The sequence below is a fragment of the Microbulbifer variabilis ATCC 700307 genome (genome assembly GCF_000380565.1).
Lineage (GTDB): Bacteria > Pseudomonadota > Gammaproteobacteria > Pseudomonadales > Cellvibrionaceae > Microbulbifer > Microbulbifer variabilis.
Map to the genome: position 1 here is coordinate 57080 of NZ_AQYJ01000028.1, position 57671 is coordinate 114750.

The window sequence follows — 57671 nt, forward strand, 5'->3', positions numbered from 1 at the left end:
AATACCCAGATTGCGGTGCGCATCGCTAAAGTCGGGCCAAAGGTTCAGCGCCTGCAGGTAGCACTGTTCGGCCTCTTCGAAACGGCCAGCGTCGCGTAGTAGTGCAGCCAACTGATTCCAGGCAAATACATTACCGTCATTGACCTCAATCGCCTTGCGAAAGCTATTTTCCGCATTCTCGGCCTGTTCACTTTTCTGCTGTACTATCCCGAGGTTTAGCCAGGGGCCAGAGAGCTCTGGCCAGCGTTCAATGACCTGCTGTAGCTGCTGCACTGCGGTTGAGCTATCTCCGTTGTTAAAGCTCTCGTGCGCCTGAGCCATAGCGACGCTGGCCTCTTTGGGAACCCGCTTGGCATCCGCCAAATAGGGGTTTTCGGTAATTACATGCTCAATTGAGGCGTCCTTCTGTTGAGCATTTTTACCAAGTGGAAGGCTGCCACAGGCGCTGAGTGTCGCCAGAATCAGTAGTGTTGCTGTGAGGCGAAAAATACCACTGGGGCAATTGCGCAAATCAATGCAGTGCATGGCTCCACTCCAGGGTTGCTTCCGGTTTTTTATAGCGTGCGGGTAACAGTTCGCCGAGTGAGGCAAAACTACGTTTGACCCAGTCGTCGTAAATTCCATCACTGGTGCGCTGAATATTAGCCTGATGCAGCTCTATAGCCTTTTCCTCGAAGGGGAAGGCCTGCTCTTCCAGTAGGATTTCGTACTGCTCCAACTCAAGGTCATTCAGGTTTTTGGGGCGTTGAGATTCCATCAGGTCATGGCTGAGCTGTCGATAAACTTCAGCTAAACGGAAATTGGCCTGGGTGGTGAATTCCGCAATTTCCAGCTCGAGAACCTTGCGATAATCGGCCACGGTGGTTTTCATCGCGCGCTTTTTATTGGCGAGACTGGTTTTTAGCGGCAAGTGCAATTTTAATGAAGCGAATTTTTCATAGCTCTGCTCTGCCAATGCGCTTTGGGAATAGGCGGACAGGTAGCGGCCCCGAGGGGATTTTTCTGAATTTTTTGCTAATTGCTGTAGCCAATAATTCTGTTTATTAGGTTGATTGGTTTGCGCGTACAGTTGCACTAACTGATATTGCGCTTCCAGACGTTGTTCAACAGGCTTTGGCCAGAGCTTGTTGTAGTTACGGTAACTCTCAATGGCACCTTGATGCTCACCTGCTTTTTGCAGGCTTTCCGCCGCGAGGAATAAGGATTGGCGACGTACTTCTCGGTCGGGGTCATTTTGTGCAAGTTGCAGTAATTCGCCGGCCGCAGCGGCAGGCATTTTCAAGGCTTCAAAAATAACTACCGCCTTGGCGGCGAGGGTAGGTGCCAGCTGATGTGCAGGATAGAAACTCCGGAAGTCTGCAAGTTCAGCACTGGCACGCTGCCACTGCTGTAATTCCATCAGGTAATTGATCGCGTCATACTGGGCGGTGGCTGCAATTTCGCTGCGTCCACTCTCCCTGATTCGCAGCAGGTGGCGCAACGCCTCCTCACTGGGAATCTCTCTGCCATCCTCGGTGAGTGCTGGTTGCGCAAGTGCCAACTCTGCCTGCCGATAGATGGAAAGTTGAAGTTGCTTGCGTGTGTCCTCGCGCAAATGGCTATCCTTAGGCTGTATATTCAACGCACGGGTATAGGCTTCTTCCGCAGCCATATAATCTTTCAATGAAAAGTGACTGTGAGCCAGGATCATCGCGATATTTAATTGCTGAGCCTTATTCGCTGGTGGCTGCCACTGATCTGCAGCTTGTGCGGCGGCAATAGCCTCGGCAAAACGTGACTGTTGTAGCAGCTTATCTGCGGCAGATAGTTGTACTGGTAAGGCCCTTTTATCCTGCGGCCAGCTCTGGGCAAATTTAAGGCTGGCCTCAATGTTGCGATCCAGCCACAGGATTTTTTGCTCGGCATCCTGCCCCGGTGTTTCTTTATGCACTTGTGCCGAGCTAAGAATGGCTGCATAACCAGCCTCCGCACCATGCTTCTTGTCTTGATATTCCCAGGCTACCTGGCTGTATGCGCGCCAGGCTCCAGCGTAGTCGCCAGCCTGCTCGAGACATTCGGCCATCAGGAAGACCATTGGTGGAGTGCGGGGGTCCTGTGGAAAAGTCTGTGAAAACTGCCGGTAGAGTTCCGCTGCCGCTAGGTAAGCTTTGCGAGACTGAGCTTTGAGCTGCTGTTTTTGTTTACTTTTATTAGCCGGTGCCTTGGTCGCTAACTGAGCAAGTTCCTGCGCGCGCGCGTGGTCAAATTGGGCTAACTCCTCAAGCCAGGGGCGCAGTGACTGTGCCAGGGCTTCGCGCTGACTTGTCTCTGCCTGCTGCCAATACTCACTGCGAATACCATAGCGTTGTACAAATTCCCGCTTGGTTGGAAGCACCTCATCGTGTAAGCCGCCATTTTGCAGTGTTTCAATAGCTTGCAAATGTAATGATGGCGCTTCAGTGCTATTGGGGTAGTGCTTAACAAAAGCCAGATAGGTATCCGCGCTGTTGCGGAATAACTCTTTTTCTCGATACCAATTGCCCAGAGCGCTGTACAGCAGGTGCTGATAACCTCGTGGTTTGCCATCGGGATTAAAGGACTCGATAGCTTCGGCACCGCCCAGGTAACTAAAATTCAGGGCCAGGCCACGAAGGCTATCCTCGCGCAGGCGCTTCTGGCCCAGAGGTAACTCTGCTTCGCTGGCACGCTGCTGCAGAATATCCAGAGACTCGAGAAATATCTCCGTGGAACGGCGGTAATCGCTGGATTTAAACTCTGACCAGGCGAGCATATAGCGGGCATTATCGGAAAATGGACTTTCGCCCTTCTCCAGCAATGCGTGGAAGTCCTGTGCCGCTGCCGAATATTCCTTGCGATTGAAAGCCGCTTCGCCTCGGCGGAATAAAACCTCCCCCATAAACGGTGACTCAGGTGCGCCCTGGGCGATGCGCTCCAGTGCTTGCAGTGCGCCTGGCATTTCGCCATCCATAGCACGAGCTCGCGCCAGACGATAGAGAATATAGTCGTCTCGGGGGCTCTCTTTGGCGAGTGTCTGGTAATGCTGCACCGCACTGGCAAAACCGACTGAAACTTCCGGGTTATCCGCCTGATGTTGCTCCAGTCGCTCCATTTCCAGATCGGCCAGGCGCAAACGAATCTGTGCGCGAATCTGCGGGTCTGGCTGGCTGGCCAGTGCTTGTTGATAGCTCTGCACGAGAGTGGCGAGATCAACCGATATCAATTCAGGGGGAGCTGATACAGGTTCTTCAGTGGAAGCAGCCGTGGCCGTGGGCAGATCTGCAAGTGTCAGTGCGGACTGATTGCTGCAGGCGGTACTGATACAGCAGATAGCGGCAGTGAGCAGGCGCAGGGAAAAGCTTCTGGAACCAAACCTATTCACTCTGCCCCCCTTCATTATCGGGCAATAGAGCTTCTGCGGTCTTTTCCTCAGTTATTTTCTCTACTGTGGCTTTGCCTTTTTCGTGAGTATTTTCGCCATCTTGCGTTTCCATCTGAGTATTTTTCTCAGGGTTTTTTGGCGGAGGCTGGCTGGCGGCCTCTAGCATGGAGGCATCCTGTAAGCGCGCGATAGCGAGGCGGGTGTGGGCCTGGTAACTGTGAATCCGCGACTGCTCTCGCTCCAGCTCAGCAATAATATCCCGGCGTAGGGCAGCCTCAACCTTTGAAGCCGTTTTGGCTATGGCTGCGCGTTGGCCGGATAATTGCGCCGCAGTGCTAGCCAGACGCTCTGTTAGCTGGGTCAATTGCGGTGCGCGGCCCACTTCTACAGAGGTTTTACCTAGTTGCTTCTCACCATCGCGTAAGCTGGATTCGAGTAGTTGCAGAGTTTTGCGCTGTTGCCACAAGCGGTGATGATACTGTTCGCTGGCTTGCCATAATAAAATGCCACGGGCTTTAGCCAGGGTCTCGCCCTGGTTGTCGGACCCCTTACCGTTACTGCGCAGTAGTTGATAGCGTTGCTCAGCGCTCTGGAGTATCTCCAGCATCTCGAATATCTCACTGTTATTTCCACCCTCCCCGTTGCTGGTAGCTTCGAGCAGAGTCAGTGCGTCACGCTCCCCTTCTATTTGGGCCAGGGCATCGTTGAGATTGCGGTAGTGTTGCTTGGCGATTTGCAGTTGCTGGTCAAACTCTGCGCTCTGGTACTGCCCGATGATGCCGGAGCGCCTTTGGTGACGCTCTTCGATCAATGAATGCAATTGTGGAATTTTTTGTGACCAGTCATTGAGTACCCTATCCATCTGCTGCAGGTCGCGCAGCTCCGACAGGCGCAGTTGGAATTGATCGCTCTGTAAAATGGGTAAGAGAAAATGCTGGTTGTCCCGCAGTAAGGGTGTGGCTTGAGCCAGTTGTAGCCAGCCGTAGCGTTGTGACTGACTAAATTGGCTGGCATCCGCCAGCGGTTCTGAAGACAGCTTCCGCTGTAAGTGCTGCAGCTGCTGCAATGTGCTCTCGAAATATGTGGCTGCATCACTATAGGCGCTTAGGGCTTTATTGCGTTCAGCCTGCTTCTCATAGGCATAGGGCAGGGCGACCCTTGCCTCCCGTGCGGCGGGACTGTGTTGGTGTTCTGCCAATAAAAAACGCAGGGCATCTACCCCCTCCTGGTATTGCTCGCTGTTGATCGAAGACCAAGCGAGCCCAAGCAGAGCTTTGGTTGCCCAGGGGGTGTGCAGGCGCACCTGGGAAAATTCAGCTTGGGCCTGGGAAAACTGCTCTGACAATGCCATAGCGTAGCCAGCGCCGATATGCGCTTTGTCCGCGAGTATCAGGATATCCTCTGAGGGTTCATCCTGCTCAGTCGCCAGTGTGCTTGCGAAGCGATATTCCTCGACGGCGGCAACTAACTCTCCTCTTCGGGCTAAGGCTGCGCCTAGATTGATGTGTCCGAGTAGGCGCTCTGACAGCGGCAGATCGGCTCTTTTAAGGAATTCCTGGGCTGTGGAGATTTCTTCACTGCGCAAGGCCAGGTTAAGGGGAAGGGTGGAGGAATCTATGGCTCCAGACTTTTCCAGATTTTTTGCCGCCAAGGAAAAGTCACCCTGCAAATAGTTCAGCTCTGCCAGCTTCAGCCAGGCAGCCTGGCGAAGTTTGGGATCTGTATTTTGATTGCCGGTATGAAGCTGTAGCTCGAAAAGTTCGGCAGCGTGTCGATGCAGACCAAAACTGAGGCTGATTCCCCCTTCGATCAATGCGGCACTGTCGCGGTGAACTTTAATTGAATCACGTTGCTTGGCGACAAGCAGGGTGCTGAGGGCATCGAAATTATTGCCTTGAAAGTACTCATACAGGGTTGCCCCGTAGGACATATCCTGAGCTTGGCGATACTTTTTGTCTTCGGATTGCGTCTTTTCCTGAGGCGGTATTTCTTCCGAGGTAACTTCGGTCTCGGTGCCATAAGCAGGCAAACTGACACCTAGCAAAGCGACACTGAGGGATATTATGCGGGAGAGGGGCCGGTAGCTCATGGGTAATCAGGGCGTGGGCCATTGAACGAGTTCAAAGTCCGGCTGTTGTTTGCCGGTTTTATCTGAGATGCGCAATTCGATAACAACGGGCTCATCGGTCTTTTCCAACTCTAGAGTCGCGCCCCGCTTATACTCGCGTCCCTCTGGTCCAAGACCGGTGAAGAAAGCGGAAATGGTGTAGTTACCAGATTTTAGGTTGCCTTTGTGTAGGGGTTGGATACCACCGCGCACAAGGGCACTGCGCTGATGATCGGTATACAGGTGGCTAGCTGTGAGTTTATTGTCGATATGTAATTTAACAGCGTCCAACTGAAAATAGTGACCGATATCCACAGAAACATAAAAAGCCACTTGGCTTTGTGCGGGGTAGAGCAGGTCCTCTTCCAGGATTAACAAATCCCGGTTTAACTTAATAACATCGCGCTTTAGATTTTCCAGCTTTTCAGCGGAAAAAGACTCTTGCTGAGCCTGAGACGCTGCGCCTGTGAAGAGAGCGAGTGAGAAAATAAACAACTGGAGAACGCGTCCCATGGAAGGCCTTTCGCTTGCTTTTGGCTTTATTGTGTAATGGGCGCAAATTATGTCAGGGGCGCAGCTATCTGGTGTGATCCCGTTGGCAAATTTTTTACGACGTTGAAACGATTATTGTGGGTTTGCCAGTCCCTGACTGAAGAAAAGACGTTTGTTACTGTCGATAACCACTGCTTCAAATTGGGGCAGGCGATCAATGAGCGCCAGTCCCTTTTTCTTACCCAGGACAAATACGCTAGTGGAAAGTGGATCGGTATCAAAACCCCTTGGGCCGATAATACTGACACTGATTAACTTATCGCTGTCTCCAACTGCTGTATCTGCGGGTTTCCCGGTATTTGGATTGAAAATATGATGAATACGCTCTTGCTGTTCATCGATAAAAAAGCGCTCGTAGTCACCGGAAGTTGAAATGGCAATGTCACGCAGGGGAATTACTGCGGCACTTTTGCTTTTTTCTCGTGGGTGACGAATGCCTACCAGCCAAGGTTCGCCGCGTTTATCGCCTAGCATACGTGCATCGCCACCGGCGCTGACACTGGCACAGCAGACTTCAGCCTGTTCGAGAATTTGAATGGCTTTATCCACAGCATACCCCTTGGCAATTCCACCCAGGTCAATTTTTGTTTCGCTGTGACCAAAGCGCAGGGTTTTGGACTTTTTATTCAAATGTAAGTGGCGGTAGTTCAGCGCCTCGATTAGAGAATCGGTAAGGGCGGAGTCTGCCTGTTTCCCGTTGCGGAAATCATAGTGTTTGCCGAGAGTAGCGTAGCTGATATCAAAGGCTCCATCGGTCAGGTGGCTGAACCAGAGAGACTTATCCACCAGAGAAAGCAGCTCATCGGAAATATTGACCGCTATTCTACCTGCCTCGCGATTGACGAGGGATAGTTCACTTTCTGCTTTGTAAGGTGACAACTGGTTATCCAGACGATGGAATTCCGTCATCACCTCTTCGATCAGGTATTCAGCCTCACTGGCATTCTCGTGCCAGAGCTGAAGGCGGACTTCAGTGCCCATGATTGCACGCTCGGCATAGTGCCACTCGGCCAATACCGGTGCCGCACAAAGGGCGGCACCACCAAACAGGAGAGATCGAATAAAACGCAACATCTCGGCATCACATTATCTTATGGGGGCAAAAGCGGTCAGGCTGTCCATGAGAGTACTGTTACCGAGCCCATGATTGGGGAATAGGCTGGCAAAATTACCTTGTTCACCATGTAGGGCCAGGTAGTTCAACACTACAGTTTCTACCAATAGGTTGACGTTGTTGGCGGCGGGGCTTGAGGACGTTTCCACATCCCCGGAGGAACGCATATAACCCAGCTGCTGGTGCCTTGCCTGCTCATCGGCGCTACCACCGAGTAATTGCGGACGCCCCGCAGGATTGTATACCAGGAAGAAGGAAGCAGCGGTTTGCTGATCGTCTCCGGTCCACACCCCCTTGCCACGACCTTCGACAGAGTCGTCGATCATTCCGTTGGAGAATACCGAACCATCGCTGAAGACATAAATCATCAGTGGCTGGTTGCGACGTGCAGCATACTCCAGGCAGGCGCCAATACAGCGGCCGGCACGCAGGTCGCGCATCTCGCCGGTGGCACGGTCGCCGGTATGGTAGTCGTAGCCACCCATGGTGATAGTGCCGGCACCGGCATAGCCATTCACCACAAGTTTCATTGCTGAGGCAGTTTTGCGGAATTCCCCATCCCCACTCAGTTCAGCGCTGGTAAAAATGCCGGAGGGACCGACAATATCCGGATCGGCTTCGGGGTTCAGATCGGCGGGATTACCGAAGCGGTCCGCCAGATCGGCGCTCTTCATATAACCGCAGCGCACCATGTCCTTGATAATGGCATCGGCCCCCACGCGGGTGTTTACCTTACCCAGCTTGGCATCAGAAATACGGTACATGGATTCCATCACTGCAACCGTGTCTTCCTGGCTGAGCAGTCCCACCAGATCGCCCACATCCACGAGGCCGGTAACATCAGAAGGCCTGTCCACTTTGGTGGGGCGTACCTCTGGATTGATCATTGCCGACGGAGACATGGAGTTACCACCGGAATCACTGGAGCGGGAGCCGATCAGGGCCAACAGGGAACCGTTGGCGCCGGCCTGATTGATACCGTACATGGGGTTGTGGGGGTTGTTGCCGGTATCGTTTTCCGAGCGCGCCGGGATTACTGCACCGTTGGTAGCCGCGGCAGTGCCAGAGCCCACTTTTTCCAAAATTCCGCGTAGCAAACCGCTGTCGCTATGGAAGGCGAGGCCCAGGTCGTTGTTAACAAACCCTTCTCCGGCAGAGGGGATCATATCGCCCGGCAGACCCTGCTTGTTGTAGCCGGCCGTGCCGAGAAAATCCATCTGGCCACCCTGTTTGCCTACCAATACATTGGAGCCGGCGATGTTGGCTCCACCGGCGAGGTCGAAACAGATAAACGGGATTTTACCGGCGCCGAAAGCGCTTACATCACAGGGGCCGCCGTTACTCTTGCGCAGGTCTTCCAGATCGGAGGACAGAGCTGCGTGGGCATTATGCGGGTTGGCAAACATACTGAATACCGAGCCACCTAATACTGTCGCCATGCCCGCGCGGAAGCCCTGGGCTAGAAAATCACGACGGGTTACCGGGCGGTGGTGGTCCGGGTGGCGTAGGGGCTGGTCCAGCTCAAAATATTTTTTCTTGCTCATAGTCTTTCCGGATTTTTTATCCGATGTGCCGGTAAATTATTTTTGAATTTTTAGCAGATTGTTAAAAATTTTCTTTCGACAATCTGGTCTAGGCTGTGATTGATCCTCCCAGGTACAGCGTTTAAAACCGTACCTGGGCGACAGCCCGTTTTTTTAATCAGTGAATCAGGATCATGGCGCTGCCCATGGCGGCTGCGCATACGGCCTTGACCGTGGTCTCGGTCCGCCCCGCTTCACATCCATTGCCACAGGCGGTCATGGTGTTGATCAGGCTGTTTAATTCCGCTTCCACGGTGCTTAGATCTGGTGCGCTAGACAGCTGTGAGTGGCTGCCGTCGTGCCAGTTCATTTCGTGGCCCAGCAGGCTCTCCATTAATGGATTAATCACCAGTGCTCGTTTGTCGGCGCTGTCGAAAGCAGTACCAGCGGAAGCGCTAAAATCAAAACCAGGGAAATAGCTGCTGCGCTCATTGGAATCCACCAGGGTGCTGCAGTACTTCACAGCAAGCTGGGTGATACCCATTTGCTGAGCCGCCAGGAATCCGGTGATGTCACTGGAGACTGGAAGCTGGCGCTTCACGGTTTCCCAGGTTTCCATCACATCCGGGTGGGCGCTGGAAATACCGGTAGCGCGAGACAGGCTGGCATTAATCTGCTCGAAGCGGCGCAGGCCAATACGTGGTTGAGCCTCGAGGTCTGCCGGTTCCGGTGGCGCTGCAGGGGTGGGCTCTACGCGAGTAAAGCTGGCGTTGCCGATACGCTCAAAAGTGAGAAAGAACTCGTCCGATAGTGGGCCTTTATCAAGGGTGATAATGGTGCCCAATCTGGACAGTTGCTGGCCTTGGAGCGGTACATAGCTATCATCAATTTCTGTGGAGAACTCGGCCCAGGACTGGCCCACTTCCGCTTCGCGACCATTAATACCAATACGCATGCCTTCGATAGCGATACCTTTCGGATCTACGCTTTCGTCCAGGCTGATAAAAGTAGGTTCACTGAACAGATAGGCGTAGTTATCGAACTGCTGAACGGTAAACATCACGTAGCTCTCGGCGATGCCGGTGTGCTCTTCAACTTTAAATAACAGGAAGTATTTCTCTCCCACACCTACTTCATAGTTGGTGGCAACGTCCTCGGCAGAGAGCGCGCGAGAGTGAATTGCCAGCATGCGGATAGAGCCCTGCCAGCTATTTCCGTTACTTACTTCACTACCAACAGCTAGGGCAAAGGTGTCGTCCCAAGTGCTCAAGAGTCCCGCTTCGGTGGGGTCCATCTCCCCGGTATCAGCGCCGTTTACAAAGAGTTTGCGGCCGTTGATCGGGTCAAAAGTGGCGACCACGTGCTGCAAACTCGCCTGTACTTGCTGGTCGGCATCATCAGTCATCAGAGCTGGCATACCGTCCGCATCGGTACTGTCGCTGCGGTTCTGGAATGTGTAACTGTACTGCGCCTGGCCTAGGGTGAAGTTGCGAATATCGTCACCGCCGGAATAGGTCACCAGACGTGCGGGACCTTCCTGGGTTACATTGGCCGGTGCGGCCCAAACCTCAATGGAATATTCGCCGGTGGCGGTGAGGGTTTCGTATAACTTGCGGCTGGTCGCTGTCGCCCCCTGGGCTTTACCACCTTTCAGCTGCAAACCCCAGGACTCAATCCACTCCACATCGCCTGAAAGAGCTAGATCAATAGCCGGGTTTACGCCGGAGGTGTCATAGGCCGTAGTGCCGCTGCCGGTTTTAAATTCGTACAGGGCAATCGCATTATTTTCCACGCGTCCACCACTGCTGGCGACAATGCCATCGGTGAGGCGCAGAGCCTTACTGATAACCCAGTCCTGATTTACCTGGGTAGGTGCGATGCTGTCCGCAAAGGCTTGGATGGCTGCAGTCATTTCCGCTTCGTTATCGGAGCAGTCATCCCAGCAATTGTGGAATTCACTTCCCAGGCGCACGGAGAAGCGTGAATCCGCAGGGGTATCCAGATTCATCTTGCTCTTTGCTGACTCATAGGCGAGGTCGACATCGGAGCTGGCAAAGTAAGGTTTTTGTGCGAGTGCGGCATCCTCACTGTGGCAGCTGGCACAGTAGTTACGTAATACCGGGTAAACGGTAGTACCGAAGTTACTACTTGAGACCGGGAAGCTCTTGCTCGCGCCCACATCGCGTTCTATAGGAGGGGTTAGTGTGACTGTATTACTGAGGCCGCCGCTGGCTTGGGCCCACTCTTCAATATAATTGGTAATAATTTCAGCGCAGGCGTCGTCGCTGGAAAGCCAACAGTTGTGTCCGCCGCCCACTTTGGTCACCAGGCGCGACTCTTCCGGTAGGCTTAGGTTTACCAGTTCGCGCCCGTCATCGTAGGCTGCATTAATATCGTCACCGCGTACGAAATGAGGGCTCTGTGCACCTTCAATATGGCAACTACCACAGCGATTCTGTGCGACCAGGTTATCCCAGATATAGCGCTTGTACTGATTGACGTCATCAGTTTCAGGTGCTGGCCCTGAATAGTTGACGCCATTATCGGACTGGTTGGTATTTGGCTGTTCCTCTGTGTCCTGGCCACTGCCGCCACTACAAGCGACAACAAATGCCGCTGTGTATAAAAGGGTTGATATTTGCAGGCTCTTTAAAGTTTTCATTGTTATTAGTCCCCCGCGCAATAAACTGCAGCATCGGCGTACACCTGCTTCAGTTTGTAACCGGAGCTGCTGAAATCGTCAGTGATGGATTCTATGCGTGCGCGATCACTGGCATCTTCGGGCTCACGTAAGCACACCTGGCGAAAAACTTTGGTGACTTGGCAGGTGGCGAAAGCACGGCTGTTGGCCAACTCCTCACCGAGAGATTTTGCTCCGTTACCGCTACCGGGGAGGGCGCTACTCCACCCAAGGTGAAGATTGGGCCCCTCACGCCAATAGTTGTCCCAGCGATCGTCGGGAAGCTGGTATCCGTGGGGAAAGTTTGCTGCATTAATATGGTTTTTGGCTTTCACACGACTGCCGGTTTCGGGATCTGTATCCCCTGCGGTGTTGTAGTCGAGTGCTCCGTTATCCCCCTCCGGATCATTGTCCGCATCGTAGACATAATCGTAGTAGGCGAACGCTTGGGCCATAGGGTCCATTCCGCTGTGACAGCTAACGCAGTTGTTCTGGAATACCCGACTGTCACCTCCGGGGCTGCGACTCACATCCTGGCGAACCCGATCTGGTGGACGTGTGCTGTCTTGCACCTGCTCCATATCCCGACACATGTGGTTGAGCATGGTAAAACGGAACATGGCGCGGTTGGTGCCAGCACTAAAAAAGGCTTTTGCTGCGGCGCGACTTGTGATCACCCCTGCGGTGGCATCGGCAGGAAGTCCATTGAGAGAAGACTGGCTCTGTTGTGCGAGATTATCTTTTAGGGAATAACCTCCAGCTTCAAGAGCTTCATAGTGATCGTTATTACTGGTGCTGTAACCCGGCAGTCCGGAAACATTCCCGGTATACAGGATATTTGCCGACAACAATTGGCGAAAATCCATATCGTCCCGCACCATACCGATAACGGTTGCGCTGTAATCGTTTAATGGCGCAAACACATCCTGCTCTTCGTTAGTCCAGGGTGTGGCGAGATTTTTCAGGGTCACATTGTAAAAATCTTCGTGTTGCATGGCTGTATAGGCAGCGCTAGTAGGATTGCCATTAGCAATATCCTCAGCCATATCCAGTAATACACTTTCAGAGGGAATTGTGCCGGTGATACGGCTGTGAATTTGTAGGGCCTGATCCTGGGAAGCAGCGAGAGCGGAGCCACTCCAAAGGCCGGCCCCGATTATTGCGCCTACCACTGTGAGCTGGATCACATGCGCTCGAGACGAATTATTTTTCATTGGATTATTTTATTGATGGGGTCAGTGGGGTATAGCAAGGCATACTAAAAGCGAATTTCAACACTGTCAGAATGACTTTCAATATTTGCGTCCCAGTTGGCAAACTTTTTGTGCGCAACTTGCGAGAATTACCCTTAGCGGTAAAAACCGCACACAAAATAATGTAGGGCCTTCAGCAAATATTACCGGCATATTGCTGGTGCCTATGCCGGGTGGATAAAAAATAATGAAATTTTTGCGTGCAGTGCCACTATTGCTGTTCGTGGCCGCTTGTAGTGGTGGTGGCAACTCCTCAAGTGGTGGAGAACAGGCGGAAGATCCAGTAGTGGTGGATTACCCTATTGCCTTTGTGCGTCGTCAACTTAATAAGGATGATGAAGGGGCTCTGGAGCCAGACAGCGTATACCAACCCCAGGATTTTTTCCCCGGTGCTGAGCTGGTTCTGAAGGATCGCGCTACAGCGAGTGCTGCTGAGACGGTAATTACCGCAGAGATTTTTATCGGCGATTACGATGTTAAAGATTTGAATACCTCCGCCGATGGGCAGCGCCTGATATTCGCAATGCGCGCACCTGAATTGGAGAATGTTGATGACGATGAGCAGCCCACCTGGAATATTTGGTTATATGACCTTGAGACCAAAGAGCTGAAAAGAGTCATACAGTCCGACCTTATTGCTGAGGAAGGGCAGGATGTTGCCCCGGCTTTTCTGCCAGATGGGCGTATTGTATTTTCATCTAGTCGCCAACGTCGTGCCCGCGCTTTGTTATTGGATGATAACAAGCCGCAATTTTCTGCTTTGACAGATGATCAGGATGAGCCTGCTTTTGTTTTACATGTGATGGAGGCAGATGGCAGTGATATTCGTCAGATCTCTTTCAATCAAAGCCACGATCTTAATCCCACAGTACTGAACAATGGGCGTATCCTGTTTAATCGCTGGGATAATGCCGCCGGTGTAGACCGTTTAAGTCTCTATACCATTAAACCAGATGGTAGTGATCTGTCTTTCTATTATGGTTATCACAGCCAGGAAACCGGCACCGAAAATTCTACTGCCACTTTCTCCAGGCCGCGTGAGATGCCAGATGGACGTTTACTGGTAAACCTGCGTTCGCCCGCAGGAATAAGTTACGGCGGCGATCTGGTAGCTATCGATGGGGTAAATTACAGCGAAGCCTACAGTGAAGCCGGTGGTGAGGGTGAGCTGGTTGGCCAGTCCTCTGTCTCATTTGCTGAGGTTGTTACTGATGGGACACTCTCTCCCCATGGCACATTCTCCACAGCTTGGCCTTTCTACGATGGTACCAGCAGACTGTTGGTATCTTGGAGCGAATGTCGCATTGTGGAGGAAGAGACGGAGCTGCTGCGTCCTTGTCCGGAAAGTTTGGAGGGTGAAGAGGAGCTGGTATTAGCTGATCCTCTTTACGGCTTGTGGATCTATGATTATGAGGCCGGTACCCAATTGCCAATTATTGTCGCAAAAGAAGGCATAATGATCTCCGAGGGGGTGACTCTGGAGCCCCGTACAGAGCCAGCTTATATTCCTGACCCAATTCCCGGGGTGGATGTGGATGGCGATCTGGTGCAGGAATCTGTGGGTATTTTGGATATCCGTAGCGTCTACGATTTTGATGGTGAGGATATAGCCGGAATAGAAGTGCTCGCTGATCCGGCTTTGACCAGCGCTGATGAACGTCCCGCGCGTTTCCTGCGTATTGTAAAAGCTGTAGCGATTCCAGATGATGACATTCTGGATTTTGATGGCTCGGCATTTGGTCGTAACCGTAGCCAGGGTATGCGCGAAATCCTGGGGTATACGCCTATCCAACCGGATGGTTCGGTACGAGTCAAAATACCTGCCGATATTCCCTTTGCAATTTCAGTGGTAGATGCCGAGGGCAGGAGAATTTTTGAGCAGCACAATAACTGGTTGCAGTTACGGTCCGGTGAGGTACGCAGCTGTGTGGGCTGCCATACCAGTGAGAGTGAAAATGCTCATGGTCGCGTGGATATGCAGCTGGAATCTGCCTGGAGTGGGGCACCAACCTCTGCGGCGCCTTTCGCTAATACTGAGCCTGCGCTACAAGCGGAAATGGGTGAAACCATGGCGCAGTTATTGGCTCGGGTTATTGGAGAGGCTGGATTAACAGGAGACGTACAGTTTTCTGACGTGTGGACCGATCCAGCAGTTCGTGCCAAAGATACTGATGTTTCTCTGGCTTACGCTGATTTATTGACTGAAATCCCTGCACCGCTGGCCTGCCTGGATAATTGGGATAGCAGTTGTCGTAGTGTTATTCACTACGAACAGCATATCCAGCCAATCTGGGAGCTGCCACGCCAAGTTGTAGATAATGTCGGCACGGTGATTAGTGATAACACCTGTACTGCCTGTCACTCACCATTAGATGCCGCTGGCGCTACGCGAGTTCCTGCTGCGCAACTGGATCTGACCGCCAGTGCATCCATTGTGAACGATGCTTGGTTTACCTCCTATGCCGAACTGCTGGTTGATAGTCCTATCTTGGATCTTGTCGATGGAATTTTAACTCCGCGGCTGAGACAGGAGACGGATAATCAGGGTAATCCGGTATTTGAAACTGATGAAGATGGCAATTTAATACTTGATGCCAATGGTGATCCTATTCCGGTGATGGTCGTTGTAACAAGTACTTCAGTTCTGGCTGATACTGCAGCAGAAAGTACGTTTTTCACAGTGTTCTCCTCCGGGGGGGCGCACGCAGGTTACTTGCAGCCGGCAGAATTACGCCTGATTGCTGAATGGTTGGATATCGGCGCTCAGTACTATAACGATCCTTTTGCTGCACCGGCTGACTGATCCATGTCCATTATTAAGAAATACTTTTTTATTTTCTCTCTACTATTGGGAGCCAACTTACTTTCAGTTTTCGCGTTTGCAGAAGGGAGTGAAGTGGCGCAAGTGGTCGAGGGTGTGGAGGTGGAAATATCTTCGGGAAAGGTACCTGGGGAATTCCCGGCAGAAGAAGAAAACCCGGAGCCGATAATTCCCGTTGCTATTGATGTGATGGGCGATATACCTGATGACGCTGAACGGGTTACCGTTGGTAATGCGTTTATCAATATTTATCGAGGGCCTGGCCGAGGCTATCCGATTTTTCATGTGGCTGAATATGGTGAAAAAATCTGGCTGCTTAAGCGCCGTACCGACTGGGTAAAAGTATTGGCGTCGCGCAATAAAACCGGTTGGGTAAGAGTTGCGGATCTGCAGGAAATTTATGGTGAGGAGGGTGAGTTGGTACGGGTTCCCCTACCAGATTTCAGGGATGTGGAAGCGGGTTACTTTTATTTGGGTTTTTCCTACGGCGATTTTGCAGGTGCCAACTCCTTGGGAACAACACTCGGCTACCAGTTTACCTCTAATTTGGCTACTGAATTGCGTGCTACTCAAGCAGTTGGTAAATTTTCTGATAGCCAAGTGTATCAAATGGCAGTACTACACCAGCCGTTCCCACGCTGGCGACTATCTCCTTATTTTTTTCTTGGTGCCGGCCTGAATATCACATCACCCAACGCGACTATTATCGCAACTGAAGATCGCCAGGACACAGTAATGCTGGCGGGCATAGGGATAAAAAATTATCTATCGCGCCGCTTTGCCGTTAAGGCGGAATACACGAATCACTACCTGCTCACCTCGCGGGAAAATAATCAGGAGATAGTCGAGTGGAAACTTGGTTTCGACGTATATCTGTAGGCACAGCAACCTTATCCGCACTATTCAGTGCTCATGCCTGTGTTGCCCAACAAGGTGAGGAAGTTATAACAGATATTGTCTCTCCAGATTTGGAGCGTCGCGAGGTACGTGATGCACTGATAGACAGTGAGAATATTGAACTGGGTGTCTTTGCCGGGGTTATCAATGTAGAAGATTTTGGCTCCAATGCCCTCTATGGCACGTCAGTTTCTTACCATATTACTGAAGATTTCTTTATGGAAGGCACTTATGCGCAGACTGAGTTGGGTGAATCCAGCTTTGAGCGTTTAAGTGGTGCCGCTCCTTTGTTGACCGATGAACAACGGGAGCTGAGCTATTACAACTTTTCTTTAGGTTGGAATATTTTTCAAGGGGAATACTTTATTTCTGATGACTGGGCATTTAATACTGATTTTTATCTGGTGAGTGGTGCAGGTAATACCTCTTTTGCCGATGAAGAGCACTTTACTTATAACTTCGGTGCCGGAGTGCGCTTATTGGCAAATGATTGGTTAGCATTACGCTTTGATGTGCGTGATCACGTATTTGAACACGAATTATTTGGTGAGGCGCAAACTACTCATAACCTATCTACCCAATTGGGACTTACTGTATTTTTCTGATTGTTTTAAAAATTAACAATAAGGATTTTTTATATGTTAAGAATTGTTGCTGTATTTGCGCTGCTTGTATTTTCGACAGGCGCCAGTGCTTCTGAGCCTTCTAAAGACTTTACTTTAGCTTCTAATCAAGGTGCGAACCTGCGTTTGGCGGAGCAGCGTGGTGAGGTGATTATGCTGAATTTTTGGGCATCCTGGTGTGGGCCCTGCCGTCAGGAGATGCCTTTGCTGGACCAGTTGCACGAGCGTTATTCCGCGGCTGGATTCCAAGTCTGGGGTGTAAATGTGGATGCACACCGATCTGATGCAGAGAAGTTATTGGGAAAAATACCGGTGGATTTCCCCATTTTATTCGATAGCACCAGTGAGGTGAGCAAAATGTATGGTATTGACGCTATGCCGAGCACGGTTTTTATAGATAGAGATGGGAATGTTCGTCATATCCATAAAGGCTATCGTGATGGCGATGAAGCGGCATATAAGAAAATCATTAAGGAATTAATCCGGGAGTAATATCATGTTGCGCTACTTGTTGCCGCTGTTGGCGGTATCGCTATTCAGTGGTTGCACAGTAACGCCCTGGGTGGCTCCTTACGAGCGTCAGTACCTGGCGGATCCAATTATGGGTTTTGAGAGAGATCCAGTTGCCGCCAGCTACATGAACCATGTGTATGAAGCCCGGGAAGCGGCTAGGGGAGCGGAAGGTGGTAGTGGAGGCGGATGTGGTTGTAACTAAATTGTTGCGTTATTGCCTTGCTTTAGGGTTAATTTTCCCCATTTATGCTTCTGCTGCTGTGTTACCTGAGGAGCGAGCTGATAACCTGTATCATGCCTATAGTGGCGGGGGGGTTACCATAGATGGCCCCTCGGTGTTGATTCGTAAAAATATTGGCAACAATGTCTCCTTTTCCGCAAATTACTATGTGGATATGATTTCCGGGGCCTCAATTGATGTTGAGGCAACTGCTAGTGAATATACTGAAAGGCGTGATCAGTACTCTCTCGGGGTGGACTATTTGGTGGATAAAACCACCATTAATTTCGGCTATACCAATAGCTCGGAGAGTGATTATGAGGCGCAAACAGTTGGCTTTGGTATTAGTCAGGGATTCTTTGGAGACTTGAGTACTATTGATCTACGTGTCAGCTATGGTAGTGATGAAGTATTTCGCAATGATGATGAGTATTTTTCTGATGAAGCCCAACACCGCCGCTATGGGGTGAGCTGGAATCAGATTCTTACACAAAAATTAATTGCTGAATTAAGCGTAGAGACGGTCACCGATGAAGGTTATCTTAATAATCCTTACAGAACGGTGCGTTTTCTTGATCCAACAGTTTCGCAGGGATTTAGTTATCAACCTGAAAACTATCCAAGGACCAGAAATAGTGATGCGGCAGCTATTAGGTTAAAATATCGATTACCTTACCGTGCATCAATAAAAGGTGAGTATCGCCGCTATGCGGATAGCTGGGGAATAACTGCGGATAATGTCGAGTTTCGTTACACCCACCCGCTAGAAGAGCAGGATGAATGGATCCTTGAAGGTAAGATACGCTATTACCAGCAAACCAGCGCTGATTTTTATAGCGACTTGTTTCCCTATTCGAATGCTACCAATTTCCGAGCACGTGACAAAGAATTGAGTAACTATACCACGCTAGCACTGGGCGTAGGTGTATCTTATGAATTGCCACAACGCTGGTCCCTGCTAAATCGCAGGAATACTATAAACTTATATTGGGATCATATCCTGTTTGACTACGAGGATTTCCTCGATGTTACGGTGCATGGTGATAGTACGGCTATTACTCCGGGAAGTGAACCTGCCTATAGTTTTTCAGCCAATGTAATCCGCCTGTTCTGGACGGTACGTATCTGATATTAATGGCCCTCAACTAAGTGTGACATTTAAATAGAGCTTCATCACCATTTAAATGTATTAAGTATGGGGCCTCTTTTTCCATTGATATCATTTTTCTCAATCACTTAAAATTCATATCATATAGCTCAAAGCATATGATTGTTTTTTTCAGGTGCTTTCATACTCTTGGTTTCTTTGCGTTTTGACATTATCTTTTCCTATGCTAAATGTGCCCGCAGGGTAATTCTGGGGCATTATGTGATGCGGACAACAAATTAAAACATAGAGTCAGTTTGTGGCTTATATGGCGAGAAAGATACCTAGAAAAATTATCTTTATTGGTTCCAGTTCTGTCTATGGAAAAGGAGATTCAGAACTGGGTGGTTTTGTACAGCGATTTCGCCTTCGCTTTGAAGATTTAAACCCCAAGAATCTTGTTTATTCTCTCGGTGTGTTTGGTGAGGCGGTGGCCTCGCTTATTGTTAGAGCTTCCCACGAGCTGCCTCTGAGGAGGCCCCATTTAATTGGAATATATCCCGGGTTCAATGATATCTGCCGGGTAGGAGGAGTAATGGAAGAGACTGCCGTAGCTCTGGACTCATATCGACAAGCTATGTTGCAGCTTTTGCAAACTTCCAAAATGATCGCTCCAACCTTTGTAATGACCGGTATTCCGTTTGATGAACTCCGGACTACGCCCTTTCACAATAGTGATAGCTATTTTTTTAGATCTGATGCCAAGCTTTATACTCAGGTTGTGAGAGAAGTGGCGGCTATAGAAATGATTCCAATATTGGATTTCGATAAATTATGGCGTAACAGGCCACTGTATAAGCTACTTTCTGAGGATGGTCTTCACGCAAACCCCAGCGGTCATCAGTTACTTTATGAACAAACCTGGGACTTTGTCTGCAAAAATTATCTTTAGCTTTTCTGTCCACTCTTATCTTTTTTAAAGTTCCCATCCTTTTCTACAAGTACTGGATTATATAAGTACTCAATTGCAGTTTTTCTTCGGCTCCCAAAAATAGCCGAAGAAAATTATTGAAATACTGTGTGACGATAGTATGGATAGCAAAAAAATTACTGATAAACAAGAATCATTAAATGCTTTATCTTAGGCAATTCAATGTGCTGAAGAGTATCTATCAAAAATTCGTGAAAGGCGGGTCAGCCCTTCTTGTGAAGCTGTAGCCTGGATACATGTGGATGGCGCTTTTGTTTTATGAGCGGCGGCTTCTCCTGCTAAAGCTAATTTGACCGCCGATATCGAACTGGCGGATTCATGAGCGGTGTATGGTCACAAGTGGCTGAACACGCCATACGATTGTGGCGTGGCAATTTGTCGTGATGCAGGGGCTGTAAACCGGGTTATGACAACTCAGGCGCCTTACTTACAAGCTGGTACAGAACCACCGCCCAAGGATATGGTACCGGAATCTTTTCGCTGTGCGCGCGGTGTTGAGGTTTGGGCTGCGATCCGGGAGATGGGAAGTAATCGTGTGGGAGATCTGGTTGAGGGCTGCTGTTCCTATGCTCAACATTTGGCACAAGGATTAATGGAAATGGGTTATGAGCTGCTCAATGATGTCGTTTTGAATCAGGTTGTGGCCACAATTGGAGGTGAGAACGACATGCATCGTATCGTGCAAAGAATATAAGATGAGGGAGTATGTTGGTTTGGCACCACAGTCTGGCAGGGAAAATTGGCACTGCGCCTTAGTGTCTCTTCATGGGCAATAAATAAGAGGGATATTGTCTTATCACTGGAGTCCATTCGCGAGGTAACCAGGGAGACTATAGGCGCAAAATGGAACTTCTAATGGAATTCGTCTGACTTCCCAAAGCGATAAGGAAGCTTATCCCAGCCTGCGGTCTATTCTTATATAAAGAACTATAGCTATAGATAGGAACTGTAGAAATAGATCAACACGATATGGATTTGAGGTTATCTGGGGGCTTGAAGATTATGTTTGGCTCCAGATGAAATACAGGGCAGACGACTTTATTTAAGATGACTAAGATAGCACTAAAAATCTCCTTTTGACATTCCATCTGACATGGTTTTTCTGTATATAGATTGCACTGTTGCGGGCCAGGGAGGCCCTGGCGAACTATGATATTCTGGCTTGTTCTGATACTCCTGTTGATTTTGATCTGGCTTGTCTGGATAGCATTTTTTAGTCCCAGCCTGAGCCGAAATGAGTTATCCGAATACTCCTTTAATCAGTTATCACTGGAAAATGGATTCTCAGTAAATTATCGAGAAATAGGACCAGAGGGACATCCGGTACTTTTATGTTTTCACGGTGGTGGAGATTCGCTTAGTGCCTGGAATGATTGGGTTAAGATTCTCTCTGAAGATTATCATTTAATTCTGGTGGACTTACCCGGACACGGCTTGACTGACCCTCTTCCGGGCGGAACTTATACACCAAAGCATTTTGCTGATTTTATTGCGAAATTTATCGAGGCAATGAAACTCGAGAAGTTCGTGATGATTGGTCACTCGTTCGGAGGCAATAGTGTTTTACGTTATCTGGTCGAACATCCAGACACTGTTGAGGCTGCAATCCTTGTGTCGCCTGGAGGCTATAGGTGTGATAAGGGACTGGAGATGCCAACCGGTATGGCTCGTTTTGTTATCAGTCACTGGGGGCGACACTTGGTCTCACATCTGGGTAGCCGTGGTCTGATACGTAGAATACTGCACTCCAAGATGTTTTACGATCCGCACGCTTTGTCAGAGACATTGGTAGAGCGCATATATCTACTTTCCCGTTATGAAAAAAACCGGGGAACAGCTCTTAATTTGGTGGCTAATGCCAGTGTAAATTTTCAACCGCTTAATGATCTTGAAAATATAAAAACTCCCACTCTATTCATTTGGGGCGCAGATGATCAAATTATTCCCTTGGAAGTAGGTCGTTATTTTTCAGACAAAATACCTGGCAGCCAATTGATAACTTATGAAAATATCGGGCATATGGCCCATGTTGAAAATGCAAAAATCAGTGCTGATGATGCAATTAAATTTATTAAAGGGTTGCAATGATTTGTGTTGAATTAGAATCCAACTAAAAATTCAGTGGATGCCTGTCTTGAGTTCATTTTTTATTTTGATGGTAGATTGAAATCGTATTTGGATTGTTTGTCTAATAGAGGCCAGTAAACATCTGATCTTTTAAGTATAAATTGCTTTTAATATTCATGTAGTTAACTTTAAGGTGAGCGCTTTGTTTGCTTTTTGAAAATCAAGTCCTGATAAGAATAAATGAATAAAAAATTATATTTTCATTAATTAAACAGCTTTCTGCACGATCAGATGGTTTCTGATTAGGCTGCTATAAAATATATGCCATGCTTCACAGAATGCCGAAAACGCCCCTCTATAATTCGCCCCAATTTTCTAAAAAATACAACAGGTTATTGGGGCTGACATGAATGATTCCTTCAAGCTAATAACAGCTATCTGTTTGTCCGTTCTCTTGACTGCCTGCGGGGGCGGCGGAGGTGGTTCTGATAGTGAGAAAGATAATAATCCTGGCATCATTGGTAGTAATGGCGGCGGCACGCCCGATCCCGATCCCGACCCCGATCCCGATCCCGATCCCGATCCCGATCCCGATCCCGATCCCGATCCCGATCCCGATCCCGATCCCGATCCCGATCCCAATAGAAACGGTCCTTTTGAGCTCTCTTTGGAACAAAAACGCATTATGTTAGACACTCATAATGAGTATCGAGAGAAATGCGCCAAGGGTGAATCTGGTGAGGGGAGCGGGCCAGAAAGTGCCGGTAATATGCAAACCCTCTTCTGGGACAATGCCTTGGCCAAAATGGCTAAAGAAAGGGCATCGGCGTGCTATTTTGGTCACTTGAATGATGCGACCGGCATTAGGGAAGCATTTGAAAAAGTTAAAGGTGAAGTCTCTTTTGTACTGCCCGCTGGCAATATTGAAATCGGAGAAAATGTTTCAATTAATATTTTTAATCCTCCTGCATCGCAATATGGTGCCGAGACTTGGGCTGGCTCAGTAAAGTCCTGGTACGATGAAAGCTATGGATATGACTGGGATAGTGAATTTTGTCATGCGGAGACATGTGGTCATTGGGCTCAGGTTTGTCATGGGGAAACCCGCTACGTGGGATGTGCTGTGGCGGAATGCGATAGTATTATTGGTTCTAGTAATCCTGCCTATAACGATGGCGCACATGTTGTGGTGTGTAATTACTTTCCCTCATTAGATAAAAGCCGCCGTATTCCATTCACCAATGGCTGGGGATATGAAACTTGTAGAACCTGCCAGAATTATGATATCCCCTATTGCGTTGACAATATGTGCACGGGGGGGAGAGCCAAAGATTGGAATGCTTCAGAAAAAAGAAATAAAGTCGTAGATCAATGTAGCGATGGTTTGGGTAGAGATATTGTACCTTGTAGTTTTTATGATAATGGGGGAGCTCCACCTCAAGTGACTGGATTTAAATATAATTTTACTGATAACCAGGTAATTTTATCCTGGAGTGAAGCTATCAAAAATGGCGGTGTACATCACTATAAGATATTTCGAGATGAAGACTTCCTAGGTAAAACTCGTCGTCTAAATTACAGTGATTCAGAACTAGAAAATAATAAAAATTATCGCTATAAAATAATTGCTGTAGACCATGCCGGACAAGAGGGGCCGCCTGCTTATCTGGATGTAATTGCTAATTAAGCTGGACAATTTTTTGCCTTAGATTAAGTAAATTAAGAGAGTAAAGAAATGCCAGCTCTTGGTAAAGTCTAAGCTCTCTTTCTAATATGAGCGTACATTGGTTTGATTTACAGTTTATAAATAAATTTTTTGAAATTTAAATGGCGGTTATTTGCCGGCTTATTTTGTGAGATGAAAAATTTAATTTAAAAATCTAAACGCCTTTCTTTTTGTTTATATTTTAATCTGTTAAAAGGGTGCGTTTGATGATTAAGTTGTGTAGGTGAAATCTTTATTAATTAGCGCTCTTTTTACTAGTGTTCGTAATTTATCATTTTCTATTGTTCGTTAATTGGAAACATAGTTAAACCAATATTGAAACAATAATATCTAATAGATTTCACAGAATAGGGAATGATCATTAATATAATCCGCCGGGATTTCTACCATGCATAACTAAATTCACTGAGACTGATATGAGTGAGCTATTTAAGCTGATAACAGCTATTTCTTTGTCCGCATTCCTGGCTGCCTGTGGGGGAGGTGGAGGCAGTTCTGATAGTGAGGATGATAATAATCCTGGGGTAATTGATAATAATGGCGGTGGCAGCCCTGATCCCGACCCCGACCCCGACCCCGATCCCGACCCCGATCCCGACCCCGATCCCGATCCCGATCCCGATCCTAGTCCCGATACCGTTAGTGGCGGTGAAGGTAGCGTTAGCGAGGATAATGAGACTTCTACCTCTGGCAAGTTGATTGATAGTGTTGATGCCGAGCAAACTTTTGAAAAGCTTAATGAATGGGGAAAATACGGTCTGCTTGATGTTTCTCTTGATGGTACCTGGAGCTATACCCTGGATGCGGGCCTGGCTGACCCCTTGAGTGCTGATGAATTGGCAATTGATGAATTTATGGTTGGTGTTGGAACAGGTGATGACATCACATTAATTACTATTCAGGTGACAGGCGCTGATGATGCTTACACTTTTAGCCCCGAATCCCCTCTTGCCACTTTGCTCGTGGGGAGCAGTGCAGATGCCAAGGGTACTCTGACAATCATAGATGTCGACGGCAATACCCCGGGATTTGTTGAGAGTAGCAGTGCTGGGAATTACGGTGATTTTATGATTACCGGTGTTGGTGACTGGGAATATACCCTAAATGACAAAGCACATAGTCTCAGTGCAGGGGATGCAGTCACAGATACCATCACTTTCACATTAACTGATGGCGCGGAACAATCCGTTGTTTTTTCTGTTGTTACTGTTGATCCTAATGGCAATGGATCCTTTGAACTCTCAATAGAACAAAAGCGCGTAATGCTGGATACCCACAATGAGTATCGCCAAAGGTGTGCCATGGGAGAAGCTGGAGAGGGTAACGGCCCAGAGAGTTCCGGTAATATGCAGACGCTCTTCTGGGATGATGCTTTGGCCAAGATGGCGAAGGAGAGGGCTTCTGCGTGTTATTTTGGACACTTCAATGAAGCGGAAGGAATCAGGCAATCTTTTGATAAAGTTAAAGATGAAGTCTCTTTTGTATTGCCGGCTGGCAATATTGAAATTGGAGAAAATATTTCAATTTATATTTTCAATCCGCCGGCATCGCAATATGGTGCTGAAACATGGGCTGGTTCAGTGAAATCCTGGTACGCTGAAAGTAATTCCTATGATTGGGATATGAAATTCTGTCATGATGAAACATGCGGACATTGGGCCCAGGTATGCCATGGAGAGACCCGCTATGTAGGCTGTGCTGTAGCGGAGTGCGATAGTATTGTTGGTTCTAATAATCCTGCCTACAACGATGGCGCCCATGTACTGGTCTGTAATTACTTTCCTTCGTTGAATAAAGGTGACATTCCCTTCACTGATGGATATGGATTTAAAACTTGCAGGACGTGTCTTAATTATGACCTTCCTTTTTGTGTAGACAATATGTGTACTGGAGGAATAGCCAAAAACTGGAATGCTTCTGAGAAGAAAAACAAGAATATTGATCAATGTACCGATGGTTTAGGTAGGGATATAGTGCCGTGTAGTTTTGGTAACCACCCTCCGCCCCCTCAAGTTACGGGTTTTAAATATACGGTCTCTGATCGGCAGGTAAATTTATCCTGGAATGAAACCATTAGAAATGGCGGTGTGCATCATTATAAGCTCTTTCGTGGCGAGAAGCTTATAGATAAAACACGTCAATTATCCTATAAGGATTCTGATGTGGAGCAGGGTGCTAATTATCGATATAAAATTATTGCGATAGACCATGCTGGTCAAGAAGGCTTACCCGCCTATTTAGATGTAAGTGCTAATTAAAATTAGTAAAGAGTAAAAATAATATGATTTGAGAGCTGGGGGAAGCCAATATGTGGTCGAGTTCAAGCTCTCAATTCATAATTGATTGGAATTATACTAGCCGAATATTGTTTGTGCCTTTTTACTGTGGAATCCTGAATCAAGACTTTCTCATAAATTCTACTGGATAAAAATTACTTTACTATAGGGTACTGGCTGCTTGTTGTATAAGAAACTATTTTTGATTCTAATGAAATATTCAATGTGTATTTATTTGCAGAATATTCGCCTTTCTGATTTCTTATCATAACCCACTTTAATCGTTTGCAAGCTTTTGAAGCTTTCAATCGAGTTGGTATTTAGCTAAAAAATCCACTTTTCCCTAACATTAACTTTTCCCTATGGCTGAGAATAGCTGCCGAGAAAGCGTACACTGGTAACTGTTGCAGTTTTAAAGCCTTGCTAGCTAAAATATCTTTAGTACCCCTAATTTTCACCACCTCTTGAAATGAAAATTCGCTAGCTAAAGAACAAGAATATTAGTTGGACTAAGGTTATGAGGCTTTGGGGTTATATTTTGAAATATAATTTCAATTGCTTTATCACTTGATAAGGGTTAGCTTTCCTTTAAAAGGCAATCGATAGGATTTGTAATGGATAAAAAAAGGCCGCAGAGCGGCCCAGTTGGGGGGATGAAGCTTATTTTGTCTGCACCAAATCGTAGTTACTTAGAGTTGGGATAGCTTTATGTATTTCTGTCTCTAATTGATCGATAGTCTCCAGTGACGTGCAAAGTTGTTCTGCTTTCTGCTCAATCACATCTGCACGCTGTTCTACCATTCGTTCTGCGTCTTTTGTCACTTGTTCTTCGATGCTGTGACCTCCGGTAAATACCGCTTTCAGGGCATGCCAGGCAATGGTTCCAGCGGACTCCTTGGCCAATCGTTCTATACGAGGTTCAAATTCCGTTGAAATAGTCTCGTCGACAAAATTTCCGATTTCGGAAGCCCCCAGCTGGTATATTTCTCCTTCGCGGTTTAAGCGCTCTTCGGTACGCTGCAACAGGTCTGCAGAAAACTGCTGGAGTTCCAGGGTATCCGGGTGATCTGGGCCTGCTAGGGCGGTAATTGCGATGGATAAGCCGTTCATGGCGATATCTACCGCCTCCAGGGTAATCAACAGGGTATCACGCCCGGCCACATGCAACTGTTGCCGGTATTCCTGCATCAGGAGTTGCTGCTGGGGAGTGAGAGAGGTTTGATTGCCATCCACCAGAAGCCGATCTGGAGAGTTGAAGTACACCAGCTGCTGGTCGTCATCCTCCGGCGTCACTATAAAGAAATCTGGGCCGACACTTACTGAGTAGTCCAGTGATACATTGCAGTCATCGGTATGGATTTCAATATTGTCATGCGCCTGGGCAGCTGTGCCCAGACCGATAAGAGCCGAGATTGCGAGCGGTTTCCACATATCAAGTGCCTCTGTTATTTAACCTTTCACCCTTTGACGCTGCTTCTGTGGGGAACAGATGCGGTAAGCTGAAAAAATTATCTGATTGATTTTCAAGCGATATTGGGAGTTATCGCTTTGGAATTAAGTGATAACCTTGCCGGCGGTCCAGGTGTCCGCTGTGTCGCCGCAGAGGCACGCTATAAAATTCAATAAAAATGGGGGTAGGAAATGTCGTTAGGTAGGCTCTTGGTGGCATTGTATTTGGTGTTGTGTGGCACAACCGTACAGGCGAAGGATATCGTCGATTACACAGCGGATATGCGTAAATACGGTGGATATCATGACTTCTATTGGGATGTAAGTACTGGTCGTGTACTGTTACAAGTGGAGGAGTTTGAGCGCGAGTTTTTACTCCTCACTGGCTTGGCCCAGGGGCTTGGTTCGAACCCGGTAGGATTGGATCGCAACCAGATTGGCGAGAGCCGCCTGGTAAAATTCCAGCGAGTTGGCAACAAGGTGCTGCTGCACCAGCTAAATGCTCGCTATCGTGCCACCTCTAGTAATCCTGCCGAGCGTCGTGCAGTGGAGGAGGCTTTTGCCTCCTCGGTGCTGTGGGGCTTTGAGGTGATGGCGCAGGGCAGTGATGGTGTTCTGATTGACTTTACTCCTTTCTTGCTGAGCGATCAGCATGGTATTGCTGTGCGCCTCCGGCAGGCTGAGCAGGGTAATTACTCTGTGGATAAGTCAAAGTCCGCCGTTTACCTTCCGCGCACAAAGAATTTCCCCAAAAACAGCGAATTTGAAGTGCAGCTGACTTTTACCGGTGCCAAACCAGGTAAATATCTGCGCGAAGTGGTACCAACTCCAACCCTGGTAACCCTGCGCCAACATATTTCGTTGATTGAATTGCCGGACAAGAAATACCAACCTCGCCAATTCCATAGCCGTAGTGGCTACTTTCCCTTTGCATATCGGGATTACGCCAGCGCTATTGACCAACCTTTGGACCAGCGCTTTATCTATCGTCATCGCCTGGAGAAGAAGCCGGGTAGTAATGAGGTAGTCGAACCGATTGTGTACTACGTGGATTCGGGGGTGCCAGAGCCCGTGCGCAGTGCTCTCGTCGAAGGTGCGAGCTGGTGGAATCAGGCCTTTACCGCGGCGGGCTATAAAGATGCTTTCCGGGTCGAGATTTTGCCCGAGGATGTAGATCCGTTGGATGTACGCTACAACGTCATCAATTGGGTGCACCGCTCTACCCGAGGCTGGTCTTATGGGTACTCGGTTTTTGATCCTCGTAGCGGAGAGATTCTCAAAGGCAATGTCACCCTGGGCTCTTTGCGTGTGCGCCAGGACTTCCTGATAGCCCAGGGGTTACTGCAACCCTATGTCGGCGAATCTGCAGATACAGAGTCCCTCAAGGCGATGGCTCTGGCGCGTATACGTCAGTTGTCTGCCCACGAGGTTGGCCATACGCTGGGTTTGGCTCACAACTTTGCTGCCAGCACTAAGGGGCGTGCATCGGTGATGGACTACCCGGCACCATTGGTGTCTCTGGTACACACTGATATGGATTTGGATAAGGCTTATGCCACTGGAATCGGTGTTTGGGATAAGTTGGCAGTTCGCTATGGTTATGGCACTGGCAAAGATGAACAGGAGTTCCTGGATTCAGTGATCCGAGAGGCGAAGGAGCAAAAATTGCGCTTTATTTCAGATCCGGATTCCCGTGCAATCAACAATGCGCATGCGGTATCCCATCTTTGGGATAATGGTAATGATCCACTGGTTGAGTTTGACCGTATGGTGGAGTTGCGCCGCCATGCCCTGAACAACTTTTCTACTGCAGCCAATCCGAAATCTGCTCCCCGCTCTGATCTGGAGGAAACACTGGTGCCGGTTTATTACGGGCATCGCTATCAGGCAGAAGCCGTGGGTAAATTGATTGGTGGCCTGGATTACGATTACCTCTATAACGATGCTGAACAAAATAGCTATACCCTGGTGCCGGCAGAGCGTCAGCAGCAGGCCATTGATACTTTACTGGAGACTCTCTCCCCTGAGTTCCTGGCATTGCCGGAGCAGGTATTACAATTAATTCCGCCCAAATCTTATGGCTATGAGCGCACTGCGGAGAGCTTCCCTTCTTATACCGGTGTTGCCTTTGATACGGTGGCACTCGGTGAAGCGGCAGCTGGCCATACCCTCTCAATTCTTATGGATCCTCAGCGGGCTGCGCGAATGAATCAGCAAAGCGCACGTAGCAGCGAAATTCCAGGCTTTACACAGGTGTTGAATCAGCTCACTTCTATGGCACTGCAGAGTGAGCAGTATTCGGGCCTGCAGGCAGTTATTCACCAGCGAGTGAACCATGTCTATATACAGCACTTAATGTTGCTTGCCAGTGACAGGAAAGCAGCCGAATCTGTGCGGGCCAAGGCCCAGCTTGAGCTGGCCACTTTTCAGCAGGCTCTGGGTCAGAAAAAGCTCTTTGGTGAGGATCCGCAAGGATACAGTGCCCACTACTATTTCCAGGCAAAACGTATCGAGGCTTTTATGCGTGGTGAGCTGGAAGTAAAAGCCGAAGATATCAAGGCGATGCCACCGGGTTCGCCAATTTAATTGAGATAGTGGGAAATAAAAAAGTGTTTGAAAAAGCCCCCCAATACTCATTGGGGGGCTTTTATTTCTCACTTCTCAACTACGTACAAACTGAGATTTCCTGATCCAGTGATTGCCGCGATATTTTCGGGTGGGGGCTGTGGTTTTCTTTGCCCAGAAGAAGTTGCGGTTGAATTGAAATTCCACTTCATAACCTTCCGCCAAAGCAGCCAATGGCATTGCCTGCCAGCTGGTCTGACGGCGCTTGCTGGTTGCCTCCAGTAGATACTCCTGGCCATCTACGATGGCAACCACCCAGGCATGCCCCTGGCCATTGTGGGTACCCAGCGCTACCCTTGCATCCACACCCAATTCAATCAGCCAGTCGGCGAGTAAAATGGCATGGTCTTCACAGTCTCCGCGTTTCTGGTAATAGGCCTGGCGGGATGTCTGCCAGATATCAGACAGTCCGGCGTATTGTTGATGGTCATACTGGTATTGTTTATTCATAGCCAGCGTATACAGGGGTACCCATAGTTGTCGGGTTTTAAAGGGTTTAAAACCCACGAGGTAGCTGTTGGCAAAGTGGTGTTGCTGATCCAGGCCCCTGGCTGATGCAGTTACCGCTTCGAGTCCCTGCCAGTTCCAAATGGAAACATGGGCACTTTCTTCCAGTGTTCGCCTGGCGACTACTTTCTGGATTGTCTCTTCTGCCAGCGGGTAGCTGGTCCCAGTAACCTTTACAACCCCATACTGGCGATCCTCAATAAGGCTGGTATTTACACCATAAGTTCTACCATTAGAGGCAAGTGGCTCACCTGGAACACCTTTTATCTTCTGGCCCTGCACTGTATTGCGTAACACCTCCGGCAACATTAACAGTGTTGAAACAATCAATAGCGGAGCTATCCACTTGCGCATGGAGCTTCCTCCTACCCTTTCAGGCCAAAGGAGATGATGATGGCCACAAAGATTAAAATTGTAGAAGCGAAAATGGATACAGCGATATTACCATTCTTGAGTTCACCCTCTATATCTACGGTGCGCAAGAGCTTCTTATCGATAATAATTAGCGCGGCAATGCCGATAAATAGCGCGAGTAAGGTGTAGATCAGATTTATGCCAAGATTAAAAAAAGTGGCAGTGATAAATTCCAGCTGCATTTGCCCACCAAGTAAACAGTATTTTTTATAGCGTACCAAATCAAAATGGGACTGACCCATATTTCATGTTGAGGGATAATATCATATTTTTGTTTTCTAGTGCGTCTTGCTGTTTTTATCTGGTTGCAATATCTTGATTATTTTGTTGATTTGTTTTTGGAATAAATATGCGTTATTTATCTGTACTGGGACTAATAGCATCATTGCTGCTTCTGGCGGCATGCGCGGATCGAGTTGAGGTGCCTCCAGCACATGTGGGTAAAATTCTTACTAAGAATGGTTATAAACCAGAGGTGGTACCCCCTTCCAAGTTCCGCTTAGATATTTGCATTTTTTACTGCGACAGGCTTGTCACCATGACAATTGCAGATTTTGGGCATGTGGAAAAATTCAAGGTTTTTATGCCCAAAGATCAACTCAATATGAGCTTTGATATCCGCATGACCGGGGCTATTAATAATGCAGCGATTGATCATGTCTTTGATCGAATTCCACCGGTGAATGGCAACATTTCAGTTAACCATGTATATGGTACCTATGCCCAACCGGTAATTAGAGATGTGATACGTGCAGTTGTAGCCAAGTACTCTATTAATGAGATCGCTTCCAGCCGGGAATCTCTCAGCCACGAGCTTTTCAATGAAGTCTCCAAAGCATTGGAGGGCACTCCAATTGTCGTTAAACGCCTAGGTATTGCTGATGTACAGTTTCCCAAAGTGATTACCCAAGCCAAGGAGCGAGCAGCAGAACGACGTGAATTGATTGAGCAGGAGAAGGCTCAGTTTGAGATCCAGAAGATCCAAATGGAGCGGGATTTGGAGCGAGAGAAAATGAATCGAGCTATTGCCCGCGAGAAGGCGATCGGACAGAAAGAAGTAAATGATTTATTGGCTAAATCAGTGACTGACAAATATCTCTCCTATCGGACCCTGGAGGTCCTGGATAAGATGGCGGCATCCAACAACAAGGTTTTCTTGCCGGTTGAAGCCCTGGGAACGATTGGGTTACAGCATGCTGTATTTAGTGATCAGGTAAAGCGGGTGGCAGGAAATAAGTGATCTGGTAATTAGCTAATTAATTATGATTGGCTCTCTATCAGTTGGCACGAGTTAATCTTCAAAGTTGCTCTAAGAGTATAGATAAAAGATTGTAAAAGTGGCACCAAGTTATTCTCGGTGCCATATATTCTGAAGTTTTTTGTTAATTATCTATTTCTGTCATTTCATTCAGGGTAAATTCTTCTACAGCACCTTTTGTGGCAGCCATATACTCCTGTAAGTGGGTATTGTTCATATGGGTTTGCCACAGATCGCGGCTTTGCCAGTTTTCATAAAAAAGAAAATGAGCAGGATTGTCATTATCCTGGTGTAAATTGTAATTTACACAACCTTCTTCTGTTCGTGTGGTATTGATCAGCTTTAAAAGCTCAGATTTTACCAGGTCAACCTGATCAGCTTTGGCTTTAATATTGGCAACTATTGTTAGTCTGCTCATGATGTAGCTCCGAAATCCTCTTGATATAAAATTTATAATGATTGCTTGCTTAAGTGCAGCCCCATCTTTATCAATCGTTTTTACTTGATATCAATACAAATACCTCTTCAGAGGCCTTGTTTTGCCTCGGACTACTACGGCTGTATTGATGAAGTGAGTGTATTTTAGAAGTAGCTTTACTCTTTGAAAACGCTACAATCTTTGAATCTTTATCAAAAAATAATTGATAATATGCTGATTGAAGACTTAAAAGTCATACTTAAAGTAGCTGAATTTCGCAGTATTACTGCCGCTGCGGCAAGCCTCGATATGCTTACGGCAACGGCGAGCGCAGCAGTTAAGCGTGTCGAGAATGCCCTGGGGGCAGACTTGTTTATTCGGACGACGCGGCAGCTGAGGCTTTCGGGCGCAGGAGAGCGCTTTATTCCGAAGTGTGAGGAAGCATTGTTGATGCTTGATCTGGCCAAACAAGATCTAAAGGAGGGCAGTGCGGAAGTTAGCGGTGACCTGCGCATTGGTGTTTCCTCGGATTTTGGGCGTAATCTGGTTTCGCCCTGGCTTGATGAATTTCAGGACAGGCACCCGGGGATAAACTTGAAAGTGAATATCAGCGATAGCCAAGTGGACTTTTATCGTGACCCTGTGGATATCGCCCTGCGTTATGGGCCACCGGGGGATGCAAACCTTTATGGTTTCAAAATTTGTGATGTGCCGCGCTTACTGTGTGCAGCTCCCAATTATTTGGATCGGCAGAGTATCCCTAAGCATCCCCGGGATCTTACTAGCCATAATGGTCTTTTCTATCAATTACACGGGATCATTCATAATAAATGGGAATTTTCTCATAAAGAAAAGATATTCAAGGTACAAATGAGCGGTAATTGCTCTTCCAATGATGGGGATTTGGTTCGCCGCTGGTGTGTAGCGGGTAAGGGGCTGGCGATAAAATCCTGCCTGGATATGTCTTCAGATTTACTGGATGGAAAAGTGGTCCCTTTGATGGCCAACTATTTACCTAAGTCTACCGAATTATGGCTTGTTTGCCCCGGCAGGCAATCAATTACACCTGCAGTTCGTATTATTAGGGACACCATTCGGGAAAAATGTATTGGGATTTTGTTGCAGCTGGTTAGTAAAAAAATTCTATCGGAAGAGGCTGTTAAAAATATAGATTCAAAGTATTAAATAATAGGGTTTTTCTAGAGTTGAAATTATTGTTGGTCTGTTAGAGAGAGGGCTGCCCCTCTCTCCAATTTCCTGAGCTTATTGCTTTAAGCTAGATTGCACCAGTACAGCCATTCGTTGCCAAGTAGTCGTAAGCCGCCTTGGCTTGTACTAATCCATAGCCATAAGCATTATCGCGACCGGAGTCCCCCAGATCTTCTGCAGTTGCAGTCAGGGCTGTACGTATCTCGGTATTACTACAGCTGGGAAAGTGGCTCCAAACAAGAGCGGCAACACCCGCAACGTGAGGAGTTGCCATAGAAGTGCCATTGAAGTACTCGTAATCACTGGCTTGGTTAGCCAAACTAGCGCTGGCTCCGAGTTGTCCCAGTAGGGCGTTGCCATCGCTATCAGAGATGCCTATAGATGGGATGTTGGTGACGGTTTCACCCAGAGTTGCGCTGGAGAGTAAACCGGCTTCATTATTGTAGATCACCGCGGCAATACCACCGCCGGCCTCACAGTTCAATACTTTGTCTGCAAAACTGATATTACCGCGCTCAATCAAACATATCTTACCTGAAGCGCTATTACAGGCAGATTCACCGGTGTCGCAATTTTCGAGTGCACCTGTAATATCGCCCAAGGGGGAGCCTGAAATAGGTGCAGCCTCGATCTCAACACCTGCCACGTTCAAAGAGGAGGCTCTTCCGGTGCCGGTCGGAACTGAGGAGAGGACCTGTACTCCAGGTGCGGAGAGCTCTACCTGGTTGGTTTGCTGGGATGATGCCCAGATCTCTTTATTGCTGTCGAGTGCGCCAACAGAAACTACAGAATCATAAGAGGCAGGGTAGGAGTGCTGCGTATTTCCGTCATTGCCTGCTGCTGCAACAGATAAAATACCACGGCTGTTCAGGCTATTGAATGTACGCCTTTCGAAGAAATTAAATCGCTCTCCACCAAGGCTCATATTAATAACGTTAGCACCGTTGTCAGCACAAACTTCCGCTGCAGCCATCAGGGAGGATGAATAGGCCCAGCCATCACCACCAAACACTTTGACAATGTGAAGATTGATGTTACTGCTTGGCATGACACCAACAACACCCGTGTCATTATTCATTGCTGCAATAGTGCCGGCGACATGAGTGCCGTGACCACTTTGATCTTCATACCAGTTCCCGGCGCCACTTGGATCGCTACTACCGGTTACCGCATTACCGGAAAGGTCTTCATGCGCTATATCGTAGCCAGAGTCAATGATACAGACGGTTCGGTTGCCGGCTTGGGTATCCCCGAGCTGATCTGCTTGTACCATGGGTATGCCAAAGGGTACTTGCTGGGACATTGGGTACCGTTTGACATCTTCCTCGATGAATTCGATATTTGGGTTTTTTCGCAAGGCTTGCAGTGCTTTCTCAGGAAGGTGTGCTGCCACGGCATTTTGCCTGCGAATATCCAGGGCTTTGCGTCCACCTCGCGCACGCATTTGGGACTTTACTGTTTCACCTTTACCTTGCTTAAAGGTAATAATATAGCGTTTGTCTTCGGCATTCGCGTGATTTGCTATGGCCATAGTCAATACGCTTGTAGCGACCAGTGATACAATGTTCTTCATTATTTGCTCCTGAATGAGTAATTATTTTAGTTATTTTCTCGATGATTTAATCTGTGTGAGAATTATTTTTATCTTTGGAGGTTCAGAAAAATATTAGTTTTTGGTGACGTGATTGTATGCCAGCTTATGAATGTATTGCAAAGTGAAAAACTGAATTTGGTTTTCTGGAAAAAATAATTGAGATAGTTGCTGTTTGATTCGTCTAGTCGCTAGCTTTTACTGTTGAGTTAATAAGTGCTTACTTGTTTTTATAATTAATCTCATGATAGATCTTTAGGTGTTGCGGATATCGGTTTTTCATTCGTAGCAATGTTTTGATTCTTATTTTCCAGTCCGTAAGTTTTTTCTATAAAATATAAAGCTTGGTTAAGTATCTATATCTTTCATTTATAAATGCATTTTATATGCTTATGCAAAGAATAGAGGTGTGTTAATTTTTTTGCTAAAACCATTTTTATTTTTACGTCTGTATCTTATTGGCATGTAAGAAAATAGGTTGCTAAGTTTTTGCGTTTTAATGTGGTTGTTTGAAGGTGGCTAATCTCCAAATTTTAAAATTCTTAAACTCTAGAAAATATTTTAACGATCGGAATAGAGGGGGAAGTAGTCCCCCTCTTTTTTTTGAGATTTTTAGACGAGATTAAATTGATCCAGCGCAACCATTCGCTTGTAAATAATTATAAGCTGCCTTGGCTTGTACCAAGCCATAGCCATAAGCATTGTCCCGACCGGACTCACCCAGATCCTCCGCTGTTGCCCATAGCGCGGCACGGATTTCGGAGTTACTACAGCTTGGGAAGTGGCTCCAAACAAGAGCCGCAACACCGGCCACATGGGGAGTTGCCATGGAGGTACCATTAAAATAGGCATAGTCCATCGCTTCGGTTTCGATAGTAGCGCTCGCCCCCAGTTGTGTTAGCAGTGCAGCCCCATCAGCGTCAGAGATTCCCACCGAAGGAATGTGGGTCTCAACTCCTCCATGAGTGCCAAATAGCAGCCCTGGTTCATTGTTGTAGATGACGGCTCCAATACCTCCACCAGCTTCGCAATTAAGGACTTTTTCAGCAAAGCTAATATTGCCGCGCTGAATCAGACAGATTTTACCTGCTGCACTGATGCAAGCTGATTCGGCAGTGCCACAACTCTCTAGTGCGCCGCTGATAGTGGCAATGGGAGTGCCTGTCATAGCTGCAGCTTCTACTTCAACACCAGATACTTCTAGTGAGGCAGCCTGGCCGCTACCTGTAGGAATAGAGGATAAAACCTGTACCCCTGGGCCAGCAAGCTCAACTTGATTGGTCTGTTGGGAAAAACCAGCAATTTGCTTGTTACTGTCGATTGCAGCTACAGAAACTACTGAGCTATAGGATGCCGGGTAGCTATGATGAGTATTTCCATCATTACCTGCAGCAGCAACAGACAAAATGCCGCGTTTGTTGAGGTTGTCAAAGCCACGTCTTTCAAAGAAATTGGGTCTATCGCCGCCTAGGCTCATATTAATAACGTTTGCACCATTCTCTGCACATACCTCTGCGGCGGCGATTAGTGAAGAGGAATAGGCCCAGCCATCAGCCCCAAAAACTTTAACGATATGTAGATTGATATTACTACTAGGTAAAACACCTACAACACCTGAGTCGTTATTCATTGCGGCGATAGTGCCTGCCACATGTGTGCCGTGACCACTCTGGTCTTCGTACCAGTTACCTGTACCTTCGGGATCATTGGTACCATTCACCGCGTTGCCAGAGAGATCCTCGTGAGCCAGGTCGTAGCCTGAGTCAATAATACAGACTGTACGATTACCTGCCTGTAGGTCAGTAAGCTGGTCTGCTTGTACCATAGGAATACCGTAGGGGGTTTCCTGGGATAAAGCATAACGCTTCATGTCTTCCTCAATAAATGCAATATTTGGATTTCTGCGTAGGGCCATTACAGCTTCGGCAGGTAGATGAGCAGCCATGGCATTGTGCCGGTTTAATTCCAAAGCCTTACGGCCGCCATTTTCTTTTACCAGAGACCTAACCATTTCTTCTTTACCGTCTTTAAATGTGACGATATAGCGTTTTTCTTCGGCTATAGCGGAGGTTGCTAAGGATAAAGCCAGGACGCTGCTGGCAAGTGCTGGAAGGGATTTTTTCATTTGTCACTCCTTTAACAGAATTTATTTTTTTAGTGGAAGGGTAAAATCCTTTAAGGAAGTAAATCCCGCCCCTCCCAGTTATGAAAATAACAACCTTTTCCTATTTGAGAAATAAAAAACAACACTTTCTGAATTTAATTTTCCTTGAAAATAAAAATTGAGATTTGACGCCAGATTCATTGAGATTTATTTGTTCTAAAACGTTATGTATATTGGCTTATAGGAAGTGGTAACTTATGGGGGAATGGATTACTATGAGGTGGGCTGTTAACGCAATCAGACCCCTCTAAATCAGGAGTCTGACTGTCTGAATTAATTTTTAATACTAATTGCTTACTTTAGTTTAGGCATCCCATCACTATCTAGTTCGGTAATTGGACCAATATCAAGTTCTCGAATACCATTTTCTATCTTTTCCTTGTCTCCAACGATCACCCAGGTAAATTGATCTGGTTTAATTGTTTGCTTGGCAAGGTTATGCACAGATTCAAGGTCTACACCGCGAATTTTAGCTGCATAGCTATCCATGTAATCCAAGGGGCGATCATAAGTAACTATACTAACAATCTCACCAGATACAGCTCTAATAGTTTCAAAGCGCCCGGGTAATTCATTTACCCGCTTGCTTTTAACCTTTTCAAGTTCTTTCTCACGTGCAGGGTTATCGCCGATATAAGCGTAAAGTTCCTTCTGAAGTTCTTTGAGAGACTCGCTGGTTTTGTCCGTTTGGACCGGTGCGTAAACCATCAGTGGTTGCTGCCCCTTAGCGCCAGTCATAAAGGAGTAGGCACCATAGGCCCAGTGCTTGTCTTCACGCAAATTCATGTTGAGACGTGCGGTAAATGTGCCACCAAAGATATCATTCATCACATGCAACGCTTCGCGTTCTGCTATTTTTTCAGAGGGGGCCAATAGGCCACCAATGATAATTGTCTGCTCGGCTCCAGGTTTATCGATAATATAAATACTAGATTTTTCTGGGTGTGCAGTTTGAGATAGATTTTTCTCTGGTAATGGGTTTTCTGGTGCGCGCCAATCAGCAAAGTGCCGCTCCATCTTTTGGGTTAATTCATCCAGAGTAATATCACCCACAACGATCAAAGTGGCATTATCCGGGCGTAACCAGGTTTGATGGTAATTCAATAAGTCATCCCGGTTCAGTGACGTGATCGAATCCTCTGTACCGGAGCCTGTGAGTGGTGCGCTGTAGGCGTGATCTTTACCATAGAGAAGCGGCGGCAGGCTACGTAGAGCCATTTCCATTGGGCGAGTTTTCTCTTGCTGGATAGAAGCAATCCAGCGGGTGCGTTTTCTCTCAATTTCATCATCAGAGAAAGCAGGGTTCATTACTATGTCGGCGAATAAATCCATGGAATCATCAATATTTACTTTTAATGCATTCAAGCGAATAGTTGAAGTGTCGATAGCTGCATATGAGCTAATACGTGCTCCAAGGATTTCCTCTTTTGCACTGATTTCAAGTGCGTTTAGTTTGCCTGTACCCTCTTTTAACATAGACATCGCATAACTTGATGTACCAAGCTTACTACCTTGATCTGCGGCATAGCCGGCATCAAATTGAAGGCGCATGTCTACGACTGGTACTGAGTCACGCTCAGCCAACACTATTTTGAGCCCGTTGGGAAGTTCGGCTGTTTGCAACTTGGGGAATGGGACACTGGGGAAGTCGCCGGTTTCAGGCAACTTGGACCTATCTGCGCCAGTCTCTGCGGTTGTGTATTCAGGGAATGGGTGGACTTCTAAATTGTAGTCGCCACTAGAAAGCCACTTTTGCGCGGCAACCTGAACCTGCTGTGGAGTGATTTTTTGTTTTTCTCCCAGTGCTTCTAGGTAGGCATTGGGATTGTTTAAATAGAGTTCACCGCGTGCAAGAATAACTCCTTTGCCACTCCAGCCCCCTATCTGTTCCAAGTTGCGAGCGAAGGATGCGTACTCGCTCATATTAATGCGGGACAGCTCTTCTGGAGTCGGGCCCTCTTTTAGGAAGCGCTGCAACTCTTCATCTATGGCTTTTTCAATTGTTGAGAGCTCTATACCGGGCTTTGCATTTGCAGTAATTGGGAAAATTGAGGACAGTTCAAACTCATGTACCCCAACACTGACATCGGTGGCAATTTGATCTTGGTATACCAATCGTTTATACAGCCGTGAGTTTTTCCCATCACCAAGTACCGCTGCTGCAAGTGCAATTGCATTGGCATCTTCATGAGCAAGGTTAGGTGTATTCCAGACCTTATAGAGTCGCGGTTGAGCAACGCGATCAAACATCTGCTCGCGGCTAGACTGATCTCGTTTAGCGATCCACGCTTTCTTTTTGATTAATGGCGGGCCAGAAGGAATATCACCAAAATATTTACTGGCCTTTTCTTTAGCTGTTTCGACATCAATATCCCCGGCTAATACCAGTACAGTGTTAGCTGCGCCGTAATATTGCTTAAACCATTCATGGACATCATCCAGGGTAGCCGCATTTAGGTCTTCCATAGAGCCGATAGTGGTCCAGGAATAGGGGTGGCCAGCTGGGTATATTGCTTTTTGCATACGTTCCCAAACTTTGCCATAAGGTTGATTTTGCCCTTGGCGTTTTTCGTTTTGAACCACACTGCGCTGTTCGTCAAGTTTTTCCTGGGTGATTACTCCGAGCAAGTGGCCCATACGGTCAGACTCCATCCATAGAGCCATATCCAGGGCATTACTTGGTACTGTTTCAAAGTAGTTGGTACGGTCTAGCCAAGTGGTACCGTTCATACCGGTAGCACCTGCTAGCTCAAAAGGTTTGAAGTATTCGTCGTTGTAATTTTCTGAGCCGTTAAACATTAAATGTTCGAATAGGTGGGCAAAACCGGTGCGCCCGGGTTTTTCATCTTTAGACCCTACATGGTACCAGACACCCACGGATACAATCGGTGCTTTTCGGTCCTCATGAACAATAACGCGCAGGCCATTCGGTAAGGTAAATTTTTCATATTTGATATATAAGGGGGTAATTGTGCTCTTAGGCATAGTAATGCTTGACTCAACTTTGGATTGAGCACTTTCATTATTTTTCGGGGCTTCACCACAAGCAGATATCGCAAGTGATAACGCTAAAGGCACACTGTACTTTCGTACAATTTTCATAGAAATTTCCTTGTCGAATCATCCTAAGTGGCTGCCAACAATGGTGGGGAACTAGTGAGATTGGCTGCTCTAGAAATAATAAACCAGAAATTATTATTTATATTTTATTCTGGTGATGATCTTTGGGAGGGGCCAAACCAATTGGTTCACTCCCTACCCCCTGCATATGGCAAGGGGCTTCCGATTAGGATTTTATATCTATTCGAGGGGGAGTTGGCAAACCTGGTGGGTTGGTAGTAGAAAAGTAGATACTTTGATTGGCTAGAAAACCGGTATTAGTATGCTTGACGGATGATATCGATACCCGGTGTTATCGCCCGGTTCCATGCGGCTTCAACTTCCGGGGAAAAGTCGTTGTCATGTTGGCGCAGTGTAGCTATCAATGCATCCAGCCATAACCGATACCACTCAGGGCGAATATTGTAGCCATCGCGATCATGACTTTTTCCCAGTGCGCGCAGTTTGGTGTCTGACATTCCACGGGAATAGAGGACAAGCTGCATAATGCCATTGCGTAGCAGGTGTCGTTGCGCCTTCATATCGGTATTGACAAACAGATTGCGAATATCAGCAGAGCTACCCATGAAGCGGTCGTAAAAGTCGACAAAGAATTGTTCGTTATTACAGCAACGTCCATAACTTTGGAAAACAATATCACTGTCCGATCGTTCCATACCTATTGGATCTCCATAGTTTCTCCGCCGGTGGCGTACCACAGGCTGGATCTTGTGTAGTAGTGCTTTAGGGGGCAGCGATTCTAGCGGGACCGTTACCAAGCGAAAAGTATTGATGTATCAATAATTTAGTTACTGCTCGACAAGTTCTTTGACCCTAGATCTGACTAGTTAGTCGAGAGTTGAGTTTGGCCATTCAGCAAAGGATTTGGCAAATCAGCAGGGTAAAATGGGCTGGCTGACTTCCCCTGACTAGATACACCTCGGAGTATGGGTTGTGCATCAAGCTCATCGTTTCGAGCTGCCCTATTTGGCGTATGGTGTCTGCATCAGAGAGCCTTTTGAGTTTTTTATGCCCTGGATTGCATCGATATGGGCTGAGTCTTTACCTGTTATGAACCGGGAGACTGTACCAGCACCTCTCCAAGCCAGAATTCTTGGTGAATTAACGGCGCTTTTACGGGTTTTCCTGTCGGCAACGGTGGAGTGCTGTTGATATACTCCGCGCCCATATTTTCAGTTAATCGAAGTAGGAGAGGATTGGCGAATGGCGGTCAAACTGATGACAGATCTGGACCTGGCGGGTAAGCGCCTACTTATACGCGAGGACTTGAATGTACCTGTAAAAGACGGTCAGGTGACTTCTGATGCTCGGATCCGTGCGGCACTCCCGACGATCCAGGCCGCTATTGATGCTGGCGCCAAAGTGTTACTGATGTCTCACCTTGGACGCCCGACTGAGGGCGAGTATGCGGAGGAGTTTTCCCTGGCCCCGGTTGCCGCCCATCTTGGTCAACTGCTGGATCGTAAAGTGGCCCTGATCAAGGATTGGCGGGAAGGTGTTGAGCTGGCTGATGGTGAGGTCGCACTGTTGGAAAATGTGCGTTTTAACGAGGGTGAAAAGAAAGACAGTGAAGAGCTGGCCAAAGCTTATGCTGCTTTGTGCGATGTCTTTGTTATGGATGCATTTGGCACTGCCCACCGTGCCCAAGCCTCTACCCATGGAGTTGCCAAGTTTGCCCCGATTGCATGCGCTGGTCCCCTTCTTGCTGCTGAATTAGATGCCTTGGAAAAGACCCTGGCCGAGCCGGCGCGCCCATTGGTAGCAATCGTTGGTGGCTCCAAGGTATCGACCAAACTCACAGTGCTGGAGAGTTTGGCTGACAAGGTGGACCAGCTGATTGTTGGTGGCGGTATAGCCAATACTTTCCTTGCTGCCAGCGGTAAACCAGTAGGTAAATCCCTATGTGAGCATGATTTGGTGGGTACAGCCAAAACCCTGATGCAAAAGTGCGATATCCCTGTTCCTGTGGATGTTGTCACCGGCAAAGAGTTTAGCGAAGCAGCTGCTGCTGAGACGAAGTCTGCCGATGCCGTAGCTGAGGACGATATGATCTTTGATATCGGTCCCCAGTCCTCTGGAAAGCTGGCAGAGATCCTTAAAGATGCCAAGACGATTATTTGGAACGGCCCCGTAGGTGTGTTCGAATTTGACCAGTTCGGTGCTGGTACCGAGCACTTGTCCAAGGCCATCGCCGATAGCAGTGCCTTCTCCATCGCCGGTGGTGGTGACACATTGGCTGCAGTGGATAAATACGGTATTGCCGATAAGGTGTCTTATATCTCCACTGGCGGCGGTGCCTTCCTGGAGTATGTAGAAGGTAAGAAGCTTCCGGCAGTGGCGATACTTGAGTCACGTGCTGACGACTGAGATAAACCGGAATAACGCCTGCCTGAGTTAACCGGTGGGTGATAAAAGCAAAAAATTAAAATTACTACGAGTAGACGAGAAAGGAATTAACTATGGCTCTTATCAGCCTGCGCCAATTGCTGGACCATGCCGCTGAGCACGGTTACGGCGTACCCGCATTTAACGTCAATAACCTGGAGCAAATGCGTGCGATTATGGAGGCGGCCAAAGAGACCGACTCTCCGGTGATCGTTCAGGCTTCTGCCGGTGCGCGCAAATATGCTGGCGCACCCTTCTTGCGCCACTTGATCCTGGCCGCTATTGAAGAGTTCCCGGAAATCCCGGTGGTAATGCACCAAGACCACGGTACCAGCCCGGCGGTTTGTCAGCGTTCTATCCAGTTGGGCTTCAGCTCTGTAATGATGGACGGTTCCCTGCGCGAAGATGGCAAAACTCCAGCTTCATATGAATACAACGTCGATGTTACACAGCGTGCGGTTGATATGGCTCATGCTTGCGGTGTTTCTGTTGAAGGTGAGTTGGGCTGTCTGGGTTCCCTGGAAACCGGTATGGCGGGTGAAGAGGACGGTGTCGGTGCTGAAGGTAAACTGTCTCATGACCAGCTGTTGACTGATCCAGAAGAAGCGGCAGATTTTGTGCAAAAAACCAAAGTGGATGCCCTGGCAATTGCCTGTGGTACCAGCCACGGTGCTTATAAGTTCACTCGTCCGCCCACAGGGGATATTCTCGCTATCGATCGAATCAAGGAAATCCATGCGCGTATCCCGGGTACCCATTTGGTGATGCATGGCTCCTCTTCTGTACCCCAGGAATGGCTGGCGGTGATCAATGAGTTTGGTGGTGAAATCCCTGAAACTTACGGCGTGCCGGTTGAACAGATTTGTGAAGGCATCAAATACGGCGTACGCAAGGTCAACATTGATACCGACTTACGTCTCGCTTCTACCGGTGCGACCCGCCGCTTCCTGGCTGAGAACCCATCCGAGTTCGATCCACGTAAATTCTACAAAGCCGCTTTGCAGGCGATGAAAGACATTTGCGTAGCGCGTTATGAAGCTTTCGGTACCGCTGGCCAGGCAAGCAAGATTCGCCCGCTGAGCCTTGATGCTATGAGCCAACGCTATGCTGTCGGTGAGTTGGAACCGCAAATCAAGTAAGCAGTTACTCTCTCTGAAGGCGATGAAAGGCGGGCCTAAAGCCCGCCTTTTTGCATTTAAGCTCCCTGTCCGTTCACAGCATCACTTCCACCCCGGCAAAAATGCAGTACCATTAGTCCAATGGAAACCTTGCAAGACATCAGCACCTACGAAAGCAGCCCGGTGATTAAGCGCCCGGACTATACGGCGCTGCGTCAAAAGTTGCCGCACCTAGACTTTGCCAATGATGCGGCACCATTGCTGACGGAAATGCAGGATTACCGAAATTTTTACGATTTACACTTTCCCCTTGCCCATAAAACTGGAGTTGGCACTTTCAATGCCGCCGGTTTTGAGTTGGTGTCCCAGTATTGGTTAGTTGAGAACCCTCGTGGCACCTTATTTATTTGCCATGGTTATTTTGATCACACTGGCATTTATGGGCCCGCCATTCGCTTCGGGCTTGAGCGAAATCTGAATGTGGTAATATTTGATTTTCCCGGCCATGGCCTCTCTAGCGGAGAGCGAGTAGCTATCCAGACTTTTTTACAATATCGCCAGGTATTTGATCAGCTTTTATCTGTAGCTGAGGGGAAATTACCCAAGCCTTGGCATGCCTTGGGGCAGAGCACTGGTGGTGCGGCCTTACTAGCACATTTGCAGTACAGTCGTCGGCAGCCATTGGATAAAGTTTTTCTGCTGGCTCCCCTTGTGCGCCCTGCAAATTGGCACTTTGTAAAGTGGAAGTATTATTTAGGACGCCTGTTTATCAGTGAGCCAAGTCGTGAGTTTAATATCAATACCCATGATGCGGAGTTCTCTCGACGCCAGGCACTACGCGATCCTCTGCAGTCACAGGTGATCTCCATGTGTTGGCTTGGTGCTATGGTGGACTGGATAAGAACATTTCCCAAAACTGCACGTAACCCCCGTAAAATTCTTGTAGTCCAGGGTACGGGAGATGGAACTGTTGATTGGCGCTACGATATGCGTGCAATCCGGGACCGATTCCCCCACTGCCATCGAGTGTTGATTCGTGGGGCCCGTCATCAAATGATCAATGAGACCCAGCCTTATCGACACCAGATATTGGCGGCACTGGATGACTGGTTGAATCAATAGATTACTCTAGAGACTTTTAGCTTAGATTTTTAGCCAATTATTACCCGCCACGACTGTGTATTTAAAAAGCTAATGATTTTCTATTGAGTAGAATTTTAATCGACTTGCTAAGTAATAGTAATGACAAATATTCTTTCAAAGAAAATGGGACCTTCCTACGATAGGCTTTCTCCACTTATTAAAGAACTTCATACTGGAAAAAAAGTAATTGAGGGGGAGGTGAATGTTGAGAGAGGGAGACTGCTTGCGCATTTTATTTGCACCCTTTTCAGGTTTCCGAAACAAAATCACAGTTGTCCACTTCGTGTAGAGTGCCAGCACACTTCGGATGGTATTTTGTGGATGCGTAATTTCGATGGATTAATATTGAACTCTAAGTTTGCATCCACTGGAGACTTGCTGGTTGAACAGATGGGGCCTTTACGGATGTATTTCTACCCTGTAGAGGTAGGTGGGACATTGGCCTATGAATTTATAAAAACAAGAATTTTTGGTATTCCACTGCCAAAAATAATTAGTCCCAGAATATTTGCTGTGGAGTATGAGCTTGATGGGAAATATTATTTCAATGTGAAGGTGACTATGTTTGCTATAGGGAAAATCCTTGCTTATGGTGGTTGTATGGAGTTTTCTCCTGTCTAATTTCCAAGGGGTTAAATTTAGCCCGTTAATAATTTTAAGATGTTAAAAATTAGGGTAGTAAATGTTTTTTACAGTTTGGTTCTGGTGGGAGTAATAACTCTGCCTCTAGCCGCTTGAATTAAGTAGATGCAAGGAAGCTAAATTTAGGGGTGTGGATGGCGATATACAGGGATAAAGCGTTGGCCGCTAATTGGTAGAAATAAATGACAATTCTACTTAAGGGTTAGGTTTTTTCGGTAGATTTGGTTATTGTTTCCCAGCACATAAATTGTAAATATATACGGCCTAAGACTTTGCCACTTAGTAAGAAACAGGAGGGCGCAATGTTTAGTCATGTTATGGTTGGTACCAATGATATGCAGAAAGCCAAGGCTTTTTATGATGCAATTTTGGGAGTACTAGGCCATAAGCCTGGGATCATTGATGAGAAGGGGCGTTGCTTTTATTTCACTAAGACTGGGGTTTTTGCTATCTCCAAGCCGATCAATGGTGAGTCGGCTAGTCATGCAAATGGCGGGACTATAGGTTTTACTGCTACTAGTGTTGAGCAGACTGATGCTTGGCATTCGGCTGGGCTCGAAAATGGGGGCGTTCGTTGTGAGGATCCACCGGGAGTAAGAGAGGGGGTGGCAGGAAAGCTTTATATTGCCTACTTGCGTGACCCAGATGGTAACAAGATTTGTGCGATCCATCGGGTAGAATGAAAATTTCCAGCTGTTATAACCAATCGCTTACCTTAAACATGGCAGCGGTTGGTTATAGTATGGATATTTTCGAAGTGAATAAATTGACTGAAACTCCCCCTTCTACTTGGTTTAGAATTTACAGGTTTAGTCTCTCTTATTATCCGGATTTTTAAAGATAGTTGTGGGCTCACCTTCAGGGTCTGAATAAAATAAGATAATAGTAACCGGTATATTTCCGTCATTTGTTGACCTGATTTAATTTTCATCTGAAAGGTACTCTACTCTACTCTACTCTGCCTTGGCCGCGGCCACTATCGGATAGTACTATTTCGTCCAGATCATCCATTACCCTGATTGGACCAGAGTAGTATTTGCTCATACCGGTGACAAACCCCTTTTTATCTTCTTCGGTCACTGGGGGAGGTATAAGGTGGGTGAGAGCGATGGATTTAACCCCGGATTTAGTTGCCATTTTAGCAATATCCAGTGTATTAGAATGGTAATAGATGATTTGATCGGCTTTCTCATAGCGTAGGCGAGCCCTGCGATTATTCCCGGTTTGCTTAAGTTTACTGATGTATTATTCATAACTTAACGCTTCGGAGATGAGAAGATCAGCATCGCGCTCGATTGATTCCAGTGTATCAAATACATGGGTATCCCCGGTAACAATTACCTTGCAGGGGCCGAATCGGATTTCATAACCGAAAGCGGGAAATACCGGTTCATGATGTACGGCGAAAACAGAAACGTAAGTATTTCCATGGTGCCAAATATCCCGAACAATTTCTGTCTGTTCCCCAGCAATGTTTACTAAATGTGGTGTAGCGACTGCTAATATGGGGTCTAGAATTCCCTGTCGATTGGATGACCTGAATAATATATCGGGCCCAAAACTTTTCCTGATGCCCTCCTTAGTATTATAGATACCATAAGGGCCATATACATTAATAAGTGAATTAGCTCCTACAAACCAGGACTCATTGATTACCATTGCAAGCCCACCAAAATGATCGGAGTGCCAGTGGGTGATAAATATGGGGTCTACTTGGGCGAGATTTAAATCTAACTGCCCTATACGAGCAGCGGCGCCTTCTCCTGCATCAATTAAGAACAATTTGCCGCTGCTACGCACCGCCAGGCAGGCAGGGTGTCTTAACCACTGAGCGATGCACCTGTGTGAATGGTTTGGGATCCAGCGGATTCGCAAGATTCTCTAACGGTATTTAAGTAAGCACTTCAGAAATCTTTTATTCTTTTTCTACTAGGGTCAATAATGCCAGGGGCGGGCAGGGTAGTTGATGCACCTTATTATCGGTAACTATGGAAAATTGCAGACGATCGGGCATGCGTATTTTCATAAGGGCCCAGCAAGTCTGTAGTAGGGACCGCTCTTGATTGAATCCAGTTGTGGAATAGTTGCGCGCAGATAGCTGATCAAGCTATCTAGCAGTGCCGGTACCCGGGGAGAAGCTGACTCTTATAGCTTGCGAATATTGGCGAGAGTATTAAACAGAAAGTGCAGTGTTACCTGGGATTGTAACAATCGCAACCGGCTATCCAATGTCTATCGCTCCAGGGAGCCCCTCTCACGTTCAAATTGCCTGGCTTGTTCACGTAGTTTTATATCCTGCTGGCGCAGTAAGGCCGACATGGCGATCCAGAGAGCAAACAGCTTGCTGGTTACCATAATGACAAGAAACCTCAGATGCTGGTTGTGGTTTTGCCAAAATGAGGGCCTCTTCCTCAGTAGTGCCTATATAGACCGGGAGCAGGGCTAAGGGAATGGATAAACTCCAATAACCTGAATGGCCCAGCGGGCCAGTGATTGGGGTAACTTTTTGGGCCAGTATTCCAACAGGTAAAAAAACAGGAGTGTTGCCAGTGCCGAGCTGCTGGCACGCACCAGTAACTCCGCATAAGTACCTCTCCATAAGTACTTCCCCAGTAGAGTCCAAGCAATAGGGTCCAGACCAGCGTCGCAGTCAGTACAGTGAGTAATTGCTGCCGGCTCGGTAGAGGCAGCTTGCAGGCCGAAAGGTTTGGGCTTTGCTGTATGGCGGCATTTAGTCCTTATCGGTAGCCGCCATTTTCACACACTTCGGTGGGGAAACTTGCTCGCACTCACTCTCTAGAGTGTGGCCTTGCCCTGTAAATGGAGTTTGCGCCTCTGTGCCAGTGCGTCAATTGAGTAAAGTGCAAGGCCCAGCCACACAAACATAAAGGTAGTCAGCTTGCCCTCGCTAAATGGCTCACCAAGTATTTGGGTGGCGACCACCAGCATTAGTGACGGCCCAATATATTGCAGGAACCCCACAGTGGAAAGATTCAGCCTGCGTGCTGCAATAGTGAAAAGCAGCAGTGGCACCAGGGTGACGGGGCCGGCTAACAACAGCAGACTATTCAGTTCCCAGCCGTTATTTAACAGGTTGCTGGTGGGACTGGCACTCCAAAGCAGGTAGATCAGCGCTACCGGCAACATATACAGGGTCTCTATAGCTAGTCCGGTAAGGCTCTCCACCGGTGCACGTTTACGTGCAAGGCCATAGAGGGCGAAAGATCCAGCCAGGAATAAGGCGATAACCGGCACGCGGCCGAACTGCCAAAGCTCATGGACAATCCCCATGGCTGCAAGCGCTACCGCCAACCACTGCAGCCGTCGCAATTTTTCTCCCAAGAATAAGACACCCAGGACAATATTGATCAAGGGGTTGATATAGTAGCCGAGGCTGCTTTCCAGCAGGTGTCCATTGTTAATGGCCCAGATAAATACCAGCCAGTTACCGCTAATCAGCGCTGTGGTGAGAGCTAACCCCCGCATTTTCTTACCATCGCGCAGAGTGTGGACGAGATCGGGAAGCTTGCCTAACAGCAGCATAATCAGCAGCGCCAGTGTAAGGGACCAGATACTGCGGTGCGCGAGGATTTCAGCCGCGGGAATACCTTGCAGCTGGTTGAAGTAAATTGGGGCCAGCCCCCAAATGAGAAAGGCGGCAATGCCGGCAAGCAAGCCGGTAGTGGCGGTATCGTTGTTGCGCAAGGGGACACCTGCTGTGGAAGAACGAAAAATCGGGTTAGACCTGGATACACGAGGGGTTTCGTGAGAGGCCGAACCAACAGAATAGAGGCTTCTATTGTAGAAGTGTCCGCCAGTGGGGATCAATCCCTTTATCGGTCAATTGAAGGCGTTGAGAGACAGGTGGTAGGCGGGCTCAAGCTATGCGGATACCAAGCCCCCGCAGGAACTGTGGGGGCTGGGGCAGATGTTAAAAGAGTACGCGGCAGCGCAGGGTACCGGGGATATTCTTCAGCTTTTCCAAGGCTAAGTCGGAGTACTCTGCATCGACGTCGATAACCACGTAGCCCAGGGTTTCGTTGGTTTGCAGGAACTGCGCGGAGATATTGATCGCATTCTCTGAAAATACCTGGTTGATCGCGCTCATTATACCGGGCACATTCTTATGAATATGCAGTAGGCGGTGAGTGCCTACATGTCCCGGCAGTGCCACTTCAGGGAAGTTGACCGAGCTGGTGGTGGTACCGTTATCGGAATAGTGTGCCAGCTTTTCCGCTACCTCGGTGCCGATATTCTCCTGGGCCTCCATGGTGGAGCCGCCCACGTGGGGAGTCAGCAGGGCATTGTCGATACCGCGTAGCGGAGAGAGGAATTCATCGTCATTGCCACGGGGCTCTACTGGGAATACGTCTATGGCGGCACCGGCCAGGTGCTTGCTGTTGAGGGCTTCAGCCAGGGCTTCAATATCCACCACGGTACCGCGAGAGGCGTTTAGCAGGATGGCGCCGGGCTTCATTTGTGCGATTTGCGCAGCCCCCATCATCATTTTGGTAGAGGGGAGCTCTGGTACATGCAGGGAAACCACATCGGACTCGCGCAGCAATTCCCCCAAAGAGCCTACCTGGCTGGCGTTACCCAACGGCAACTTGGTGACGACATCATAAAATTTCACTCGCATACCGATGGCCTCTGCCATGACCGACACCTGCGAGCCAATGGCACCATAACCGATAATCCCGAGGGTTTTACCACGGGCTTCGAAGGAACCAACCGCGGACTTGAGCCATCCGCCGCGATGGCACATGGCATTTTTCTCTGGAATACCGCGTAGCATAAAGATCGTCTCGGCGATGATCAGCTCTGCCACACTGCGGGTGTTGGAATAGGGTGCATTAAATACGGCGATACCCAGCTCGGTGGCCGCTTTTAAGTCAACTTGGTTGGTACCGATACAAAAGCAGCCGATCGCAATCAGTTTGGAGGCGTGTTCCAGTACCTTACGGGTTAGCTGGGTTCGCGAGCGAATACCGATAAAGTGGGCATCCGCGATCCTCTCGACCAACTGGTCTTCGGGCAGTGAAGTTTTCAGGAACTCCACGTTGGTGTAGCCACGGGAGGCGAGCAGGTCGATGGCCGACTGATGTACGCCTTCCAGCAGCAGGATGCGAATTTTGTCTTTTTGCAGGGACTTTTTTTGATCGGTATTGTGCGGAGCCATAAACTATCTCTTCACTGAGTGCGAGTAACGCAATAACTGGTGCGTTTATTCCGGTTGGGTCACTTCTTCGGGTGTCGGGAGACAGGCGAAGGCGCGATCATAGCACATGCTGGTTATATCGTTTTATTCGAAATACCTATCCTAACTATCTGGTTTATTTATGTATCAGCACCAATTTACCTGTGGCACCAATGTCCCATTCCGGCTTGGAAAGATCGTTTGTATAGGGCGTAACTATGCAGACCACGCTGCAGAACTCAATAATCCGGTACCAGATGAACCGCTGCTTTTTATCAAGCCAGCTACCGCAGCGGTGGATATGACCCAACCTATTCATATGCCGGTTGGGCGTGGCAGCTGTCATTTTGAAGGCGAGTTGTCGCTGCTGATTGGTGAGAGGTTGTGTAATGCCAATGCTGTAGAAGTATCGCCTGCAATCGCGGGGCTGGGCCTCTCATTGGACCTAACCCTGCGCGATTTGCAGGCGACGCTCAAAAAGGCGGGACACCCCTGGGAGAAGGCCAAGGGCTTTGATAATTCCTGTCCTCTTTCACCATTTGTAAAACTGGACTGGCTGCCGGATTGGGACAAGCTCAGTTACTCCCTGTGGCTAAATGGTGAGTTGCGCCAACGGGGCAAGACAGAGCATATGCTCACTCCGATTCTCGATCTGGTGGCCTATATCAGCAGTTTCTTTACCCTAGAACCTGGCGATGTCGTTCTGACTGGTACTCCCGCGGGAGTTGGTGAGTTGCAGCACGGTGACAAGTTGATGATGCAGTTACAGGATGACTGGTTGCAGGTGGAAACCCAGGTGGCATAGCTCCAAAGGCTGCTTACATTCAGCTGCTTTACTCTTCACCACACTGATCTGTGAGCGCAATTTGAAGGAAGACTGGCCCCAGGCCCATTATCCCCTTTGATTTGTGATCACATTTTCGATATAACCCAGATAAATTTTCTGTCCCAAACGAGGTGTGCCATGTCAGCGCAAAATAAAATCCCCGAAAACCTGCAGGAATGGCAGGCCCTGGCGGCCTCACTGAAGATCGAGGGTCGAGCCTTTATCAACGGGCATTATGTAGACGCCCTCTCCGGTGAAACCCGTGCCACCTACAACCCTGCTAATGGCGAAGAGCTTGCCCAGATAGCCAGTTGTGGCCCTGAAGATGCGGACCACGCGGTGCGTGTGGCGCGCGAGGCGTTTAGCTCCGGTGTCTGGTCAAAAATGCCGCCGATGCAGCGCAAGAAAATCATGGTGCGCTTCGCTGAATTGATCGAAGAGCACTTGCTGGAAATTGCCTTGCTGGAAAGCCTGGACGCAGGCAAACCCATTGGCGACACCATAGCTGTAGATGTTCCCGGAGCAGCTACCACTATTCGTTGGAGTGGTGAGGCTATCGACAAGATCTACGATGAAGTCGCCCCCACAGGCCCCGACGAGCTTGGCCTGGTAACTCGTATGCCCCTGGGGGTGGTGGCGGCAATTGTGCCTTGGAATTTCCCACTGTCTACGACCGCTTGGAAGTTGGGGCCAGCCCTGGCCACCGGTAACAGTGTGATCCTGAAGCCGGCCTCCAATACTCCGCTGACTGCAATTAAATTGGCTTGTCTGGCCAAGGAAGCGGGTCTCCCTGATGGCGTACTGAATGTGTTGCCGGGGCCGGGCAGCAGCTTGGGTAAGGCGTTGGGCCTGCATATGGATATCGATTGCCTCACCTTTACTGGTTCCACTGAAGTGGGTAAGACACTCACTGAATATTCCGGTCAGTCAAACCTGAAGCGCACTTTCTTGGAACTGGGCGGAAAGAGCCCAAATATTGTCTTCGCCGATGCAGACCTGGATAAGGCTGCCGATGCTGCAGCGCTGGCTATTTTCTACAACCAGGGGGAAACCTGTACCGCCGGCTCACGTCTGCTTGTGGAAAAAAGCATCGCCGATGAGTTCATTCAAAAAGTGAGTAAGGCCGCCGAACGCTTTAAGCCTGGCCATCCTCAAGATCCAAATACCGCAATGGGCGCACTGATCGATCGCAGCCAGTTTGATACTGTTGAATTTTATGTCGCTAAAGGCTTGGAGCAGGGCGCCCAACTGGTATGTGGCGGCAAACCAGTGGACGAGGTGGCCGGTGGTTATTACTACGAGCCCACCGTATTCCGCGGTGTGACCGGCGATATGACGATCGCCCGCGAGGAAATCTTTGGGCCGGTTTTGTCGGTTATTGAGTTTGAGAGCGAAGAGGAAGCGCTCGCTATTGCTAATGACTCCATTTACGGTCTGGCAGCGGGAATCTGGACCAATAACCTGGGCCGGGCCCATCGTATGGCCCGTGAGATCTATGCGGGCTCTGTGTGGGTCAACAATTACTTTGGCGGGGATATCACCGTGCCCTTCGGCGGTTTTAAGCAGTCAGGTAATGGCCGTGACAAATCGCTGCATGCGTTGGATAAGTACTGTGAACTGAAATCCACTTGGATTGATCTGGGCTAGGTTCCATCTGGCAGGGTTCCAGTAGCACAGATTTTGAAAAGGGCCACTAACTGCGGCCCTTTTTTATTTCTTCTTTTTCCCATCCACGCTAACTCTGGCGTGAATTATCCAGTCAGCTATACCTAAATTATTGTCCTTTTCAAAAAGGCTTTGACGACATGCGTAATAGCGTGGGTCAGAGCCCGTGGAGTTAACTAGGTGTAGGAGCATCGTATTGAAAAGAGTCTGCCTGTTGATCGTTATTCTGGCTGTTAGCGGACTGACACATTTATGGGCAGCGGAGGCCCCTCTCGCTGGAGAAGTTACGGGGCTAGTCAGTATTGAGCGGGTATATGCGAACCAAGCAGGTTCCAGCCCCATGCGTGTCCGTGCGAATGACTGGGTACAATTATTCGTTAGACATGGTGATGTGGTGGAAAAGGGCCAGCGCCTGGCGGTATACAGGAATGCCAGGGGGCGCACTGTGCTTGAGTATATTGCCAGTCGCTCTGGCCGGGTTTTGGTGAATGGTAGGGCTGCTCTAAATTCCCTGGGCTCTGTTTTGGAAATTATTACTGTGCCCCACGAAGAGTACTGTCAGGTCGTGAACTGTGCATTTGAAGTTGTGGAGTAGCAGGTTATTTTAATTTGGCTCAGCCGTCTGGCGGGGTTACTCTGGGGGCCGTTTTAGCGGCCTCTACTGTTATGAAATTAATTTATACCCATGAAAATCGCCTGCTGGTGGAGCTGGCTAAGAGTCGGCTTGAGGTGGCAGGTATTCCAGTAAAGCTGAAAAATGAATATGCCCAGGGGGCATCTGGGGAGTTGGCACCAAATCAGGCCTGGCCAGAACTCTGGTTGGAGCGGGATCGAGATTACGAGCGTGCATGCCAGCTATTAAAGGATGCAGAGGCAGAACAAACAAGCTGGCCTTGTCCACAGTGTGGGGAGGAAAATGGTGCGGCATTCGATTATTGCTGGCAATGTGGCAAGACCCGACCGGTAGCGGGTTGAATTGTCGGAATTTGGGCCGGGAGATGGATTCACCTAAGTAGTACAAGTCAATATTGATACAGACGATCTGGAGAGAGCGATTAACCTCTATCGTGAAGCCTTTGGTTTATTGGAGGGGCGTAAACTAGGTGAGGGACGGTAGAAATGAATGGTGTTATTGATATTCATGTATCACTCCGATTTATTAGCAAAAAAATTCCGGTACCACGCCTGCCAATAGCAAGCTTACTCTCGTCATCATAACCGTTAATGGACTTAGTTTTAGAGAATTTGAAGGCCGGAGAGGGGCGTGCCCGTTTTATCGGAGCAAGATCACTCTGTGACCCTCTTGGAAATGGATCTCCAGGAAAAGAGGTATGAAGAAATCAGTCTCTAGAGGCTACTACCATTATTTACTTAGGTTTGACTCTGGTAATTTAAAAATTGACTCCAAGCAGAGAAGGGGAGCTTATGAGTGACCAACCCCATGGTATTTCGATTGGTCTGGAGCAGAACGGCAACCATTTTTTTCTTACCCTACGAGCGCGCGGAAAGCTGACCCACGAGGATTACCAGACGATGGTGCCGATGCTCAACTCGGCTCTTGAGGGGGTTGAGCATCCAAAAATCGATTGCTTAATGGATGCCAGTGAGTTACAGGGTTGGGAACCGCGAGCCGCCTGGGATGACTTCAAGCTGGGAATGGCCCATGGGCGCCAGTTCAATCGAATTGCAGTGATTTCAGACAAGCGCTGGATGAAGGTAGCAGGCAAGGTAGGAAGCTGGTTTATCGGAGGGGAATACAAGGTCTTTGAAAATGAAGCCGATGCCATGGCTTGGTTACGTGAGGGGGAATAAAATAGCTTTTGCATCACGCAGCAGAATGCGTGTTCAGGTAGACCAGTGCAGTTTAATATTTTCTCAGGGTGTTACTGCAGAACAACAATAATCACAAATAAGGATTGCTTCATGTTCGAGTGGGTAAGTAACCCGGAGGCCTGGGTTGCGCTGGCTACACTGGCAGCGTTGGAAATCGTATTGGGCATCGACAATATTATTTTTATTTCCATTCTTGTCGGGCGCTTACCGCCCAAACAGCGGGAACCAGCCCGTTTTATTGGTCTGACCCTTGCTATGGTGACCCGCCTGGGGTTGTTATTTTCTATTGTCTGGATTATGGGCTTGGTGGAGCCACTATTTAGTGCGTTTGGAGTGGAAATTTCCGGGCGTGACATCATTCTGGTTGGGGGTGGATTGTTCTTGATTGGTAAGGCCACCCATGAAATACACAATAGCTTGGAGGGTGCCGAAACCGATGCGTCAAGCTTGGGCACAGCCGGTTTTGGTATGGTCCTGCTACAGATTGCAATACTTGATATAGTTTTCTCTCTCGACTCAGTAATTACTGCGGTGGGGCTGGTGGATGAAATCTCCATTATGGCAATTGCTATTGTCTTAGCGGTAATTGTTATGCTGATTGCGGCAAAACCAATTGGTGACTTTGTCGATCGCCATCCCACGGTAAAAATTCTGGCGTTGGCATTCTTGATAATGGTGGGGCTCACCTTAGTGGTAGAGGGCTTTGATGTGCATGTGCCCAAGGGCTATATCTATTTTTCCATGGCCTTCTCCATGGCAGTGGAAATGCTTAATTTACGTCTGCGGAGCAAAAAGGAGCGACAGACTCCACCGGTCAAACTGCACCAGTCCCTGCGTGAAGATAGTCAGTGATTATTTCTCAAGTGAGCACTTAAAAAATTGGAAAATAAGCCAAGAAGATAAAGGACTTGGCTTATTTTCTATTTCTTAGTGACAAGTGATCCTTAGACAGTTCTATTTCTGACCTTTAATATCAGATAGGTGAGCCCCAGAGCCAAAGTTGCAGCAGCCAATCCTAAAAGCTCCCCAGCACTGACTTTATCCAGGTCCAGGATTATAAATTTACGTGCAAGTGCCAATATGGCAATCAATACAACAACCGTAGTTTGAATAATGCTTTGTTGACGTGTGACCACATATTGTAACGTACGGCTAAACTCAAGGGCGATCAGCAGTGTGATGATTTCGCCAAATATGGTTTGGAATACCTTGTGATCCAGAGGGTCTCTCATGCCTACTATTAGCATGGAATAGACCGAGTAAGCCAGACGGCTGATGGCGACAATTATGATAATCACAATAATAAAGGTAAGGATTAGGGCGATCAGGCTCTCAAACTTATGATAGTAACCATGTATCGCACTTTCCGGACGAATAGGTTTTTGTTCTGGATCGCTCATCTCTGGCTCCCACAGTCATTGTTCAGAGGAATACAAGTTATTCCATTCCGCTGATAACCTCTTTCTTCATTAGCGAGATGACCTTACTGCTCATGGGCATTAATCGGTGCAGAATTACAGGGACTTCATAGGAGGTGCCTATTCCGAGTTTGGCACTACTGTGGGGCATAATGGTGACATCATATTTTGTCCAGATGGAAACTGGATCTGTTGTTTCCAGCATATGGATGCTCTGATTTAACCCTCGCAGGAATTCACTTCCGACGCGTAATTGCTTGCCACCTTTGTAGGGTAGGAAATTGGCCCAATAGCTGCCATGATGAGGGGAAGCGATAGAAATAAATTTATGTACCCTGCCAATACCATTCATCGACTGAAGATAATAGCGTGCAACAATACCTCCCATGCTGAATCCTACCAAGGTGCAGGTAGCTCCTTTTTTTACCAGTTTTTCCATCTTCGCCATCAGCTGTGAAGAAAGGTGCTCCATACCGTGCCAGCCGGAGTTATAACGCAGGTGAATGTAATGGGTGTCGAATCCTGCATCCGCCAGAGCGTGTTGCATCCGTAGCAGGGAAGATCCACGGTCGAAAATTCCGGGTATCAGTAGAACTGTGTGACTTTTAGGATTCATCGCATAGAGTAGGAGTGATCTTCCACAGAGGTCCACTGAACCCCGAAGTTGAAGCCCTGTGAACTGCACCTGCCCAAAGTGTAGTTGGGCAAGACTTGTGGCGATCAAATATCCCTCATAAGCTATTCAATCGCCAGCTATTCAATTGCCAAAAATTTTGAGGTAGGCAGAGGTTATTGATAGTCGCGCTGTTTTTCCGTGCCAAGAAGGAAAATAAGGGCATGATCCAGCCTGGCATTCCAAG

General features: G+C 48.1%; 50 protein-coding genes (2 of these 50 running past the window's edge). 25 read left to right on the plus strand and 25 right to left on the minus strand.

Translation table 11 applies throughout. The features are described 5' to 3' along the window. The 8 genes from G367_RS0115975 to G367_RS0116010 form a co-directional block, all read right to left on the minus strand. Positions 1-525, minus strand: the 5' portion of a protein-coding gene (locus G367_RS0115975; RefSeq protein ID WP_020414160.1) for a tetratricopeptide repeat protein. The gene continues 126 nt to the left of window position 1, outside the view; 525 of the gene's 651 nt are visible here — the first part of the coding sequence; its start codon is at positions 523-525; its stop codon lies off the left edge, out of view. After that, entirely contained in the window at positions 512-3379 is a 2868-nt protein-coding gene (locus G367_RS0115980; protein ID WP_020414161.1) for a tetratricopeptide repeat protein, read from the minus strand. Before G367_RS0115980 ends, G367_RS0115975 begins: the two co-directional genes overlap by 14 nt. Beyond that, positions 3372-5468 (minus strand): hypothetical protein, encoded by a 2097-nt coding sequence (locus G367_RS0115985; protein ID WP_026305175.1) that lies wholly within the window; start codon positions 5466-5468, stop codon positions 3372-3374. Before G367_RS0115985 ends, G367_RS0115980 begins: the two co-directional genes overlap by 8 nt. A gap of 6 nt (positions 5469-5474) precedes the next feature. Next, entirely contained in the window at positions 5475-5999 is a 525-nt protein-coding gene (locus G367_RS0115990; protein ID WP_020414163.1) for a hypothetical protein, read from the minus strand. Positions 6000-6110: 111 nt separating this feature from the next. After that, the gene (locus tag G367_RS0115995) at positions 6111-7112 is read right to left on the minus strand and encodes an FAD:protein FMN transferase (protein WP_020414164.1); all 1002 of its coding nucleotides are present in this window, start codon (positions 7110-7112) and stop codon (positions 6111-6113) included. Positions 7113-7124: 12 nt separating this feature from the next. Next, entirely contained in the window at positions 7125-8696 is a 1572-nt protein-coding gene (locus G367_RS0116000; protein WP_020414165.1) for a hypothetical protein, read from the minus strand. 157 nt (positions 8697-8853) lie between these two features. Then, positions 8854-11337 carry a LamG domain-containing protein gene (locus tag G367_RS0116005; protein ID WP_020414166.1) on the minus strand — a complete coding sequence of 828 codons (2484 nt, stop codon included), beginning with the start codon at positions 11335-11337 and terminating at the stop codon, positions 8854-8856. Positions 11338-11342: 5 nt separating this feature from the next. Then, positions 11343-12569 (minus strand): hypothetical protein, encoded by a 1227-nt coding sequence (locus G367_RS0116010; RefSeq protein WP_051089521.1) that lies wholly within the window; start codon positions 12567-12569, stop codon positions 11343-11345. A 226-nt stretch (positions 12570-12795) separates the two neighbouring features. On the opposite strand from G367_RS0116010, the gene G367_RS0116015 reads away from it, so the two are divergent. From G367_RS0116015 to G367_RS0116065, 11 genes are all read left to right on the plus strand, one after another. Beyond that, on the plus strand, positions 12796-15411 hold the full coding sequence (locus G367_RS0116015; RefSeq protein WP_020414168.1) for an HzsA-related protein: 2616 nt from the start codon (positions 12796-12798) through the stop codon (positions 15409-15411). 3 nt (positions 15412-15414) lie between these two features. Continuing rightward, entirely contained in the window at positions 15415-16308 is an 894-nt protein-coding gene (locus G367_RS24000) for an outer membrane beta-barrel protein (RefSeq protein WP_020414169.1), read from the plus strand. Further along, complete coding sequence (locus tag G367_RS0116025) at positions 16278-16931, plus strand: outer membrane beta-barrel domain-containing protein (protein ID WP_020414170.1); 654 nt, start codon at positions 16278-16280, stop codon at positions 16929-16931. Before G367_RS24000 ends, G367_RS0116025 begins: the two co-directional genes overlap by 31 nt. A 33-nt stretch (positions 16932-16964) precedes the next feature. Further along, complete coding sequence (locus G367_RS0116030; RefSeq protein ID WP_020414171.1) at positions 16965-17441, plus strand: TlpA family protein disulfide reductase; 477 nt, start codon at positions 16965-16967, stop codon at positions 17439-17441. Positions 17442-17445: 4 nt separating this feature from the next. Next, positions 17446-17664, plus strand: a complete 219-nt coding sequence (locus G367_RS0116035; protein ID WP_020414172.1) for a DUF4266 domain-containing protein — start codon at positions 17446-17448, stop codon at positions 17662-17664. Further along, a complete protein-coding gene (locus G367_RS0116040) occupies positions 17651-18811 on the plus strand; it encodes a DUF3570 domain-containing protein (RefSeq protein WP_020414173.1) in 1161 nt (386 codons plus the stop codon). The genes G367_RS0116035 and G367_RS0116040 overlap by 14 nt, the downstream gene beginning before the upstream one ends. 286 nt (positions 18812-19097) lie before the next feature. Then, positions 19098-19721 carry a GDSL-type esterase/lipase family protein gene (locus G367_RS0116045; protein WP_157533571.1) on the plus strand — a complete coding sequence of 208 codons (624 nt, stop codon included), beginning with the start codon at positions 19098-19100 and terminating at the stop codon, positions 19719-19721. 364 nt (positions 19722-20085) lie between these two features. Then, positions 20086-20454, plus strand: coding sequence for a pyridoxal-dependent decarboxylase (locus tag G367_RS25230; RefSeq protein ID WP_157533573.1), 369 nt, complete (start codon positions 20086-20088; stop codon positions 20452-20454). Between the two features lie 455 nt (positions 20455-20909). Beyond that, positions 20910-21848, plus strand: a complete 939-nt coding sequence (locus tag G367_RS0116055; protein WP_020414176.1) for an alpha/beta fold hydrolase — start codon at positions 20910-20912, stop codon at positions 21846-21848. Positions 21849-22233: 385 nt separating this feature from the next. After that, positions 22234-23514, plus strand: coding sequence for a CAP domain-containing protein (locus tag G367_RS0116060; RefSeq protein WP_020414177.1), 1281 nt, complete (start codon positions 22234-22236; stop codon positions 23512-23514). A gap of 455 nt (positions 23515-23969) precedes the next feature. After that, positions 23970-25811: a VCBS domain-containing protein gene (locus tag G367_RS0116065; protein WP_020414178.1), complete on the plus strand. Its 1842-nt coding sequence runs from the start codon at positions 23970-23972 to the stop codon at positions 25809-25811. Between the two features lie 678 nt (positions 25812-26489). Here G367_RS0116065 and G367_RS0116070 read toward each other — a convergent pair. Continuing rightward, on the minus strand, positions 26490-27260 hold the full coding sequence (locus tag G367_RS0116070) for a DUF2884 family protein (protein WP_020414179.1): 771 nt from the start codon (positions 27258-27260) through the stop codon (positions 26490-26492). A 210-nt stretch (positions 27261-27470) separates the two neighbouring features. On the opposite strand from G367_RS0116070, the gene G367_RS0116075 reads away from it, so the two are divergent. Next, entirely contained in the window at positions 27471-29864 is a 2394-nt protein-coding gene (locus G367_RS0116075) for a zinc-dependent metalloprotease (protein ID WP_157533575.1), read from the plus strand. 75 nt (positions 29865-29939) lie between these two features. Here the strand turns inward: G367_RS0116075 and G367_RS0116080 are convergent, their stop codons facing one another. Next, entirely contained in the window at positions 29940-30764 is an 825-nt protein-coding gene (locus G367_RS0116080; protein WP_020414181.1) for a transglutaminase domain-containing protein, read from the minus strand. Between the two features lie 11 nt (positions 30765-30775). After that, positions 30776-31006, minus strand: coding sequence for a DUF350 domain-containing protein (locus tag G367_RS0116085; protein WP_026305177.1), 231 nt, complete (start codon positions 31004-31006; stop codon positions 30776-30778). A gap of 167 nt (positions 31007-31173) precedes the next feature. On the opposite strand from G367_RS0116085, the gene G367_RS24010 reads away from it, so the two are divergent. Continuing rightward, positions 31174-32064: an SPFH domain-containing protein gene (locus G367_RS24010; RefSeq protein ID WP_020414183.1), complete on the plus strand. Its 891-nt coding sequence runs from the start codon at positions 31174-31176 to the stop codon at positions 32062-32064. Between the two features lie 142 nt (positions 32065-32206). Here the strand turns inward: G367_RS24010 and G367_RS0116095 are convergent, their stop codons facing one another. After that, positions 32207-32500 (minus strand): putative quinol monooxygenase, encoded by a 294-nt coding sequence (locus tag G367_RS0116095; RefSeq protein ID WP_020414184.1) that lies wholly within the window; start codon positions 32498-32500, stop codon positions 32207-32209. A 231-nt stretch (positions 32501-32731) separates the two neighbouring features. On the opposite strand from G367_RS0116095, the gene G367_RS0116100 reads away from it, so the two are divergent. Then, the gene (locus G367_RS0116100; protein ID WP_026305179.1) at positions 32732-33685 is read left to right on the plus strand and encodes a LysR family transcriptional regulator; all 954 of its coding nucleotides are present in this window, start codon (positions 32732-32734) and stop codon (positions 33683-33685) included. Between the two features lie 91 nt (positions 33686-33776). Here the strand turns inward: G367_RS0116100 and G367_RS0116105 are convergent, their stop codons facing one another. The 4 genes from G367_RS0116105 to G367_RS0116125 all read right to left on the minus strand — a co-directional run bounded on the left by G367_RS0116105 (position 33777) and on the right by G367_RS0116125 (position 41240). Beyond that, the gene (locus tag G367_RS0116105; RefSeq protein ID WP_020414186.1) at positions 33777-35282 is read right to left on the minus strand and encodes a S8 family serine peptidase; all 1506 of its coding nucleotides are present in this window, start codon (positions 35280-35282) and stop codon (positions 33777-33779) included. A 640-nt stretch (positions 35283-35922) separates the two neighbouring features. Continuing rightward, complete coding sequence (locus G367_RS0116110; protein WP_020414187.1) at positions 35923-37425, minus strand: S8 family serine peptidase; 1503 nt, start codon at positions 37423-37425, stop codon at positions 35923-35925. Between the two features lie 333 nt (positions 37426-37758). Continuing rightward, positions 37759-40566 (minus strand): M16 family metallopeptidase, encoded by a 2808-nt coding sequence (locus G367_RS0116115; protein ID WP_020414188.1) that lies wholly within the window; start codon positions 40564-40566, stop codon positions 37759-37761. 275 nt (positions 40567-40841) lie between these two features. Next, positions 40842-41240 (minus strand): globin, encoded by a 399-nt coding sequence (locus tag G367_RS0116125; protein ID WP_020414190.1) that lies wholly within the window; start codon positions 41238-41240, stop codon positions 40842-40844. 547 nt (positions 41241-41787) lie between these two features. On the opposite strand from G367_RS0116125, the gene G367_RS0116130 reads away from it, so the two are divergent. The 5 genes from G367_RS0116130 to G367_RS0116150 all read left to right on the plus strand — a co-directional run bounded on the left by G367_RS0116130 (position 41788) and on the right by G367_RS0116150 (position 46555). Then, positions 41788-42951 (plus strand): phosphoglycerate kinase, encoded by a 1164-nt coding sequence (locus tag G367_RS0116130; RefSeq protein WP_020414191.1) that lies wholly within the window; start codon positions 41788-41790, stop codon positions 42949-42951. Between the two features lie 92 nt (positions 42952-43043). Continuing rightward, positions 43044-44108 (plus strand): class II fructose-bisphosphate aldolase, encoded by a 1065-nt coding sequence (gene fba, locus G367_RS0116135; RefSeq protein ID WP_020414192.1) that lies wholly within the window; start codon positions 43044-43046, stop codon positions 44106-44108. 120 nt (positions 44109-44228) lie between these two features. Continuing rightward, complete coding sequence (locus tag G367_RS0116140; protein WP_020414193.1) at positions 44229-45209, plus strand: alpha/beta hydrolase; 981 nt, start codon at positions 44229-44231, stop codon at positions 45207-45209. Between the two features lie 120 nt (positions 45210-45329). Beyond that, a complete protein-coding gene (locus tag G367_RS0116145) occupies positions 45330-45851 on the plus strand; it encodes a DUF4166 domain-containing protein (protein WP_020414194.1) in 522 nt (173 codons plus the stop codon). Positions 45852-46174: 323 nt separating this feature from the next. Then, on the plus strand, positions 46175-46555 hold the full coding sequence (locus G367_RS0116150) for a VOC family protein (protein ID WP_020414195.1): 381 nt from the start codon (positions 46175-46177) through the stop codon (positions 46553-46555). A gap of 265 nt (positions 46556-46820) precedes the next feature. On the opposite strand, the gene G367_RS25235 is transcribed toward G367_RS0116150, so the two are convergent. The 6 genes from G367_RS25235 to serA form a co-directional block, all read right to left on the minus strand. Then, positions 46821-47009, minus strand: a complete 189-nt coding sequence (locus tag G367_RS25235; RefSeq protein WP_020414196.1) for a hypothetical protein — start codon at positions 47007-47009, stop codon at positions 46821-46823. Positions 47010-47117: 108 nt separating this feature from the next. Next, positions 47118-47672: an MBL fold metallo-hydrolase gene (locus G367_RS25240; protein WP_026305180.1), complete on the minus strand. Its 555-nt coding sequence runs from the start codon at positions 47670-47672 to the stop codon at positions 47118-47120. Between the two features lie 345 nt (positions 47673-48017). After that, positions 48018-48101, minus strand: coding sequence for a histidine kinase (locus G367_RS27145; protein WP_157533628.1), 84 nt, complete (start codon positions 48099-48101; stop codon positions 48018-48020). Between the two features lie 3 nt (positions 48102-48104). After that, complete coding sequence (locus G367_RS26970) at positions 48105-48227, minus strand: hypothetical protein (RefSeq protein WP_020414198.1); 123 nt, start codon at positions 48225-48227, stop codon at positions 48105-48107. A 441-nt stretch (positions 48228-48668) separates the two neighbouring features. Then, entirely contained in the window at positions 48669-49577 is a 909-nt protein-coding gene (gene rarD, locus G367_RS0116175) for an EamA family transporter RarD (RefSeq protein ID WP_020414200.1), read from the minus strand. 226 nt (positions 49578-49803) lie between these two features. After that, positions 49804-51051, minus strand: a complete 1248-nt coding sequence (gene serA, locus G367_RS0116180; RefSeq protein ID WP_020414201.1) for a phosphoglycerate dehydrogenase — start codon at positions 51049-51051, stop codon at positions 49804-49806. A gap of 160 nt (positions 51052-51211) precedes the next feature. On the opposite strand from serA, the gene G367_RS0116185 reads away from it, so the two are divergent. The 6 genes from G367_RS0116185 to G367_RS0116210 all read left to right on the plus strand — a co-directional run bounded on the left by G367_RS0116185 (position 51212) and on the right by G367_RS0116210 (position 56245). Continuing rightward, positions 51212-51874: a fumarylacetoacetate hydrolase family protein gene (locus G367_RS0116185; protein WP_020414202.1), complete on the plus strand. Its 663-nt coding sequence runs from the start codon at positions 51212-51214 to the stop codon at positions 51872-51874. A gap of 159 nt (positions 51875-52033) precedes the next feature. Next, positions 52034-53542: an aldehyde dehydrogenase gene (locus G367_RS0116190; protein WP_020414203.1), complete on the plus strand. Its 1509-nt coding sequence runs from the start codon at positions 52034-52036 to the stop codon at positions 53540-53542. Between the two features lie 214 nt (positions 53543-53756). Next, the gene (locus G367_RS0116195; protein WP_020414204.1) at positions 53757-54155 is read left to right on the plus strand and encodes a hypothetical protein; all 399 of its coding nucleotides are present in this window, start codon (positions 53757-53759) and stop codon (positions 54153-54155) included. 71 nt (positions 54156-54226) lie between these two features. Then, the gene (locus G367_RS0116200) at positions 54227-54535 is read left to right on the plus strand and encodes a putative signal transducing protein (protein ID WP_026305182.1); all 309 of its coding nucleotides are present in this window, start codon (positions 54227-54229) and stop codon (positions 54533-54535) included. A 450-nt stretch (positions 54536-54985) separates the two neighbouring features. Further along, positions 54986-55372, plus strand: coding sequence for a SpoIIAA family protein (locus tag G367_RS0116205; protein ID WP_020414206.1), 387 nt, complete (start codon positions 54986-54988; stop codon positions 55370-55372). 111 nt (positions 55373-55483) lie between these two features. Then, positions 55484-56245, plus strand: coding sequence for a TerC family protein (locus G367_RS0116210; protein WP_020414207.1), 762 nt, complete (start codon positions 55484-55486; stop codon positions 56243-56245). 92 nt (positions 56246-56337) lie between these two features. On the opposite strand, the gene G367_RS0116215 is transcribed toward G367_RS0116210, so the two are convergent. From G367_RS0116215 to G367_RS0116225, 3 genes are all read right to left on the minus strand, one after another. After that, the gene (locus tag G367_RS0116215) at positions 56338-56793 is read right to left on the minus strand and encodes a phosphate-starvation-inducible PsiE family protein (protein ID WP_020414208.1); all 456 of its coding nucleotides are present in this window, start codon (positions 56791-56793) and stop codon (positions 56338-56340) included. Between the two features lie 37 nt (positions 56794-56830). Further along, positions 56831-57535, minus strand: a complete 705-nt coding sequence (locus tag G367_RS0116220) for a lipase family alpha/beta hydrolase (protein WP_245556708.1) — start codon at positions 57533-57535, stop codon at positions 56831-56833. 65 nt (positions 57536-57600) lie between these two features. Then, positions 57601-57671: the 3' portion of an alpha/beta hydrolase gene (locus G367_RS0116225; protein ID WP_020414210.1), read on the minus strand. The gene runs 862 nt beyond the window's last position; only the last 71 of its 933 coding nucleotides appear in the window; its start codon lies beyond the right edge, outside the window — the gene reads right to left on this strand; it ends in the stop codon at positions 57601-57603.

Excerpts from the sequence above, each read along its gene's own strand:
- G367_RS0115985 (WP_026305175.1), bottom strand. The coding sequence starts at position 5,468 with ATGAGCTACCGGCCCCTCTCCCGCATAATATCCCTCAGTGTCGCTTTG.
- G367_RS0115990 (WP_020414163.1), bottom strand. The coding sequence starts at position 5,999 with ATGGGACGCGTTCTCCAGTTGTTTATTTTCTCACTCGCTCTCTTCACA.
- G367_RS0115995 (WP_020414164.1), bottom strand. The coding sequence starts at position 7,112 with ATGTTGCGTTTTATTCGATCTCTCCTGTTTGGTGGTGCCGCCCTTTGT.
- G367_RS0116000 (WP_020414165.1), bottom strand. The coding sequence starts at position 8,696 with ATGAGCAAGAAAAAATATTTTGAGCTGGACCAGCCCCTACGCCACCCG.
- G367_RS0116005 (WP_020414166.1), bottom strand. The coding sequence starts at position 11,337 with ATGAAAACTTTAAAGAGCCTGCAAATATCAACCCTTTTATACACAGCG.
- G367_RS0116010 (WP_051089521.1), bottom strand. The coding sequence starts at position 12,569 with ATGAAAAATAATTCGTCTCGAGCGCATGTGATCCAGCTCACAGTGGTA.
- G367_RS0116015 (WP_020414168.1), top strand. The coding sequence starts at position 12,796 with ATGAAATTTTTGCGTGCAGTGCCACTATTGCTGTTCGTGGCCGCTTGT.
- G367_RS24000 (WP_020414169.1), top strand. The coding sequence starts at position 15,415 with ATGTCCATTATTAAGAAATACTTTTTTATTTTCTCTCTACTATTGGGA.
- G367_RS0116030 (WP_020414171.1), top strand. The coding sequence starts at position 16,965 with ATGTTAAGAATTGTTGCTGTATTTGCGCTGCTTGTATTTTCGACAGGC.
- G367_RS0116035 (WP_020414172.1), top strand. The coding sequence starts at position 17,446 with ATGTTGCGCTACTTGTTGCCGCTGTTGGCGGTATCGCTATTCAGTGGT.
- G367_RS0116045 (WP_157533571.1), top strand. The coding sequence starts at position 19,098 with ATGGCGAGAAAGATACCTAGAAAAATTATCTTTATTGGTTCCAGTTCT.
- G367_RS0116055 (WP_020414176.1), top strand. The coding sequence starts at position 20,910 with ATGATATTCTGGCTTGTTCTGATACTCCTGTTGATTTTGATCTGGCTT.
- G367_RS0116060 (WP_020414177.1), top strand. The coding sequence starts at position 22,234 with ATGAATGATTCCTTCAAGCTAATAACAGCTATCTGTTTGTCCGTTCTC.
- G367_RS0116065 (WP_020414178.1), top strand. The coding sequence starts at position 23,970 with ATGAGTGAGCTATTTAAGCTGATAACAGCTATTTCTTTGTCCGCATTC.
- G367_RS0116070 (WP_020414179.1), bottom strand. The coding sequence starts at position 27,260 with ATGTGGAAACCGCTCGCAATCTCGGCTCTTATCGGTCTGGGCACAGCT.
- G367_RS0116075 (WP_157533575.1), top strand. The coding sequence starts at position 27,471 with ATGTCGTTAGGTAGGCTCTTGGTGGCATTGTATTTGGTGTTGTGTGGC.
- G367_RS0116080 (WP_020414181.1), bottom strand. The coding sequence starts at position 30,764 with ATGCGCAAGTGGATAGCTCCGCTATTGATTGTTTCAACACTGTTAATG.
- G367_RS0116085 (WP_026305177.1), bottom strand. The coding sequence starts at position 31,006 with ATGCAGCTGGAATTTATCACTGCCACTTTTTTTAATCTTGGCATAAAT.
- G367_RS24010 (WP_020414183.1), top strand. The coding sequence starts at position 31,174 with ATGCGTTATTTATCTGTACTGGGACTAATAGCATCATTGCTGCTTCTG.
- G367_RS0116095 (WP_020414184.1), bottom strand. The coding sequence starts at position 32,500 with ATGAGCAGACTAACAATAGTTGCCAATATTAAAGCCAAAGCTGATCAG.
- G367_RS0116100 (WP_026305179.1), top strand. The coding sequence starts at position 32,732 with ATGCTGATTGAAGACTTAAAAGTCATACTTAAAGTAGCTGAATTTCGC.
- G367_RS0116105 (WP_020414186.1), bottom strand. The coding sequence starts at position 35,282 with ATGAAGAACATTGTATCACTGGTCGCTACAAGCGTATTGACTATGGCC.
- G367_RS0116110 (WP_020414187.1), bottom strand. The coding sequence starts at position 37,425 with ATGAAAAAATCCCTTCCAGCACTTGCCAGCAGCGTCCTGGCTTTATCC.
- G367_RS0116115 (WP_020414188.1), bottom strand. The coding sequence starts at position 40,566 with ATGAAAATTGTACGAAAGTACAGTGTGCCTTTAGCGTTATCACTTGCG.
- G367_RS0116125 (WP_020414190.1), bottom strand. The coding sequence starts at position 41,240 with ATGGAACGATCGGACAGTGATATTGTTTTCCAAAGTTATGGACGTTGC.
- G367_RS0116130 (WP_020414191.1), top strand. The coding sequence starts at position 41,788 with ATGGCGGTCAAACTGATGACAGATCTGGACCTGGCGGGTAAGCGCCTA.
- fba (WP_020414192.1), top strand. The coding sequence starts at position 43,044 with ATGGCTCTTATCAGCCTGCGCCAATTGCTGGACCATGCCGCTGAGCAC.
- G367_RS0116140 (WP_020414193.1), top strand. The coding sequence starts at position 44,229 with ATGGAAACCTTGCAAGACATCAGCACCTACGAAAGCAGCCCGGTGATT.
- G367_RS0116145 (WP_020414194.1), top strand. The coding sequence starts at position 45,330 with ATGACAAATATTCTTTCAAAGAAAATGGGACCTTCCTACGATAGGCTT.
- G367_RS0116150 (WP_020414195.1), top strand. The coding sequence starts at position 46,175 with ATGTTTAGTCATGTTATGGTTGGTACCAATGATATGCAGAAAGCCAAG.
- G367_RS25235 (WP_020414196.1), bottom strand. The coding sequence starts at position 47,009 with ATGGCAACTAAATCCGGGGTTAAATCCATCGCTCTCACCCACCTTATA.
- G367_RS26970 (WP_020414198.1), bottom strand. The coding sequence starts at position 48,227 with ATGGTAACCAGCAAGCTGTTTGCTCTCTGGATCGCCATGTCGGCCTTA.
- serA (WP_020414201.1), bottom strand. The coding sequence starts at position 51,051 with ATGGCTCCGCACAATACCGATCAAAAAAAGTCCCTGCAAAAAGACAAA.
- G367_RS0116185 (WP_020414202.1), top strand. The coding sequence starts at position 51,212 with ATGTATCAGCACCAATTTACCTGTGGCACCAATGTCCCATTCCGGCTT.
- G367_RS0116190 (WP_020414203.1), top strand. The coding sequence starts at position 52,034 with ATGTCAGCGCAAAATAAAATCCCCGAAAACCTGCAGGAATGGCAGGCC.
- G367_RS0116200 (WP_026305182.1), top strand. The coding sequence starts at position 54,227 with ATGAAATTAATTTATACCCATGAAAATCGCCTGCTGGTGGAGCTGGCT.
- G367_RS0116205 (WP_020414206.1), top strand. The coding sequence starts at position 54,986 with ATGAGTGACCAACCCCATGGTATTTCGATTGGTCTGGAGCAGAACGGC.
- G367_RS0116210 (WP_020414207.1), top strand. The coding sequence starts at position 55,484 with ATGTTCGAGTGGGTAAGTAACCCGGAGGCCTGGGTTGCGCTGGCTACA.
- G367_RS0116215 (WP_020414208.1), bottom strand. The coding sequence starts at position 56,793 with ATGAGCGATCCAGAACAAAAACCTATTCGTCCGGAAAGTGCGATACAT.